At 73.2% G+C, this 56,814-nt stretch carries 50 protein-coding genes (1 of these 50 cut by a window edge); 25 read left to right on the top strand and 25 right to left on the bottom strand.

Annotated elements, in window-relative coordinates; translation table 11 throughout:
• Positions 1 to 507 carry the 3' portion of an MBL fold metallo-hydrolase gene (locus tag IE124_RS19270; protein WP_189509050.1) on the top strand. Its footprint begins 174 nt before the window's first position, so 507 of the gene's 681 nt are visible here — the last part of the coding sequence; its start codon lies off the left edge, out of view; its stop codon occupies positions 505 to 507.
• Between the two features lie 17 nt (positions 508 to 524).
• The gene (locus IE124_RS19275; RefSeq protein WP_189509051.1) at positions 525 to 1,013 is read left to right on the top strand and encodes a MarR family winged helix-turn-helix transcriptional regulator; all 489 of its coding nucleotides are present in this window, start codon (positions 525 to 527) and stop codon (positions 1,011 to 1,013) included.
• Positions 1,014 to 1,186: 173 nt separating this feature from the next.
• Here IE124_RS19275 and IE124_RS19280 read toward each other — a convergent pair whose 3' ends face one another.
• Together IE124_RS19280 and IE124_RS19285 are read right to left on the bottom strand one after the other, a co-directional pair.
• Positions 1,187 to 2,254, bottom strand: a complete 1,068-nt coding sequence (locus IE124_RS19280; protein WP_189509052.1) for an NUDIX hydrolase — start codon at positions 2,252 to 2,254, stop codon at positions 1,187 to 1,189.
• A 233-nt stretch (positions 2,255 to 2,487) separates the two neighbouring features.
• Positions 2,488 to 3,459 (bottom strand): ROK family protein, encoded by a 972-nt coding sequence (locus IE124_RS19285; RefSeq protein WP_189509053.1) that lies wholly within the window; start codon positions 3,457 to 3,459, stop codon positions 2,488 to 2,490.
• Between the two features lie 194 nt (positions 3,460 to 3,653).
• Here IE124_RS19285 and IE124_RS19290 point away from each other — a divergent pair, with 194 nt between their 5' ends.
• Positions 3,654 to 4,637: a LacI family DNA-binding transcriptional regulator gene (locus IE124_RS19290; RefSeq protein ID WP_370468786.1), complete on the top strand. Its 984-nt coding sequence runs from the start codon at positions 3,654 to 3,656 to the stop codon at positions 4,635 to 4,637.
• 242 nt (positions 4,638 to 4,879) lie between these two features.
• Here IE124_RS19290 and IE124_RS19295 read toward each other — a convergent pair whose 3' ends face one another.
• The 5 genes from IE124_RS19295 to IE124_RS19315 form a co-directional block, all read right to left on the bottom strand.
• A complete protein-coding gene (locus IE124_RS19295; protein ID WP_189509055.1) occupies positions 4,880 to 6,169 on the bottom strand; it encodes a DUF6986 family protein in 1,290 nt (429 codons plus the stop codon).
• Between the two features lie 153 nt (positions 6,170 to 6,322).
• Positions 6,323 to 7,285: an electron transfer flavoprotein subunit alpha/FixB family protein gene (locus IE124_RS19300; RefSeq protein ID WP_189509056.1), complete on the bottom strand. Its 963-nt coding sequence runs from the start codon at positions 7,283 to 7,285 to the stop codon at positions 6,323 to 6,325.
• Positions 7,286 to 7,340: 55 nt separating this feature from the next.
• Entirely contained in the window at positions 7,341 to 8,126 is a 786-nt protein-coding gene (locus tag IE124_RS19305) for an electron transfer flavoprotein subunit beta/FixA family protein (protein WP_189509057.1), read from the bottom strand.
• A gap of 201 nt (positions 8,127 to 8,327) precedes the next feature.
• Entirely contained in the window at positions 8,328 to 8,852 is a 525-nt protein-coding gene (locus IE124_RS19310; RefSeq protein ID WP_189509058.1) for a flavin reductase family protein, read from the bottom strand.
• A gap of 246 nt (positions 8,853 to 9,098) precedes the next feature.
• Positions 9,099 to 9,425, bottom strand: coding sequence for a TlpA family protein disulfide reductase (locus IE124_RS19315; protein ID WP_189509059.1), 327 nt, complete (start codon positions 9,423 to 9,425; stop codon positions 9,099 to 9,101).
• Positions 9,426 to 9,654: 229 nt separating this feature from the next.
• On the opposite strand from IE124_RS19315, the gene IE124_RS19320 reads away from it, so the two are divergent.
• A complete protein-coding gene (locus tag IE124_RS19320; RefSeq protein ID WP_189509060.1) occupies positions 9,655 to 10,377 on the top strand; it encodes a lysophospholipid acyltransferase family protein in 723 nt (240 codons plus the stop codon).
• A 36-nt stretch (positions 10,378 to 10,413) separates the two neighbouring features.
• Here the strand turns inward: IE124_RS19320 and IE124_RS19325 are convergent, their stop codons facing one another.
• The 5 genes from IE124_RS19325 to IE124_RS19345 all read right to left on the bottom strand — a co-directional run bounded on the left by IE124_RS19325 (position 10,414) and on the right by IE124_RS19345 (position 15,113).
• On the bottom strand, positions 10,414 to 11,013 hold the full coding sequence (locus IE124_RS19325; RefSeq protein ID WP_189509061.1) for a transglutaminase-like domain-containing protein: 600 nt from the start codon (positions 11,011 to 11,013) through the stop codon (positions 10,414 to 10,416).
• A gap of 75 nt (positions 11,014 to 11,088) precedes the next feature.
• Positions 11,089 to 12,171: a threonine aldolase family protein gene (locus IE124_RS19330; protein ID WP_189509197.1), complete on the bottom strand. Its 1,083-nt coding sequence runs from the start codon at positions 12,169 to 12,171 to the stop codon at positions 11,089 to 11,091.
• A complete protein-coding gene (locus IE124_RS19335) occupies positions 12,168 to 12,929 on the bottom strand; it encodes an SDR family NAD(P)-dependent oxidoreductase (RefSeq protein ID WP_189509198.1) in 762 nt (253 codons plus the stop codon). Before IE124_RS19335 ends, IE124_RS19330 begins: the two co-directional genes overlap by 4 nt.
• Positions 12,930 to 12,964: 35 nt before the next feature.
• Positions 12,965 to 14,371, bottom strand: a complete 1,407-nt coding sequence (locus IE124_RS19340; RefSeq protein WP_189509062.1) for a DUF6421 family protein — start codon at positions 14,369 to 14,371, stop codon at positions 12,965 to 12,967.
• Between the two features lie 190 nt (positions 14,372 to 14,561).
• On the bottom strand, positions 14,562 to 15,113 hold the full coding sequence (locus tag IE124_RS19345) for a GNAT family N-acetyltransferase (RefSeq protein ID WP_189509063.1): 552 nt from the start codon (positions 15,111 to 15,113) through the stop codon (positions 14,562 to 14,564).
• Between the two features lie 160 nt (positions 15,114 to 15,273).
• Here IE124_RS19345 and IE124_RS19350 point away from each other — a divergent pair, with 160 nt between their 5' ends.
• From IE124_RS19350 to IE124_RS19365, 4 genes are all read left to right on the top strand, one after another.
• On the top strand, positions 15,274 to 15,882 hold the full coding sequence (locus tag IE124_RS19350; protein ID WP_189509064.1) for a DUF5134 domain-containing protein: 609 nt from the start codon (positions 15,274 to 15,276) through the stop codon (positions 15,880 to 15,882).
• A gap of 134 nt (positions 15,883 to 16,016) precedes the next feature.
• Complete coding sequence (locus IE124_RS19355) at positions 16,017 to 16,952, top strand: M56 family metallopeptidase (RefSeq protein WP_189509065.1); 936 nt, start codon at positions 16,017 to 16,019, stop codon at positions 16,950 to 16,952.
• Positions 16,953 to 17,034: 82 nt separating this feature from the next.
• The gene (locus IE124_RS19360; RefSeq protein ID WP_189509066.1) at positions 17,035 to 17,667 is read left to right on the top strand and encodes a phosphatase PAP2 family protein; all 633 of its coding nucleotides are present in this window, start codon (positions 17,035 to 17,037) and stop codon (positions 17,665 to 17,667) included.
• Positions 17,668 to 17,796: 129 nt separating this feature from the next.
• Positions 17,797 to 18,447: a TetR/AcrR family transcriptional regulator gene (locus tag IE124_RS19365; protein ID WP_189509067.1), complete on the top strand. Its 651-nt coding sequence runs from the start codon at positions 17,797 to 17,799 to the stop codon at positions 18,445 to 18,447.
• Here the strand turns inward: IE124_RS19365 and IE124_RS19370 are convergent.
• Positions 18,426 to 19,856: an LVIVD repeat-containing protein gene (locus tag IE124_RS19370; RefSeq protein WP_189509199.1), complete on the bottom strand. Its 1,431-nt coding sequence runs from the start codon at positions 19,854 to 19,856 to the stop codon at positions 18,426 to 18,428. The genes IE124_RS19365 and IE124_RS19370 overlap by 22 nt on opposite strands.
• 272 nt (positions 19,857 to 20,128) lie before the next feature.
• On the opposite strand from IE124_RS19370, the gene IE124_RS19375 reads away from it, so the two are divergent.
• Complete coding sequence (locus IE124_RS19375) at positions 20,129 to 20,779, top strand: DUF305 domain-containing protein (RefSeq protein WP_189509068.1); 651 nt, start codon at positions 20,129 to 20,131, stop codon at positions 20,777 to 20,779.
• Between the two features lie 196 nt (positions 20,780 to 20,975).
• On the opposite strand, the gene IE124_RS19380 is transcribed toward IE124_RS19375, so the two are convergent.
• Positions 20,976 to 21,335, bottom strand: a complete 360-nt coding sequence (locus IE124_RS19380) for an ArsR/SmtB family transcription factor (protein ID WP_189509069.1) — start codon at positions 21,333 to 21,335, stop codon at positions 20,976 to 20,978.
• Positions 21,336 to 21,470: 135 nt separating this feature from the next.
• Here IE124_RS19380 and IE124_RS19385 point away from each other — a divergent pair, with 135 nt between their 5' ends.
• Both IE124_RS19385 and IE124_RS19390 read left to right on the top strand, forming a co-directional pair.
• The gene (locus IE124_RS19385; RefSeq protein ID WP_189509070.1) at positions 21,471 to 22,553 is read left to right on the top strand and encodes an NADH:flavin oxidoreductase/NADH oxidase; all 1,083 of its coding nucleotides are present in this window, start codon (positions 21,471 to 21,473) and stop codon (positions 22,551 to 22,553) included.
• A gap of 226 nt (positions 22,554 to 22,779) precedes the next feature.
• Positions 22,780 to 23,862 carry a WD40/YVTN/BNR-like repeat-containing protein gene (locus tag IE124_RS19390; RefSeq protein ID WP_189509071.1) on the top strand — a complete coding sequence of 361 codons (1,083 nt, stop codon included), beginning with the start codon at positions 22,780 to 22,782 and terminating at the stop codon, positions 23,860 to 23,862.
• A 49-nt stretch (positions 23,863 to 23,911) separates the two neighbouring features.
• Here IE124_RS19390 and IE124_RS19395 read toward each other — a convergent pair whose 3' ends face one another.
• Entirely contained in the window at positions 23,912 to 24,589 is a 678-nt protein-coding gene (locus IE124_RS19395; protein WP_189509072.1) for a uracil-DNA glycosylase, read from the bottom strand.
• 159 nt (positions 24,590 to 24,748) lie between these two features.
• Here IE124_RS19395 and IE124_RS19400 point away from each other — a divergent pair, with 159 nt between their 5' ends.
• The gene (locus IE124_RS19400; protein WP_370468783.1) at positions 24,749 to 25,771 is read left to right on the top strand and encodes an N-acetylglucosamine kinase; all 1,023 of its coding nucleotides are present in this window, start codon (positions 24,749 to 24,751) and stop codon (positions 25,769 to 25,771) included.
• 146 nt (positions 25,772 to 25,917) lie between these two features.
• On the top strand, positions 25,918 to 26,841 hold the full coding sequence (locus tag IE124_RS19405) for a sirohydrochlorin chelatase (protein WP_189509073.1): 924 nt from the start codon (positions 25,918 to 25,920) through the stop codon (positions 26,839 to 26,841).
• 145 nt (positions 26,842 to 26,986) lie between these two features.
• Here IE124_RS19405 and IE124_RS19410 read toward each other — a convergent pair whose 3' ends face one another.
• The 5 genes from IE124_RS19410 to IE124_RS19430 all read right to left on the bottom strand — a co-directional run bounded on the left by IE124_RS19410 (position 26,987) and on the right by IE124_RS19430 (position 33,306).
• Positions 26,987 to 28,042 carry a lactonase family protein gene (locus tag IE124_RS19410; RefSeq protein ID WP_189509074.1) on the bottom strand — a complete coding sequence of 352 codons (1,056 nt, stop codon included), beginning with the start codon at positions 28,040 to 28,042 and terminating at the stop codon, positions 26,987 to 26,989.
• A gap of 227 nt (positions 28,043 to 28,269) precedes the next feature.
• Positions 28,270 to 29,760 (bottom strand): FUSC family protein, encoded by a 1,491-nt coding sequence (locus IE124_RS19415; protein WP_189509201.1) that lies wholly within the window; start codon positions 29,758 to 29,760, stop codon positions 28,270 to 28,272.
• A 406-nt stretch (positions 29,761 to 30,166) separates the two neighbouring features.
• Positions 30,167 to 31,087 carry an alpha/beta fold hydrolase gene (locus tag IE124_RS19420; RefSeq protein ID WP_189509075.1) on the bottom strand — a complete coding sequence of 307 codons (921 nt, stop codon included), beginning with the start codon at positions 31,085 to 31,087 and terminating at the stop codon, positions 30,167 to 30,169.
• 310 nt (positions 31,088 to 31,397) lie between these two features.
• The gene (locus IE124_RS19425) at positions 31,398 to 31,982 is read right to left on the bottom strand and encodes a fasciclin domain-containing protein (RefSeq protein WP_189509076.1); all 585 of its coding nucleotides are present in this window, start codon (positions 31,980 to 31,982) and stop codon (positions 31,398 to 31,400) included.
• 169 nt (positions 31,983 to 32,151) lie between these two features.
• Positions 32,152 to 33,306 carry an agmatine deiminase family protein gene (locus IE124_RS19430; RefSeq protein ID WP_189509077.1) on the bottom strand — a complete coding sequence of 385 codons (1,155 nt, stop codon included), beginning with the start codon at positions 33,304 to 33,306 and terminating at the stop codon, positions 32,152 to 32,154.
• Between the two features lie 204 nt (positions 33,307 to 33,510).
• On the opposite strand from IE124_RS19430, the gene IE124_RS19435 reads away from it, so the two are divergent.
• A complete protein-coding gene (locus tag IE124_RS19435; protein ID WP_189509078.1) occupies positions 33,511 to 34,683 on the top strand; it encodes a Rieske 2Fe-2S domain-containing protein in 1,173 nt (390 codons plus the stop codon).
• A gap of 160 nt (positions 34,684 to 34,843) precedes the next feature.
• On the opposite strand, the gene IE124_RS19440 is transcribed toward IE124_RS19435, so the two are convergent.
• Positions 34,844 to 35,506, bottom strand: coding sequence for a ThuA domain-containing protein (locus tag IE124_RS19440; RefSeq protein WP_189509079.1), 663 nt, complete (start codon positions 35,504 to 35,506; stop codon positions 34,844 to 34,846).
• 122 nt (positions 35,507 to 35,628) lie between these two features.
• A complete protein-coding gene (locus IE124_RS19445) occupies positions 35,629 to 36,252 on the bottom strand; it encodes a TetR/AcrR family transcriptional regulator (protein WP_229832597.1) in 624 nt (207 codons plus the stop codon).
• Positions 36,253 to 36,371: 119 nt separating this feature from the next.
• Between IE124_RS19445 and IE124_RS19450 the strand changes: the two genes are divergently transcribed.
• The 4 genes from IE124_RS19450 to IE124_RS19465 all read left to right on the top strand — a co-directional run bounded on the left by IE124_RS19450 (position 36,372) and on the right by IE124_RS19465 (position 41,577).
• Complete coding sequence (locus tag IE124_RS19450; protein ID WP_189509080.1) at positions 36,372 to 37,889, top strand: APC family permease; 1,518 nt, start codon at positions 36,372 to 36,374, stop codon at positions 37,887 to 37,889.
• A gap of 7 nt (positions 37,890 to 37,896) precedes the next feature.
• Positions 37,897 to 38,778 (top strand): carbon-nitrogen hydrolase family protein, encoded by an 882-nt coding sequence (locus IE124_RS19455; RefSeq protein ID WP_189509081.1) that lies wholly within the window; start codon positions 37,897 to 37,899, stop codon positions 38,776 to 38,778.
• Positions 38,779 to 38,876: 98 nt separating this feature from the next.
• Positions 38,877 to 39,521 carry a TetR/AcrR family transcriptional regulator gene (locus tag IE124_RS19460; RefSeq protein ID WP_189509082.1) on the top strand — a complete coding sequence of 215 codons (645 nt, stop codon included), beginning with the start codon at positions 38,877 to 38,879 and terminating at the stop codon, positions 39,519 to 39,521.
• 61 nt (positions 39,522 to 39,582) lie between these two features.
• Positions 39,583 to 41,577, top strand: coding sequence for an alkyl/aryl-sulfatase (locus IE124_RS19465; RefSeq protein WP_189509083.1), 1,995 nt, complete (start codon positions 39,583 to 39,585; stop codon positions 41,575 to 41,577).
• 59 nt (positions 41,578 to 41,636) lie between these two features.
• Here IE124_RS19465 and IE124_RS19470 read toward each other — a convergent pair whose 3' ends face one another.
• Complete coding sequence (locus tag IE124_RS19470; protein WP_189509084.1) at positions 41,637 to 42,284, bottom strand: hypothetical protein; 648 nt, start codon at positions 42,282 to 42,284, stop codon at positions 41,637 to 41,639.
• 181 nt (positions 42,285 to 42,465) lie between these two features.
• On the opposite strand from IE124_RS19470, the gene IE124_RS19475 reads away from it, so the two are divergent.
• The 5 genes from IE124_RS19475 (at position 42,466) to IE124_RS19495 (ending at position 47,659) form a co-directional block, all read left to right on the top strand.
• Complete coding sequence (locus IE124_RS19475; protein WP_189509085.1) at positions 42,466 to 43,425, top strand: serine/threonine dehydratase; 960 nt, start codon at positions 42,466 to 42,468, stop codon at positions 43,423 to 43,425.
• An 89-nt stretch (positions 43,426 to 43,514) separates the two neighbouring features.
• On the top strand, positions 43,515 to 44,597 hold the full coding sequence (locus IE124_RS19480) for a magnesium and cobalt transport protein CorA (RefSeq protein WP_189509203.1): 1,083 nt from the start codon (positions 43,515 to 43,517) through the stop codon (positions 44,595 to 44,597).
• A 120-nt stretch (positions 44,598 to 44,717) separates the two neighbouring features.
• Positions 44,718 to 45,197, top strand: a complete 480-nt coding sequence (locus IE124_RS19485; protein ID WP_189509086.1) for an Lrp/AsnC family transcriptional regulator — start codon at positions 44,718 to 44,720, stop codon at positions 45,195 to 45,197.
• Positions 45,198 to 45,305: 108 nt separating this feature from the next.
• Positions 45,306 to 45,704 (top strand): TOBE domain-containing protein, encoded by a 399-nt coding sequence (locus IE124_RS19490; RefSeq protein WP_189509087.1) that lies wholly within the window; start codon positions 45,306 to 45,308, stop codon positions 45,702 to 45,704.
• Between the two features lie 5 nt (positions 45,705 to 45,709).
• Positions 45,710 to 47,659: an ABC transporter permease gene (locus IE124_RS19495; RefSeq protein WP_189509088.1), complete on the top strand. Its 1,950-nt coding sequence runs from the start codon at positions 45,710 to 45,712 to the stop codon at positions 47,657 to 47,659.
• Between the two features lie 43 nt (positions 47,660 to 47,702).
• On the opposite strand, the gene IE124_RS19500 is transcribed toward IE124_RS19495, so the two are convergent.
• The gene (locus tag IE124_RS19500) at positions 47,703 to 49,769 is read right to left on the bottom strand and encodes a SpoIIE family protein phosphatase (RefSeq protein ID WP_189509089.1); all 2,067 of its coding nucleotides are present in this window, start codon (positions 49,767 to 49,769) and stop codon (positions 47,703 to 47,705) included.
• 353 nt (positions 49,770 to 50,122) lie between these two features.
• Between IE124_RS19500 and IE124_RS19505 the strand changes: the two genes are divergently transcribed.
• Together IE124_RS19505 and IE124_RS19510 are read left to right on the top strand one after the other, a co-directional pair.
• On the top strand, positions 50,123 to 51,916 hold the full coding sequence (locus tag IE124_RS19505) for a hypothetical protein (protein ID WP_189509090.1): 1,794 nt from the start codon (positions 50,123 to 50,125) through the stop codon (positions 51,914 to 51,916).
• A 53-nt stretch (positions 51,917 to 51,969) separates the two neighbouring features.
• Positions 51,970 to 53,676 (top strand): serine/threonine-protein kinase, encoded by a 1,707-nt coding sequence (locus IE124_RS19510; protein ID WP_229832621.1) that lies wholly within the window; start codon positions 51,970 to 51,972, stop codon positions 53,674 to 53,676.
• Here the strand turns inward: IE124_RS19510 and IE124_RS19515 are convergent.
• Positions 53,658 to 56,603 carry an AAA family ATPase gene (locus IE124_RS19515; protein WP_189509092.1) on the bottom strand — a complete coding sequence of 982 codons (2,946 nt, stop codon included), beginning with the start codon at positions 56,601 to 56,603 and terminating at the stop codon, positions 53,658 to 53,660. The genes IE124_RS19510 and IE124_RS19515 overlap by 19 nt on opposite strands.
• Positions 56,604 to 56,814: the final 211 nt, after the last annotated feature.

Consider the following 56,814-nt stretch of genomic DNA (forward strand, 5'->3'; position numbering starts at 1 on the left):
CGGATCGTCCTGACCCACTGCCACGGGGACCATGTGGGCGGGGCCCAGGAGTTGGCGGACCGCCACGGCGCCGAGATCCTCGCCCACCGCCTGGACGCCCCGGTGATCCGGGGCGAGGCCCCGGTCCCGGAGCCCGACCTGCTGGACTGGGAACTCCCCCTGTACGAGCACGGGCTGACCGTGCCGGCGGCGCCGCCGACCCGGGTGGACCGGGAGGTGGAGGACGGCGAGGAGCTCGGTTTCGGCGACGGCGCGGTGGTGGTGCACACCCCGGGCCACACGCCCGGCTCGCTCGCGGTCCATCTCCCGAGCCACGGCGTGCTGTTCACGGGCGACACGGTGGCGTCGGTGCAGGGCGTGATGTTCGGCGTCTTCCACGTCGACCGCGATCAGGCCATGGAATCGATGCGCCGTCTCGCGAAGCTCGCTCCCTCGGTGCTGTGCTGCGGCCACGGAGCGCCGGTGACCGAGGGCACGGCGGCACGGTTCGCCGCCGCGGCCGGCTAGCGGAGAGGATGTCGATCATGGAATCCCTCGACTCTCCCTCCACCGACCAGGCGCCCGCCGACCCGGCGGCGAGCGACGACGCCCTCGCGAACCAGCCCATCGGCTATTGGAGCGGCCTCGCCCACACGGCCGTCACCCGGCACCTGCGGGACGCCATGGCCCGGATCGATGTCACACAGCCGCAGTACTGGGTGCTCAACCGTGTGAACGGCGGCCCCTCGGCGCCCGGCCGCGAGGAGGTCGTCGCCCAGCTGACGCCCCTCGCGGACGGGCCGCACGAGATCGGGCGCGTCGTCGACCAGTTGCTGCACCGCGGCTGGCTCCGGGCGGACGACGCCCGGCTCCTGTACCTCACCGATGAGGGCGAGGCCGCGCGCCTGCGGCTCCGCGCGCTGGTGACCGACCTGCGCGCCGAGGTGCACGAGGGCATCGGCGACGATGAGTACGTGGCCGCCCTCAAGGTCCTGCGCAGGATGGTCGCCAACGTCGGGGGCGGCCCCTCCTAGGTCCTGTCGTCAAACTCCCGTCGTCCGCCCGAAGGGCGGGCCCTGCGGCGTCAGGTGCGTGCTCTCGGCGTGCCGGGCGCGGGCCCGCGTACTGGATGTACGCGGGTCTGTGCCCGGTGCGGTGAGAGTGCGTGCATGGCGTCGCAGGGCAGGCGGGAGTTTGACGACAGGGCCTAGGGGGTGTCCGTCGCCACCTCGGGGGCGTCCCTCCCCACCGGGACCCCCGCCTCCAGGTTGAGCACCGTGCCGCGTTCGCGGGCGCGCAGGGCCCAGCGGAGGCGGTCGTAGCGGACGGGCGGCAGGAGGCCGGCGGCCTCCGCCTCGGTGACGAAGCGCCATTCGCGGAGCTCGGCGCCGGGGAGGCGGAGGCGCGCCGTGTCGTCGGCGCTGAGCGTGCCTCCGTCGAAGAGGAGGCGGAGGCCGCCGTACCCCGGGGGCTTGGGCCGCTCCCAGTCGACCAGCAACAGCTTCGGTACGGAGTCGAGTTCGAGCCCGATCTCCTCCGCGACCTCGCGCACTCCGGCGCGGGCCGGCGGTTCGCCCGGTTCGACGACTCCGCCGGGGAACTCCCAGCCGGGCTTGTACGTCGGGTCGACGAGCAGGAAGCGGTCGTCCTCGTCGAACAGCAGGACGCCCGCCGCCAGCGTCTCGCCGGTCGGTTCGGGCGTCTGGACGATTCCGCAGGTCGCGGCCCGGTCGGCCAGGACCGCGTCGGCGACGTTCCGGGCGACCTCGGCCACGGTGAGCGCAGAGGTGTCGACGGCGTACGCGTCCCCGGCCAGCCAGTCGAGCGCGGCGCGGTACGACGGGATGTGGCCGTGGCACCACTCCCGTACCCGCGCGTCGGCCTTGGGTTCGCCGTGCTCGGTCCGGCCGTCGATCCGCTGGCGCAGGATCGTTTCCTCCGGAGCGAGCAGCACATGGCGCACCTCGATCCGGCGGGCGGCCAGCGCGCCGAAGATCTCGTCCCGGTACTCCTGCCGGAGCAGGGTCATGGGGACGATCAGCACCCCGCCGACCTCGGCCAGCAGGGCGGCGGCGGTGTCGACGACCATGCGGCGCCAGATCGCCAGGTCCTGGTAGTCCTCGACTTCGGCGAGCCGCTTGGCCGGCAGCAGCCAGGTCATGGCCCCGCCGATGAGCTCCGGGTCGTACAACGTGCTGTGCGGGATCAGATCGACCAGTTCGCGCGCGGTACTCGACTTCCCCGCGCCGAACGCACCGTTGATCCAGACGATCACGATTCCCCCTCTTGGGTAGCCCCCAGTGGACTGCCCGCAACACCCTGCCACGAAAACCACGAACACATGTCCGGCAGATGTACGGGGGTGTGCGGGCAGCCCGGCAGGGTGGCGGGATCACGGAGGACCGGAGGAACCGGAGGACCGGAGCAACCGGAGCAACCGGAGGAACCGGAGGAATGGGAGGAAGCAGGGGACCCAAGGGATCCGAGGGACCGGAGGGACCGCGGCGGTCAGGAGCCGGGGTCGGACGACGCCCACGCCGCCGCGGCGGCGCCCAGGAGGCCGGCGTCCGTGCCCGTGGCGGCCGGGACCACCGTGAGGTTCCGTACGAAGGAGAGCGTCGCGTAGTCCCGGAGGCTGCGCCGCAGCGGCCCGAAGAGGACGTCGCCCGCGCCCGCCACCCCGCCGCCGACGACCGCGATGTCGACCTCGACGAGCGTCGCCGTGGCGGCGATCCCCGCCGCGAGCGCCTGCGCGGCCCGCTCGAAGGAGGCCACGGCCACCGGGTCACCGGCCCGGGCGGCGGCGGCCACCGCCGCCGCGGAGGCGTCGCCGTCGGGCCCCGGACGCCAGCCGTTCTCCAGGGCACGGCGGGCGATGTGCGGGCCGGCGGCGAGCCGTTCGACACAGCCGCGCCCGCCGCAGGCGCAGGAGTCGCCGTCCAGGTCCACGGAGATGTGGCCGAGGTGACCGGCGTTGCCGGTGGGTCCCGGGTGGAGCCGGCCGCCGAGGACGAGGCCGCCGCCGACGCCCGTGGAGACCACGAGGCAGAGGGCGTTGGCATGGCCGCGGGCGGCGCCGAGCCAGTGTTCGGCGGCGGTCATGGCCACCCCGTCGCCGACCAGCGTGACCGGGCGTCCGCCCGTCGCCCGGCGGACGCGCTCGACGAGCGGGAAGTCGCGCCAGCCGGGGACGTTCACGGGGCTGACGGTCCCCCGCGAGGCGTCGACGGGGCCTGCGCTGCCGATGCCGACGGCACCCGCCTCCTCCCACTGCGGGGCGGCGGCGAGCTCGTCGAGGACGGCCTCGACGGCCTTCATCACCGTCTCGCCGTCCTCCCGCGCGGGGGTGGGCCTCCGGGCCCGCACCAGGATCCGCCCCTCGCCGTCGACGAGCGCCCCGGCGATCTTGGTGCCACCGATGTCGAGCGCGACGACGGGCCCCGGCGAGGGGCGGGGGGCGGGGTCGGTGAGCGTGGACACGGATCCTCCAGTCGGCGGCCGGGAGCGGCCCGGGGCAATCCGTACAGTCTGCCCAGACTCCGAGCGATTGACAACGTTGTCCAGCCTCTATGCTCGACGGAGGAAGAAGATCCGGAACAAACACGACGGAGGAACCCCGCACCGTGGCCGCCATCGCCCGCCGCACCGATCACCGCTACGGCAACCGGCCCACGATGAAGGACGTGGCCGCCCGCGCGGGCGTCGGCCTCAAGACCGTCTCCCGGGTCGTCAACGGTGAGCCGGGGGTCACCCCGGAGACCGAGCGCCGCGTCCACGAGGCCATCGAGGCCCTCGGCTTCCGCCGCAACGACAGCGCGCGGGTCCTGCGCAAGGGCCGGACGGCCACCGTCGGCCTGGTCCTCGAGGATCTCGCCGACCCCTTCTACGGACCGCTCAGCCGCGCGGTCGAGGAGGTCGCGCGGGCGCACGGCGCGCTCCTCATCAACGGATCCAGCGCCGAGGACCCCGACCGGGAGCAGGAGTTGGCGCTCGCGCTCTGCGCGCGCCGGGTCGACGGCCTGATCGTCATCCCCGCCGGTGACGACCACCGCTATCTGGAGCCGGAGATCAGGGCGGGTGTCGCCACGGTCTTCGTCGACCGGCCGGCGGGGCGGATCGACGCCGACGCCGTGCTCTCGGACAGCTTCGGCGGGGCGCGCGAGGGCGTGTCCCATCTGATCGCCCACGGACACCGCCGGATCGGTTTCGTCGGCGACCGGCCCCGCATCCACACGGGCGCCGAGCGGCTGCGCGGCTACCGCGCGGCGATGGCAGAAGCGGGCCTTCCGGTCCGGGAGGAGTGGGTCTCCCTCGGGTCGACGAGCCCGGAGCGGGTGAACGCGGCCGTACGGGGGCTCCTGACCGCGCCGGAGCCGGTGACGGCGCTGTTCGCGGGGAACAACCGGGTCACCGTCACGGCGGTGCGGACCCTCGCCGCGCATCCGTCGCCGGTCGCCCTCGTCGGCTTCGACGACATCGAGCTGGCCGATCTGCTGGGCATCACGGTCGTCGCCCAGGACGCCGCCGCGCTCGGCCGGACGGCGGCGGAGCGGCTCTTCCGGCGCCTGGACGGGGCGGGCGGGGCACCGGAGCGGGTGGTGCTCGGCACAAAGCTCCTCGCCCGCGGCTCGGGCGAGATCCCGGCACCGACCGGCTGACGCGCGACCGCACGACCGCACGACCGCACGACCGCACGACCGCACGACCGCACGACTACACGACTACGCCGAACGGCTGGGTACGACAGCCCCCTGCGCGGGCCACCACAGCCGACGTCGGGCCACGTCATGCCACCGCACCCAACCGCCAGGCCACCCCACCCGAACACGACCGCCCCGCCCCCGTACCGCGCAGGCGCGCGACGTACGAGGTGTGGGGCAGTCCTGCGAGGACCCGGAGGCTACTCGGCCGAAGCGGTGAGGTCGCCGCGGCGCGGGGCCGCGAAGCGGTCGAGTGCGGCGCGGGTCATGCCGGTGAGGGCGTCGACCTCGGCCGTGTCGAGGGCGCCGCAGTCGATGCCGCGCAGCAGGTACGAGGAGAGCGCCTTGGCGGTGGCGGGCTCGTCCATGACGTCGCCGCCCGCGTGGTTGGCGTAGGCCGAGAGCCGCTTGGCGGCGGCTTCGTAGCCCTCGCGGTAGAAGGCGAAGACGGCGGCGTACCGGGTGGGGATGTGGCCGGGGTGCATGTCCCAGCCCTGGTAGTAGGCGCGGGAGAGGGCGCGGCGGGTCAGGCCGTAGTGCAGGCGCCAGGCCTCGTGGACGTGCTCCTTGGAGCCGACCGGGAGGACGTTGGTGGAGCCGTCCGAGACGCGGACGCCGGTGCCGGCGGCGGCGACCTGCATGATCGCCTTGGCGTGGTCGGCGGCGGGGTGGTCGCTGGCCTGGTAGGCGGCGGAGACGCCGAGGCAGGCGCTGTAGTCGAAGGTGCCGTAGTGCAGGCCGGTCGCGCGGCCCTCGGCGGCGCCGATCATGCGGGCGACGGCGGCGGTGCCGTCGGTGGCAAGGATGGACTGGCTGGTCTCGATCTGGATCTCGAAGCCGAGGCGGCCGGCGTCCAGGCCGTGGGCCTTCTCGAAGGCCTCCAGCAGGCGGACGAAGGCGGAGACCTGCTCGGGGTAGGTCACCTTCGGCAGGGTGAGGACGAGACCGTCGGGGAGGCCGCCGTGCTCCAGCAGACCGGTGAGGAAGACGTCGGTGGTGCGGATGCCCCGGTCGCGTACCGCGGACTCCATGCACTTCATCCGGATGCCCATGTACGGGGCGGCCGTGGAGTTCGCGTACGCCTCCGAGATCAGCCGCGCCGCGCGGGCCGCGTCCCGGTCCTCGTCCTGGCCGGCGTACCCGTCCTCGAAGTCGACCCGGAGGTCCTCGATCGGCTCGCGCTCCAGCTTGGCGCGCACGCGGCTGTAGACGTCCTCGGCGAGGTCGTCGGTGAGGCCCAGGACGGCCGCGAAGGAGGCGGCGTCCGGGGCGTGCTCGTCGAGGGCGGCGAGCGCCTGGTCGCCCCAGGAGCGGACGGTGTCGGCGTCGAAGACGTTGCCGGGGACGTAGACCGTGTGGACGGGCTGGCGGGTGCCGGGGTCTCCCGGGTAGCGACGGTCGAGCTCCGCGTCCACCGCCGCCAGGGAGGCGCTGATGCCCTCGCTGACCGCGCCCGCGAGGCTCGTCGACACCTTCTCCTGCTGACCCATTCCACACCCTCCTGTTTTCCGCTGCACGGAATCAACAATCCGTATAGCGAAGTTAATAGTCGGCCTGGACTCACGTCAATGGGTGTCCGAAACGGCCGGGGGCCGCGCGGCGACGAATCGCCACGCGGCCCCCGGACCGTACAGAACCGCAGGTCAGCCCTTGCGGGCCTGAACCTCGGCGGTCAGCTGCGGAACGACGTCGAAGAGGTCGCCCACCACGCCGTAGTCGACGAGGTCGAAGATCGGAGCCTCGGCGTCCTTGTTGATGGCGACGATGGTCTTCGAGGTCTGCATGCCCGCGCGGTGCTGGATCGCGCCCGAGATGCCGGAGGCGATGTACAGCTGCGGCGAGACCGACTTGCCGGTCTGGCCGACCTGGTTGGAGTGCGGGTACCAGCCGGCGTCGACGGCGGCGCGGGAGGCGCCGACGGCGGCACCGAGCGAGTCGGCGAGGGCCTCGATGATCGCGAAGTTCTCGGCACCGTTGACGCCACGGCCACCGGAGACCACGATCGCGGCCTCGGTCAGCTCCGGACGGCCGGTCGACTCGCGCGGGGTGCGCGCGGTGACCTTGGTGCCGGTGGCCAGCGGGCCGAAGGAGACCGCGAGGGCCTCGACGGCGCCGGCGGCCGGGGCGGCCTCGACGGGGGCCGAGTTCGGCTTGACCGTGATGACCGGGGTGCCCTTGGAGACACGGGACTTGGTGGTGAACGAGGCGGCGAACGCGGCCTGGGTCGCGACCGGGCCCTCGCCGCCGGCCTCGATGTCCACGGCGTCGGTGATGACACCGGAGCCGATGCGGACGGCGAGGCGGGCCGCGATCTCCTTGCCCTCGGCGGAGGACGGGACCAGGACGGCGGCCGGGGACACGGCGTCGTACGCGGCCTGGAGGGCGTCGACCTTCGGGACGACGAGGTACTCGGCGAACTCGGGGGCGTCGGCGGTGAGGACCTTCACGGCGCCGTGCTCGGCGAGCGCGGCGGCGGTGTCGGCGGCGCCGTTGCCCAGCGCGACGGCGACCGGCTCGCCGAGGCGGCGGGCGAGCGTCAGCAGCTCCAGGGTGGGCTTGCGGACGGCACCGTCGACGTGGTCGACGTAGACGAGAATCTCAGCCATGGGACTTCAGTCTCCTGCGAACGAAAAGGGGCGGGACGGTCGGCTCGCGCGAGCCTTAGATGAACTTCTGGCTCGCGAGGTACTCGGCGAGCTGCTTGCCGCCCTCGCCCTCGTCCTTGACGATCGTGCCCGCGGTGCGCGCCGGACGCTCGGCGGCCGAGTCGACCAGGGTCCAGGAACCCTCCAGGCCGACCTCCTCGGCCTCGATGTCGAGGTCGTCGAGGTCCAGGGACTCCACCGGCTTCTTCTTGGCGGCCATGATGCCCTTGAAGGACGGGTAGCGCGCCTCGCCCGACTGGTCCGTCACGGAGACGACGGCCGGGAGGGAGGCCTCGAGCTGCTCGGAGGCGGCGTCGCCGTCGCGGCGGCCGGTCACCTTGCCGTCCTCGATCTTGACCTCGGAGAGCAGCGTGACCTGCGGGACGCCCAGGCGCTCGGCGAGGATCGCCGGCAGGACACCCATGGTGCCGTCGGTGGAGGCCATACCGGCGATGACGACGTCGTAGCCGGTCTTCTCGATCGCCTTGGCGAGCACGAGCGACGTGGCCATGACGTCACTGCCGTGCAGGTCGTCGTCCTCGACGTGGACGGCCTTGTCGGCACCCATGGACAGCGCCTTGCGCAGCGCGTCCTTGGCGTCCTCGGGGCCGACCGTCAGCACGGTGACCTCCGCGTCGTCCGCCTCTTCGGCGATCTGCAGGGCCTGCTCGACCGCGTACTCGTCGAGCTCCGACAGCAGGCCGTCGACGTCGTCGCGGTCGACCGTCAGGTCGTCCGCGAACTTACGGTCTCCGGTCGCGTCGGGCACGTACTTCACACAGACAACGATCCTCAAGCTCACGCCGGCTCTCCTACTGCATCGTCATAACTTGGCTGCCTTGTTGCTCGCAGCATAGGCGCCTGAAGGGCGGGTTTCCGGTCGGGGCGCCGGACGCCCCGACCGAAATATTACTCGCCAGTACACCCAGTTCGTTACCGGTAAGCAAGCGCTCAGCAATGTGACCTTGACAACGCGCGGAGAGAGGGCGCGTTCCGGGAACTCTCAGTCGCGCAGCGCGTTGAAGCGCCCGTGGTGGTACAGGAGCGGCCGGCCGGCCCCGTCCGGGTCCCCGGCGACTGCCTGCGCGATCACGATCCTGTGGTCGCCGGCGGGCACGCGGGCCACCACGCGGCAGACCAGCCAGGCCAGGACACCGTCCAGGACGGGCACCCCCTCCGGCCCCAGGCTCCAGCGTGTCGCCCCGCCGAAGCGGTCGGCGCCGCTGCGCGCGAAGGTGGCGGCCAGCTCCTCCTGGTGCTCGCCGAGTATGTGGACGCCGATGTGCTCGGCCTCGGACACCACGGGCCAGCTGGAGGAGGAGGTGCCCACCCCGAAGGAGATCATCGGGGGATCGGCGGCGACGGAATTGAGCGAGGTCGCGGTGAAGCCGACCGGGCGCTCGCCGTGCGCGGTGATCACCGCGACACCGGCGGCGTGCCGGCGGAAGACGGAGCGGAGCAGATCGGGAGAGGCCTGCCGGGGTGCGCCGATCGTGGGGGCCGTGCGGAGGTCGGGCGTGACCGTCATGGAATTGTCCTTCTGCGAGGGCGTCATGAGGAGAGTCCTGGGGTGGTCAGACACCCTGACAGCGCGCGCTCGCGTTGCGACCCAGGTCCACATGGGCCCGGCCGTAGAGAAGGAGTTCTGGGGGCACTCCGCCAGGGTGACGATCGTTGGCGGGGGCAGTCAAGTGCGTACCGGGATATGGGAGAAGTGTCACGGCGTCAGACCGCCCGCGCCCAACGGTGCGAGAGCACCCGCCGTGGCGCCGCGTCAGACCGCCTGCCCCAGAGCCGCGATGACGTCGGCCCTGCGGGGCTGGCCGGCCGCCCGGCGGACGACCCGGCCGGCGCGGTCGAGGACGAGGACGGTGGGCGTCCGCACGATGCCCAGCTCCCGTACGAGATCGAGCCGTTCCTCGGCGTCGATCTCCACGTGCCCGACGCCCGGCACCATGGCGGCGACCTCGGCGAGGGTGCGGCGGGTGGCACGGCAGGGCTGGCAGAAGGCGGTCGAGAACTGCACGAGGGTGGCCCGCTCGCCCAGCTCGGCACCGAGCCGCTCCGGCCGCAGGATCTCCGCCCCCAGGGCCTCCGACATCCTTCTCCCCTTTCCCGTACGTCTCATCTCCCCCACCAGCAGCGTCGCACGGGACCGTTCGATTCCCGCCACGGCCACCGGGGGTGACGAGAATCTCTCTGTACGAAGGCGTCTGGACTGGTCACGGCGCCCCACATGGGGCACGATCTGCCCAAAGCCGAAAACCTACGGCCGCGTAACTTCGCCGGGAGAATCCGCTCCGGGCACACGAAGAAGAGGTTCCTATCCGATGGCAGAACTCGTCTATCGACCGGTCGTCGGTGCCGCGCTCACGCTGTTCAAGGCGCTCGACCTGAAGATCGACACGCAGGGTTCCGAGAACATCCCCCGCACGGGCGGCGCGGTGCTCGTGAGCAACCACATCAGCTATCTGGACTTCATCTTCACGGGGCTCGCGGCCCTGCCGCAGAAGCGGCTCGTGCGCTTCATGGCGAAGGACTCCGTCTTCAGGCACAAGGTCTCCGGGCCGCTCATGCGCGGCATGAAGCACATCCCCGTCGACCGCTCGGCGGGCGAGCACGCCTTCAAGCACGCGCTCGAATCACTGCGGGCCGGTGAGATCGTCGGCGTCTTCCCCGAGGCCACCATCTCCCAGTCCTTCACGCTCAAGAGCTTCAAGACGGGTGCGGCGCGGCTGGCGCAGGAGGCGGGCGTCCCGCTGATCCCGATGGCGCTGTGGGGCACCCAGCGCGTCTGGACCAAGGGCCACCCCCGGAACTTCAAGCGGAGCCACATCCCGGTGACGATCCGCGTCGGCGAGCCCATCGAGGCCCCCACCGACCAGTACGCGGGCGCCATCACGCGGCGGCTGCGCGAGCGCGTCCAGGAGCTCCTGGAGGCCGCCCAGCGCGCGTACCCGGTCCGCCCGAAGGACGCCGACGACACGTGGTGGGTGCCCGCCCACCTCGGCGGTACGGCTCCGACGCCGGCCCAGGTCAAGGAAGCGGGCTGAGCGAAGCCCCGAGTCACGGCCCGCCGGGCGGCGGCGTCACAGCTCCGTGGGGAGCGTCCGCCAGAGGTACGCCCGGTCCGGTGCCGCTTTGAGCGCGCCCAGGACGGCCGGGTGCGGTTCCGCGTACAGCCGCGGGTAGTCCACCTCGCCCAGCTCCGGCCGTACGGTCCAGGCGAGCCGCTCCTCCCCCAGCGAGAACCGAGCGTCGACGCCCGGTCTGTTGCCCCGTACGTCCTGCCGGGCCCACTTCCGCTCGCCGGGCAGCAGGAGCGCGACGAGGCCGTGGATCACGGGGTTCGTGCCGTCGTCCTCCGCGAGCCGCTGGTAGCAGAGGGCGGCCGGGACGGAGCGGGCGCGCAGGAGCGCGGCGTACGCGACGGACTTGGCGTAGCAGATGCCGGTGCGCTGCTCCAGGACGTCGGAGGCGCGCCAGGTGACGCGGGGGTCGCCCGAGTCCTGGGAGTGCGGGATGGTGTCGCGGACGTACGCGAAGGCCGCCTCGGCGTATGAGTATGCGTCGCGATGCTCGGCGGAGAGCTGGGCCGCCACTTCCCCGACCAGCGAATGGTCATGGTCGACGGCCTCGCCGATCGCGAGGTAGGCCGAGATATCGGGGTGCTGCTGCACGAGATCCATGCGGTGTGAGCGTAGGGAAACGGCCGGACGGAAGTCAATGACTTTCCGTCCGGCCGTATATCCATGCATCAAGCGCTACTGTCGCGCCATCTCTTCCTTCAGCGCCTGGAGGAAGGCGTCCACGTCGTCCTCCGTGGTGTCGAAGGCGCACATCCAGCGCACATCGCCGGCGGCCTCGTCCCAGAAGTAGAAGCGGAACCGTTCCTGCAGGCGCCTGGTCACCTCGTGCGGAAGCCGCGCGAAGACCGCGTTGGCCTGGACCGGGTAGAGGATCTCCACCCCGTCCACCGCGCGCACGCCCGCCGCGAGGCGCTGGGCCATCGCGTTGGCGTGCCGGGCGTTGCGCAGCCACAGGTCCTTGGCGAGGAGCGCCTCCAGCTGCACCGACACGAAGCGCATCTTCGAGGCGAGCTGCATGGACAGCTTGCGCAGGTGCTTCATGTGGCTGACGGCGTCCGGGTTGAGGACGATCACGGCCTCGCCGAAGATCATGCCGTTCTTCGTCCCGCCGTACGAGATCACGTCCACGCCCACCGCGTTGGTGAACGCGCGCATCGGCACGTTCAGCGACGCCGCGGCGTTGGCGATACGGGCTCCGTCGAGGTGCACCTTCATGCCCTTGGCGTGGGCGTGCTCGACGATCGCGCGGATCTCCTCGACCGTGTAGACGGTGCCCAGCTCGGTGTTCTGGGTGATCGAGACGACCTGCGGCATCGCGCGGTGCTCGTCCTCCCAGCCCCAGGCCTGCCGGTCGATGAGCTCGGGGGTGAGCTTGCCGTCCGGGGTCGGCACGGTGAGCAGCTTGAGGCCGCCCATCCGCTCGGGCGCCCCGCCCTCGTCCACGTTGATGTGCGCGGACTCGGCGCAGATGACGGCGCCCCAGCGGTCCGTGAGCGCCTGGAGGGCGGTCACGTTCGCTCCGGTGCCGTTGAAGACCGGGAAGGCCTCGGCGCCGGCTCCGAAGTGGCTGTGGATGACGCGCTGGAGGTGCTCGGTGTACTGGTCCTCGCCGTAGGCGACCTGGTGGCCTTCGTTGGCGAGGGCGAGGGCCGCCAGGATCTCGGGGTGGGCGCCGGCGTAGTTGTCGCTGGCGAAGCCCCGGACCGACGGGTCGTGGCGACGACGTGCGTCGGTCCCGGGGCCGAGGGCCGCTGTCACGGCTTGGGGGTCAGCCACAGACGCTGTCCATTCACTTCCTGGGCGGGCTTGTCCCACAGGCCGGCGATCTCGTCGGCCAGGTCCTTGACGTCGGTGAAGCCCGCGAACTTCGCGTTGGGGCGTTCGGCGCGCATGGCGTCGTGCACCAGTGCCTTGATCACCAGGATGGCAGCCGCCGCCTGCGGGCCGTCGTCGCCCCCCAGCTTGCGGAACGAGTCCGCCATGGCGAGGGTCCAGGCCTCGGCGGCCGCCTTGCCCGCGTTGTACGCGGCGTTGTTGGCGAGCGGCTTGTGCGCACCGACCTGGCTGATCAGGGCGTACCGGCCGCGTCCGCCGGCGCGCAGCAGCCCGTCGTGGAAGGCGAGCGAGGTGTGCTGGACGGTGCGGATGAGGAGCTTCTCGAGGAAGTCCCAGTCCTTGAGCTCGGTCTCCATGAAGGAGGAGCTGCCGCGCCAGCCGCCGACGAGGTGGACCAGGCCGTCGATCCGGCCGAACTCCTTCTCGGTCTTCGCGGCCCAGTCGCGGGTCGCGTCCAGGTCGAGCAGGTCGACCGTGTCCCCGATGACCTTGGCGCCGCCGTGGGCGTAGCGGGCGGCGTCGACGGCTTCCGCGAGGCGCGCCGGGTCGGCGTCGGAGCCGACGACGGTCGCGCCCGCCTCGGCGAGACGGATCAGGGCCGCGCGGCCCGCGGGGCCGGCCGCGCCGGCCACCGCGATGACGGCACCGTCGAGCGGTCCACCGTTTCCGTTGGCGTTCATGGGCGTCGCCTCCTGCGTGTCCTCGATGAGGTCGCTCACGCGGCGACCCGCTCGGTGCTCGGGACGTCGGCGGCGGTGATCCCCTTGGTGTCGGCGATCACGCCCTTCAGCTTCTTCGCCAGGGCCTCAAAGAACATGCTGAGCGGAAACTCGTCCGGAAGCACGTCGTCCACCAGCTTGCGCGGCGGGAGGGACAGGTCCAGGGCGTCCGGACCCTTGGCCCACTTGGACCCCGGGTGCGGGGAGATGTAGGTGGTGACGAACTCGTACGCCTTGAACCAGTGGACCAGCTTCGGGCGGTCGATGCCGTCGCGGTAGAGGGTCTCGATCTCGGAGCAGAGGCGGTTGGTGACCTCGGGGGCGCGGTCCCAGTCGATCGTGAGAATGTTGTCCGTCCAGCGCACCACGTCGTTCTTGTGGAGGTACGCGAAGAGGAGCTGGCCGCCCATGCCGTCGTAGTTGCGGTTGCGGTCGCCGGTGAGCGGGAAGCGGAACATCCGGTCGAAGAGCACCGCGTACTGCACGTCACGGCCGTGGCCGTTGCCCTCGGCCTCCAGCTTCACGGCCTCCTTGAAGGCGGTGAGGTCGCAGCGGAGCTCCTCCAGGCCGTACATCCAGAACGGCTGGCGCTGCTTGATCATGAAGGGGTCGAAGGGCAGGTCGCCGCGGCTGTGGGCGCGGTCGTGGACCAGGTCCCAGAGCGCGAAGGCCTGCTGGCAGCGCTCCTGGTCGCCGAGCATGACGGCGATGTCCTCGGGCAGCTTCACGCCGAGGGTGTCGACCGCGGCCTCGGTGACCTTGCGGAAGCGCGCGGCCTCGCGGTCGCAGAAGATGCCGCCCCAGGTGAAGCGCTCGGGGACCTCGCGGACGGCGACGGTCTCGGGGAAGAGGACGGCCGAGTTGGTGTCGTAACCGGCGGTGAAGTCCTCGAAGGTGATGCCGCAGAAGCCCGGGTTGTCGTAGCGGGTGCGCTCCAGCTCGGAGAGCCACTCCGGCCAGACCATGCGGAGCACGACGGCCTCGAAGTTGCGGTCGAGGTTGCCGTTCTGCGTGTACATCGGGAAGAGCACGAGGTGCTGCAGCCCGTCGGCGCGGCCGGCGGCCGGGTGGAACTCCATCAGGGAGTCCAGGAAGTCCGGCACGGTGAAGCCGCTCTCGACCCACTTGCGCAGGTCCGCGACGAGGGCACGGTGGTAGGCGCCGTCGTGCGGGACGAGCGGGGAGAGCTGCTCGACGGCGGCGACCAGGCGGTCCACGGTCAGCTCGACGAGCGCGCGGGCGGGGGCGCCCTCGGCGTCGAAGTCGATGGAGCCGTCCGCGTTCTGCCAGGGGCGGATCTCTTCCACGGCATTCTTGAGCTCGGCCCAAGCGGGGTGGTCGATCACCCGGGCATCGGCGGATATGGCCCCACCAGTCACGTCCTGCACAAGAATTTCCGTCATTCCTCTTCCTTCACAGGAGAACCTCGCGTTAAGACACCGTAACCATCCACGCTTCCTCAACACAAGGGGAGCAAGAGAAATTATCCTGTGCGACCCCCATGGATACCGAAGTTTTTCCTGTCTGCCGGTCGTGAAGCCACCCTTCCGCCACACAGACCTCCTCCGGCTCCTCCCCAGCGCCTACGGAGAGTCAGCTCAGCGGCTTGACCAGCAGCTCGAACCGCAGGTCGTCGCGCTGGGGCACGCCGAAGCGCTCGTCCCCGTACGGGAAGGGGGTCATCTGCCCCGTACGGCGATATCCGCGCCGCTCGTACCAGGCGATGAGCTCCTCGCGCACGGAGATCACCGTCATGTGCATCTCGCGGACGTCCCACAGCTCGCTCACCCGCCGCTCGGCCTCCGCGATGATCAGCTTGCCGAGGCCGGCGCCCTGGAGCTCGGGACGGACGGCGAACATCCCGAAGTAGGCGGCCTCGCCGCGGTGCTCCAGCTGGCAGCAGGCGACGACCTCCCCGTCGCGCTCGACGACCAGGAGACGGCTGCCCGGGGTGGTGATGACGGCCGCCACGCCCTCCGGGTCGGTGCGCTGCCCCTGGAGGATGTCCGCCTCCGTGGTCCAGCCGCCCCGGCTTGCGTCGCCCCGGTAGGCCGACTCGACGAGCGGGACGAGGACGGGGACGTCCTCCAGAACCGCCTCGCGGTAGTCGATCCGGCCGGTCTCCTGGGACGTGGCGGTGTCCATGCGTACGGGCTCCCCTCAGGCGCTGACGATCGACGTGCGCGATCGTCCCGAGCCTAACTCGCGCACCTCGCACTCCCCCTCGTACATCCGTGCGCGCCCGTGCGCCCGCGTGCGGCCCCCGGGCGGTGGGCATTGCTCCGGGCAGAGGGGGAGGTGTGCTGTGCACGGAGCGAGCCTGTCGGGGTGGCTGCTCGTCGCGCTCTGCGCCGCAACGGGCGTGTACTGCCTGCTGCGGATGCGCGCGTGTGCCGGGGAGGAGCGGCGGGCCGCGGGCGGCGAGGCGCTGATGGGCCTCGGCATGGCCGCCATGGCGCTGCCGGCGACGGTGGTGGCGCAGCCGGGGTGGAGCTGGGCGGTGTACGCGGCGGTGTTCGGCGGAGCGGCGCTGTCCGGGCTGGCCGTGGCGGCCCGGCGCGGCGGGCACCATCTGCACCATCTCGTCGGCTCGCTCGCCATGCTCTACATGGCGGTGGCGATGGCGGGCCCCGTCGCACAGGGGGCGCACTCGGGGCACGCGATGGGGACGGCGGGCGGCATACCCGTCCTGACGGGCGGGCTGCTCCTCTATTACACGGTGTACGTGCTCCGCGCGGGAGCGCGGCTCGCACCGGCGCCGACGGCGGGCGGGCTCGCGCCGGCGCCGACGGCCGGGGTGGTGCCGGTGGCGGCGGGTGCTCCTGGGCCGGCCTGGGCTCACCGGCCCGAGCTCACCCTCGTGTGCCGGCTCTCGATGGCCCTGGCGATGGTGGCGATGCTGGTGACGCTGTGACCGCGTCACCTCGTCTCCCCGCACCTCTGTGAGGTCGGACGAACCGCACTGTTCGCGCAACGAAACCGTGGCGTACGTCACTTGGCGTCCGGGGCCATACCCCCGACCAGTACCGCGCTCATAGGGTGGCGTTCATGTGGGTCTCCCTCGCGCTGCTCCTGCTCGGCGTTCTGACCGCCCTCGCGGCCCCCCGGCTGCTGGCGCGGGCCGACTGGGCGGAGCGAGAACCCGTGGTCGCGCTCTGGGTGTGGCAGTGCGTGGTGGCGGCGGTGCTGCTGAGCTTCGCGCTGTCGATGACGTTCAGCGCGTCGGCGGCCTGGCAGGCGGTACGGGGACAGCTCTTCGCGCCTGCTCCGCGCGCGGTGGTCGAGGCGTACGAACTCGGCACGACGGGGCCGTGGTCGGGGGTCCTCGCGGTCGCCCTGGCGTGCGGCGGCCTCTGGTCCGGGGCGATGCTCGGCCGCGAGATCGGCCAGGCCCGCGCCCGGCGCCGGCAGCGCCATCGCGAGCTCCTCGTGCGCGCTCCCCTGCTGCCCGGGGAGCAGCCCGGCAGCGAGCGGCTGGTCGTCCTGGAGGGCGAGCGGGCGGGCGCGTGGTGGATGGCCGGGGGCGCGCCCCAACTGGTCATCACCACGGCCGCGCTGCGCCGGCTGAAGGGCCGGCAGCTGGACGCCGTCCTGGCACACGAGCAGGGTCACGCCCGGGCCCGGCACGACTGGCTGCTGCACTGCTCCGCCGCGCTCGCCGGAGGCTTTCCGGGGATCCCGGTCTTCGTGGCCTTCCGCGAGGAGATGCACCGGCTGGTGGAACTGGCCGCCGACGACGTCGCCTCGCGCCGGTTCGGCCGGCTCACGATCGCGCTGGCCCTCGTCGAACTGAACGAGGACCGGGGAGTGTTCGGCCCCGGCCAGGCGCCGGACGCCGATCTGCCGCAGCGGGTGCACCGGCTCCTCACGGCGGCTCCGCGACTCACGGCGGGGCGCCGGCTGAGCCTCACCGCCGTCGCGTCCCTGGTCCCCGTGGTCCCGGTCCTCGTGGCCTTCGTCCCGGCGCTCTCCGCGCTGGGATAGCGGGGGCCGGGGCGGAGGCGGATCGTCCGCGGAATGCGGGGCGGACCGGCGCGAGGGGCGGTGAGTCGGGCAGGATCGGCTCATGCGCTCCTCCGCCGTGGTCTCCGGAGTCCTGTTCGCCCTGCTTCTCGTGCTCGTCGCCTTCGGCTGGTCCCCCCTGCTCTCCTTCGACCGGTCGGTCGCGGAGGAGTTGCACCGGGACGCGGTCGCCCGGCCGGGCGTCACGAGCCTCAACCGCCTCCTGAGCGACTGGGTGTGGGATCCATGGACGATGCGTGCCCTGGCCGCCGTGGCCGTGGTGCTGCTGTGGTGGCGGCGCGAGCGGCTCCTCGCCCTGTGGGTGGCCGGCACGAGCCTCGTCGCGGTGGGCCTGCAGCAGGGGTTGAAGTACCTGGTGGGGCGGGACCGGCCCATGTGGTCCGACCCGGTCGACTCCGCGCGGTTCCCCGCCTTCCCCTCCGGGCACGCGATGACCGCGACGGTGACCTGTGGGCTGCTGCTGTGGGTGCTCGCGCTGCACTGGCAGCCGCGGTGGCGCGGCTGGTCCGTCCTCGTGAGTGTCGCGGTCGTGTCGGTGCTCGGGGTCGGATGGACGCGGATCTACCTCGGCGTGCACTGGACGACGGACGTGCTCGGCGGCTGGCTGCTCGGCTGGTGCTGCGTCGTCGCGGCGATCCTGACGTACCGCCGGAGGAGAATGGGAGAGAAGCGATGAAGCCGCCTGTTCTGGACGATCCCCCGTGTCGCCCAGAACAGACGGCCTGCCCGCCGGCCTGCCACAGGGGCCCGCCGACGGGATGCGCTGAGTATATTGGCCGGCAGCCAGTCAACGCAGGAGCCAAGCATGTCCCCGCGCAGCCCATCGGTCAATGAAGAGCTCAGGCGCCGCTCACGTGAGCGGATTCTGCAGGCCACCGTGGACCTGGTGTCGACGCGTGGCTACGAGGCGACCACACTCGGCGACATCGCCGAGCGGGCGGGTTCGGCGCGCGGACTCATCTCGTACTACTTCCCGGGGAAGCGGCAGCTGCTGCAGGCGGCGGTGCACCGGCTGATGCACCTGACGCTGGAGGAGGCGCTGGAGCGCGAGCCGCGGACGGAGGACGGCCGGGAGCGGCTGGCGCGGGCGATCGACGCGATCCTGGGCCTCGCGGTGTCGCGCCCCACGCTGATGCGGACCCACATGGCGGGAATCCTCCAGGCCGAGGGGTTCGTGCAGTGCCAGGAGCAGCAGCGCCTCGCGTATCTGCTGCGGGACACGGTCGTCCGGTACGGCTCCGAGGACGTGGACACGGACTATCCGCTGCTGCGCGCCCTATTGATGGGCGCGGTCGTGGCGGTCCTGCTGCCGGGTGCTCCGATGCCGATGGCGCGGCTGCGGTGGGAGCTCTTCCAGCGGTACGGGCTGGGCTGGGAGCAGGGCGCGCCGCCGGACGGAGGTCCGCCCGACAGCACGCCCGTGGTGCGGCTCGGTCAGTCGTCGAAGTCGAAGTAGTCCGGCTGCGTCTGGACGTTGAGCTCGTCCATCCGGATCCGCTTCGCGGGGTCGGTACGACGGTCGGAGAGCTTCAGGACGTCGAAGCCCTTGGCGATGTCGTTCGAGTAGATGTAGCCGTTGTAGTAGTACGCGGACCACGAACCGCCCGTGGCGATCGTGGTGGCGGACAGCGGGCCGCGCTCGAAGTAGCCGATCTCCTTCGGGTTGGAGGAGTCCGTGAAGTCCCAGACGGAGACGCCGCCCTGGTACCAGGCCTGGACCATGAGGTCCTTGCCCTTGACCGGGATGAGCGAGCCGTTGTGGGCGACGCAGTTCTCGGTGTCGGCCTGGTGGCGCGGGATCTTGAAGTAGCTGCGGAAGACGAGCTTGCGCTTGTCGCCCTTGCCGACGATGTCGTAGATGCCGTCGGCGCCCCGGTTCGGGCCGACCACGGCGTTGCAGGTGGCACCGCCGCCACCGCCGAGCTCGTCGGTGAAGACGACCTTGTTGGCCTTCTGGTTGAAGGTGGCCGAGTGCCAGAAGGCGAAGTTGACGTTGTCCTGGACCTGGTCGATCACCTTCGGGCGCTCGGGGTCCTTGATGTCGAAGAGGATGCCGTCACCCATGCAGGCACCGGCGGCGAGGTCCTTGTCCGGCAGCACGGTGATGTCGTGGCAGCCCGTGGTCTTGGAGACGCCCGGGTTGGTGGGACCGCCGGGGTTGCCGCCGCCGTCGGGTCCCTCGCCCGGGAAGAGGACGGGGAAGCTGACGATCGCGGCCTTCTCGGGTGCCTTGCGCGGGACCTTGATGACCGAGATGCCGTCGTGCGGGGGCTGGCAGTCCGGGAAGGCCGCGTTGGGCGAGTACGAGGAGACGTACACGTACACGTTCTTGCCCTTGGGCAGGAGCGTGTGGGTGTGCGAGCCGCAGGCGGTCTCGACAGCGGCGACGTACTTCGGGTTCCTGATGTCGCTGATGTCGAAGATCTTCATGCCCTCCCAGGATTCCTTCACCGAGGCGGGCTGCGACGTGCTGGCGCAGGAGTTGTCGCTCCGGGACGAGTCGGTGGAGAGGAAGACCAGGTTCCCGGAGACGGAGATGTCGTTCTGGGAGCCGGGGCAGAGGACCTGGGCGACGGTCTTCGGGGCCTTCGGGTTGCTGATGTCGAAGATCCGGAAGCCGTCGTAGTTGCCTGCGAAGGCGTACTTGCCCTGGAAGGCGAGGTCGGAGTTGGTGCCCTGGAGGGCGTCCTTGGGGATGTTGGCGAGATGCTCGATGTTCTTGCTGTGGACGATCTCGTCCACACCGGGGATGTCACCGCTCTGGATGGCGGCACGCGCCTCGGCGGCCTGCTCCGCGGAGACCGTGCCCTGGGTGAGGGCGTCTCCGGGGTCGGGGGTGGCGGCCGAGGGTCCGGCCGCCAGCATCGTGGCCAGCAGGCCGGCGGCGGCCGACGCCACACCCAGGCGTCTGATCCGTGCACGCGGGCTACGCGGGGTACGCGATATTCGCAACGAAGTCACTCCGTCCTCGCTGGTATCCGTTCGGCCTTGAACGGATGTTGGACCCCGGCAGTATCGTCCTTGGCGTGCGCATCTCAACAGATGGCAACACAGACGTAATGAAGGAATCTGATCGATCCCTCCGGGAAAAGTGCTAGGAACGGTCACTGTCCCCGCAAGAACATCTGGAGGTCGCGTTGTTGATCCGCCGTCAGCGTGCCGTCGTCGCCGTGGCCCTGTCAGCCTTCGCCGTACTCGCCCTGGGAGCATGCGAGTCGGGATCCGACACGGCCGCGCCGCGGGCCGAGAGCTCGGCCGGAGGCTCGGTGGTCGCCCCGGGGAAGCCCGGCGAGCCGGCCAGGCGGATATCGCCGGAGGAGGCCGCCAAGCTCCTCCCCGACGAGAGCCCGAACAGCGCCGACTTCACGTACGCGCAGATGATGATCGTCCACCACCGCCAGGCGCTGACCATGACGGAACTCGCCCCGCAGCGAGCGGGATCCCCGACGGTGAGGAAGGTGGCCGAACGGATCGCGGCCGCGCAGCAGCCGGAGATCGCCGCGATGGAAGGCTGGCTGAAGAACAACGGCGGGCCGCGCGAGCAGAGCGGCCACGACCACCACACCATGCCGGGCATGGCGACCGAGGCCCAGCTGAAGCAGCTGAAGGGCGCGAAGGGCGCGGCCTTCGACGAGCTGTTCCTGAAGCTCATGATCACGCACCACGAGGGAGCCGTGACGATGGCGGCCGAGGTGCTGAGCGAGGGCAACAACGTCCTGGTCGAGGAGATGGCCAACGACGTGATCGCCCAGCAGACCTCGGAGATCAACCGCATGCGGTCGCTGTAGGGCGACGGGGGCGGGCGCAGCGGGCGGCCGAGGCCGGGCGGCTGGGGACGGCCCGAGGTCGGGCACGGGGGGCGGCGCGGGGGCGGCCGAAGCCGGGCACGGTGGGCAGCGCGGGGGCGGCCGAAGTCGGGCGCGGTGGGCGCCTGGCGGGGGCACGGTGGGCACCCGGAGGGGCGCCGTGGGCGCGCCCCGCCGCTCACGCCCCTTCGGCGCCGTCCCGGCGTTCGGCCTGCGCCTCGGCCGCCGTCAGGACCGTGTCCAGGAGGCCGGGGAAGAGGGCGTCCAGATCGTCCTTGCGCAGGGCGTTGAGCTTCGCCGTGCCCTGGTACGTCTGCCGGATGACACCGCTCTCGCGCAGGACGCGGAAGTGGTGCGTCGTCGTGGACTTGGTGACCGGGAGGTCGAAGTACGAGCAGCTCAGCGCGTCGCCCTCACGCGCAAGATCCCGCACGATGCGCAGGCGCACGGTGTCCGAGAGCGCGTGGAGCACCCCTTCGAGGCCGATCTGGTCCCGCGTGGGGTGCTCGAGCGCGCGAGCGCTGGCGGCGGTCGACATGGCGGCGGCTCCGCTTCATCCGGTGGACCTCATTGACGGAGCCCCATTGTACGAGAACTCTCGTAGTTTGACAGATGCCGTACTACGATGAGTATCGTACGAGCATCCTTCGAGGCCCCCGAAACGGAGTCCGTCATGAGCGTCGCCCTGTTCCAGCCCTACACCCTGCGTTCGCTGACCGTGCCCAACCGGGTCTGGATGGCGCCGATGTGCCAGTACTCGGCCGAGATGACCGGGCCGAACGCGGGTGTGGCCGGAGACTGGCACTTCGCCCACTACGCCTCCCGGGCGACCGGCGGCGCCGGGCTCATCCTCGTCGAGGCGACCGCCGTCGCCCCCGAGGGCCGGATCAGCCCGGCGGATCTCGGCCTGTGGAACGACACCCAGAAGGAGGGGCTGCGCCGGATCGCCGGCTTCCTCAAGGAGCACGGCACCGTGCCCGGCATCCAGATCGGCCACGCCGGCCGCAAGGCCTCGACCAACCGTCCCTGGCAGGGCCGCGGTCCCGTCGCGCCGGGCGGGCCCGGCTGGCAGCCCGTCGGCCCCAGCCCGGTCGCCTTCGACGAGGGGTACCCGGTGCCGACCGAGCTGACCGTCGAGCGGATCCGGGAGATCACCGGGCAGTTCGCGGACGCGGCCCGCCGTGCGCTGGACGCCGGCTTCGAGGTCGTCGAGGTACACGGTGCCCACGGCTACCTCATCGGCGAGTTCCTCTCCCCGCACAGCAACCACCGCACCGACGAGTACGGCGGCTCCTTCGAGAACCGGACCCGGCTCGCCCTGGAGGTCGTCGACGCGGTGCGGTCCGTGTGGCCCGAGGAGCTGCCCGTCTTCTTCCGGATCTCCGCCACCGACTGGCTGGAGGAGCAGGGCTGGACGGCCGACGAGACCGTGCGGTTCGCGGCGCTGCTGCGCGAGCACGGCGTCGACCTCCTCGACGTCTCCAGCGGCGGCAACGGCGGCCCGGCACGGATCCCCGTGGGTCCCGGCTACCAGGTGCCGTTCGCCGCCCGGGTCAAGGCGGAGACGGGGCTGCCGGTGGCCGCCGTCGGCCTGATCACCGAGAGCGACCAGGCCGAGAAGATCCTCGCGAACGGCGAGGCCGACGCGGTACTCCTCGGCCGCGAGCTGCTCCGCGACGCCTCCTGGCCCCGTCGCGCGGCCCGTGAGCTCGGCGCGGAGACCCACGCACCGTCGCAGTACGCCTGGGCGATCTGAGGGCCGTCTGCCGGCCAGGGCACCCCGCGCCGGTGTCCGGGGTCGTCCCGGGGGCAGCTGCGTTCGGGGTGGTCCCCTGGGGCTGCGCCCTGCGTGGTCCCGGGCCGGATCCAGGGTGATCCCGGTCCCGTGTCCGGGGGCCTCAGGTGTGTCCGGGGGCCGTTGTCAGTGGGCGGGTGCAGACTGGCCCGTATCCGCGACAACGGCGTCCTGGAGGTACCGAGCCATGCCTGACGTACTCCTCACAGTAGGCACCCGCAAGGGGCTCTTCATCGGCCATCGGCACGACGGCCGATGGGAGTTCGACGATCCGGCCTTCCCCGCACAGGCCGTCTACTCGGTCGCGATCGACACCCGGCGGCCGGTCCCGCGGCTCCTCGTGGGCGGGGACAGCGCCCACTGGGGACCGTCCGTCTTCCACTCCGACGACCTCGGCAAGAGCTGGACCGAGCCCGCGCGGCCCGCGGTGAAGTTCCCCGAGGACACGGGGGCCTCACTGGAGCGCGTCTGGCAGCTGCACCCGGCGCCCGGGCACTCCCCCGACGTCGTGTACGCGGGGACGGAACCGGCGGCGCTGTTCCGCTCGGCGGACGGCGGGGAGTCCTTCGAACTCGTCCGCCCGCTCTGGGAGCACCCCACCCGCGACAAGTGGGTGCCCGGCGGAGGCGGCGAGGCCGTCCACACCGTCGTGACCGACCCCCTCGACCCCGACGCGCTCACCGTCGCCGTGTCGACCGCCGGGGTGTTCCGCTCCCGGGACGGCGGGGCCGCGTGGGCTCCGTCCAACCAAGGGGTGTCCGCGGTCTTCCTGCCCGACCCGAACCCCGAGTTCGGTCAGTGCGTCCACAAGATCGCCCAGGACGCGGCCGACAAGGACCGGCTGTATCTCCAGAACCACTGGGGCGTCTTCCGCAGCGACGACGGCGGCGGCAGCTGGTCCGACATCGGCGCCGGGCTCCCCTCCGACTTCGGCTTCGCCATCGCCGCCCACCCGCACCGCCCGGACACCGCCTACGTCTTCCCGATCACCGCGGACTCCGACCGCGTCCCGGCGGGCCGCCGCTGCCGCGTCTTCCGGACGAACGACGCCGGAGCCAGCTGGGAGCCGCTGAGCCGGGGCCTGCCCGAGGGCGACCACTACGGCACGGTGCTGCGCGACGCGCTCTGCACGGACGACGCGGACCCCGCGGGCGTCTACTTCGGCAACCGCAACGGCGAGTTGTACGCGAGCGACGACGACGGCGAGAGCTGGAGACTCCTGGCGGAGCACCTGCCGGACGTCCTGTGCGTGCGGGCCGCGGTGATCTGAAGGCGGCCCGCACAGGACGGTGGCCGGGCGCCCGCCCGTCGGGCAGGGATCAGGGCAGGCTCCAGTCCACGGGCTGGGCGCCCTGGTCCAGCAGGAGTTCGTTGGCGCGGCTGAAGGGGCGGGAGCCGAAGAAGCCCCGGTCCGCCGACATCGGGGACGGGTGCGCCGACTCGATCGCCGGGAGGTTCCCGAGGAGCGGCCGGGCGTTCCGGGCGTCCCGTCCCCACAGGATGGACACCAGGGGCTTGCCCCGGGCGGCGAGGGCGCGGATGGCCTGCTCGGTCACGTCCTCCCAGCCCTTGCCGCGGTGGGCGGCCGGCTTGCGCGGAGCCGTGGTCAGGGCCCTGTTGAGGAGCAGGACGCCCTGACGGGTCCACGGGGTCAGATCGCCGTTCGACGGCCGGGGCAGCCCGAGGTCGGTGTGCAGCTCGCGGTAGATGTTCTCCAGGCTGCCCGGCAGCGAGCGGACCTCCGGCGCGACCGCGAAGCTGAGCCCGATCGCCATCCCCGGTGTCGGGTAGGGGTCCTGACCCACGATCAGGACCCGCACGTCGTCGAAGGGCTGCTGGAAGGCCCGCAGGACGTTCGGCCCGGACGGCAGGTACGTCCGGCCGGCGGCGATCTCCGCGCGCAGGAAGTCGCCCATCTCCGCCACACGTCCCGCGACGGGGCTCAGAGCCTCCGCCCAGCCGGGCTCCACCAGTTCGTTCAAGGGTCGCGCTGTCACGGTCCGTCACTCTACCGGCCTACAGTGACAACGCGGTCCGCCCACATCACCACGCCCGGGACGCCCGGGACGCCCGGGACGCCCGGGACGCCCGGGACGCACCCTAGACTCCCGTCACCCGCCCGCCCCTTGTCCCTCCCCCCGCCAGGACGGTGCCCTGTGAGTTCCGTGGATTCCGTGATCGAAGCCGCCGAGGGGCTCGTCGTCGGCGTGGACTCCGGTGGGTCAGGACTGCGGATCGCGCTGGCCGAGGCCGCGGACGGCGCGGTCCTCGACACCCTCGCCTCGCGGGAGCCGGTCCGGACCGGGCCGGGCGGCATCTCGGCGGCCCACTTCCTGGAGCAGGTCCTCCCCGCCGTCCACGAGCTGCGCGAGCGCGCCGCGAGCGGGGCGGCCGCCGGCCGGCCGGTCCTCGCGGTGGCCGTGGGAGCCGCCGGGATGGCGACGCTCGGGCACGAACTGCGGGCCGAACTGCCGGACGCCTTCGCCGAGGCGTGGGGTGTACGGCGGCTCGCGCTCGCGGCCGACGCCGTCACCGCGTACGCCGGGGCGCTCGGGCAGCGGCCGGGCGCGGTCGTCGCGGGCGGCACGGGGATGATCGCGCTCGGTACGGATCTGGCGTCCTGGCGCCGGGCCGACGGCTGGGGGCACCTCCTCGGCGACTGCGGCAGCGGCGCCTGGATCGGTCGTGCGGGCCTGGAGGCGGCGATGCGCGCCCACGACGGGCGGCGCGGCGGTTCGGCGGCGCTCCTCACCCGGGCCGAGAAGCTGTTCGGCCCGGCCTCGGGCCTGCCGGGCGTGCTCTACCCCCGTACGGACCGGCCCGCCGTGCTCGCCTCGTTCGCCCCGGAGGTGGGGGCCTGCGCCGCCGCCGGCGACCCGGTCGCGGCGGACGTGCTCGGCCGCGCCGCGGGGCACGTGGCGGACGCCGCCGAGGCCGTGTGCCCGGCCGCCCCGGGGGCCCTGGTCGCCCTGACGGGCGGCCTCTTCAGAATGGGCGACCCCCTCCTCGCACCCCTGCGGGCGGCGCTCGCGGAGCGGATGCCGCAGGCCCGGACGGTCCCACCCGCGGGTGATCCGCTGGCGGGGGCGGTCGCTCTCGCCTCGGCGCTCGCCTCCGGCACGCTGCTCCTGCCGGAGGACCCGTCGCTGCTGCGCCTGTTCGGCGGCGCGACGGCGTAGGCCGTGGCATCCGCCCAGGTCGGGAGCGGTGCGGAGGGTCGGACGGGGCCGCGAGCGGGCACGGATACTGGACATAGGGGGACAGACGACGCGTGATCGCACCTCACCGAACAGCGTGGCCGACGAAACCAGTAGCATGCGGCGCCATGAGCTCCCCCACTGGGCCTGCTTCCGGCCTGCCTGTACGAATGCCTCGACCCCGCCAGTCCGGGCGGCACCGTCGCCCCGAACCCGCGGCGGCGCCCGAGGGCGCTCCCGCGCTGGTTCTCGCCGTTCCCGGTGTGCCGTCGGCCGCCATACGCTCGCTCGCCGAAGAGGTCGTGAGCATCGCCCGCTCGGAGCTGCCCGGCCTGGAGGCCGTGATCGGCTTCCTGGACGGCGACGACATCGAGTACCCCGCGCTCGCGACCGTGCTGACCGCCGCCGAGGCGCTCCGCACCCAGCGGTACGAGCTGGCCGTGGCCGCCGGCCGTGAGGTCGCCGCCCCGACCGGCCCCGCCGCGGTCGTGGTCCCGCTGCTCGCGGGCCCGGACAGCGCCCTGATGCGCCAGGTGCGCCAGGCCGTCATGGACAGCGGCAACACCGCCGAGCTGACCGAGGTCCTCGGCCCGCACCCGCTGCTGGCCGAGGCGCTGCACGTGCGCCTGTCGGAGGCGGGGCTCGCCCGCGCCGACCGCGCCCGGCTGTTCACGGTGGCGACGGCCGCCGACGGCATCATCCTGGCCACGGTCGGTGGCGAGGAGGCCGTACAGGCCGCCGGGATCACCGGCATGCTGCTCGCCGCCCGCCTCGCGGTGCCGGTGATGGCCGCCGCGCTCGACCAGGAGGGTTCGATCACCTCCATCGCCGAGCAGCTGCGCGCCTCGGGCTCCGCCCAGCTGGCGCTCGCGCCGTACCTGATCGGCCCGGAGCTGGCCGAGGGCCTGCTCGACGAGGCCTCGAAGGAGGCCGGTTGCGCCGCCGCCGAGCCGCTGGGGGCCTACCCGGCGATCGGCAAGCTGGTGCTCTCGCAGTACACCTCCGCGCTGGGCATCCCGCCGCAGCAGCCGCAGGGCGCTCCCTCGCTCTGAGGCGCGACACGAGGGAAGGGGCCCGCACCGGCAAGATCCGGTACGGGCCCTTTCTCACGCCTGGCTCGGGCGCGCTGCGACCCGGCGCGCGTGTAGCTCTGCTCGCGTGTTGCTCTGCTCGCGTGCGACTCGCCTTGCGTGCGGCTCAGCCGAAGACGACGCAGGAGGCCGCCGGGACCTCGATCGCGCCCGCCCGGGCCGGCAGGCCGGTCTCCGGGTCGAGGTCGAACCAGGTGACGTCGCCGGAGCGCTCGTTGGCCGCGTACAGCCGCCGTCCGGAAGGGTCGAGGGTCAGATCGCGCGGCCAGGTGCCTCCGCAGGGCACGGTGGCGACCAGGTCGGCCTTCGCGCCGTCCGGGTCGAGGGCCAGGACGGCGAGGGTGTCGTCGCCGCGGACGGCGACCCACAGGAAGCGGCCGTCGGGGGACGTGACGACCTCGGAGGGGTAGCTGGGGCCGGCAGTGCCCCCGGGGACGACGGGGGTCTCACCGAGTGGTTCGAGGACGCCCGCCGCCGCGTCCCAGCGGCAGAGGGTGAGGGTGGGCTCCAGCTCGTTCAGGACGTAGGCGTGGGTGCCCGCCGGGTGGAAGGCGAGGTGGCGCGGGCCGGTGCCGGGCCGCAGTGCGGTCTCGCCGTGGAGGGTGAGCGCTCCGGTCCCGGGATCGAGGGCGCAGATCCGTACGGAGTCGGTTCCGAGGTCCACACTGACGACCCAGCGGCCCGAGGGGTCGGGGAGCACCTGGTGGGCGTGGGGGCCGCTCTGTCGCCCGGGGACGGTGCCGCGGCCCTCGTGCCGCAGGACGGCCGTGGCGGGCCGGGGCGTGCCGTCCGCGGCCAGCGGCAGGACCGAGACGCTGCCGGAGGTGTAGTTGGCCGTGACGAGGTGACCGGCGGCGAGGGCGAGGTGGGTGGGGCCCGCGCCGTCGACGGGCACGGGGTCGCCGAGCGTCCGCGGCGCGGGGCCGGTGACGTCGAAGGCGGCGACGGCGCCGGGCTCGGTCTCGGAGACCGCGTGAAGCACGGAACCGGCGAGGGCGAGGAAGGAGGGGTCGGCGACGGCGTCGCTGGCACCGGTGACGGTCAGCGCGCCCGTCTCCGCGTCGACGTCGGCGGCGACGACACCGCGACCGCCCGCCGAGGTGAACGACCCGATGTACGCGCGCGGCGCGCTCCGGCCGTGTGCCGCCCGTGTGTCGCCCATGACGCCTCCCCAGTCGCGGGGCCGGTCACGGACGACCGGCCTTCGTCCGGCCGACGGTAGCAGGCGGTCTAGACCAACGACGCCGGTTGCGGCCCGCGCAGACGGGGTCGCGTCGGGCAGGGCCGGGCCGGGCGGACTCCGATCGCGTCGGCCGCCCGGATCCAAGCGGCAGCGGGAACCGCTCCGCTCGGCCCCGCCACCCAGGCCCTCCCGTCACACAGACCCTCTCAGGAACGCACCACCCACGGGCCGGGCGGAGTCCGCAGCGGAACGTCCAGCTCGGTGAGTACACGAGCGAGCCCCCTCGCATGGGCGAGAGCCGGCGCACCCGCGTGGGCATCACTCTCGGTCCGGGCGTGCCCGTCCGGCTCCACCGCGCCTTCGCGAGAGGTGAGGGCCTCCACGGCGGCTTCGACCCGCCAGCAGGCGGCAGCCAGGCGAGCGTCGTGGCCGGCGTCCGGGTCGGCGGCGACGGCGACCAGTCCGCGTACCTCTCGGGCCGCTTCGTCGAGGAGCACGAGGACTCGGCGCGCCCGCTGCTTCCGCCCCCTGAAGGGGGTCAGAGGATGCACCAGCGGAGCCAGCGAGAGCCGTACGCGCCCGAGGAGCGCCTCCAGCTCGGCAGCGTGCGGCGCCGGGTCGGCGGCCTCCTCGCCTGCAAGGCGACGGACGGATGCCGAGGTGGCGGAGCGGACGCACAGGAGCGCTCGCTGGATCCACGCGTCGTTCGTCGTGTGCGTCCGGACGGGAAGGACAAGCGTCACGGCAAGTCCGGCGCAGGCGGCCCCGACGCCGGTCTCGGCGACGCGCAGGAGGAGCAGGGACCCGTCCAGGACGCCCAGGAGCCCGTAGAGCAGGCTGGCCATCACGGTGACCGCCAGGATCATCCAGCTGTACGAGACGGCCGCGGTGTAGAAGATCCCGAACACGCACACGGCGACCAGCAGCGCCGTGACGACGGGCGCGCCTCCCAGCGGGATGGCGACGAGGAATCCGGCGGCGATGCCGGTGACGGTCCCGAGGACGCGGCGGAAGCCCCGGACGAGCGTCTCGCCGCGGGAGGCCGTGTTGACGAAGATCCACCAGACGGTGCCGACGGCCCAGTACCAGCGCTCCTCCGAGAGGAACTGTCCGATGACGAGGGCCGCCCCCGAGGCGACGGCGACCTGGACGGCCTGACGGGTGGTGGCCCGGCCGAGTCCCGCCCCCGGCAGAGGGGCGGGCGCCGTCGGCGGCGGAACGCGCCGCTCGATGGGCCACAGCGCGAAGCGCACGATCGCGGCGGCGCCCAACGCGACGCCGGTCGCCGCGTACAGCTCGGGGAGCTGGGCAGGAAGCGCGTGGAGGAACTGGGTCACGAAGAACTGCATGAAGGCGAAGATGCCCAGGGCGTGGCCACGCGGTCCCCAGCGGCGCGCGTACACACCGGCGAAGATCACGAGCAGCCAGGCCGTGTCGCGCGCGAGCGGCACGTCGTGCAGCAGGGTCGCGAGGGCGAGGACGGGGAAACCGACCGTCGGCAGCAGAGCGGTGGTGACGGCCTGACGGCGCACCGTGGAGTCACCCACCGTGAAGAGGGCGAGCAGCGCGGCGAGACCGGCGGTGATGGACGCGACGAGGGACAGGCCGAGCAGCTCGGCCAGGGCGACCGCGAACGCGACGCCGAGGACGGCGCGGAGCGAGACCCTGAGCCGGACGCGCCCCGGATCCGGGGCCATGAAGTACTTCTGCAGCTTCTGCACGGCGGCCAATCCCGCCCCCCTTGTTCCTGTTCCTCGCCGCACATGAGGCTCCCCTGGGGTGGTGGGGGCTCGGACACGACGAAGGCACCGCGGGCCGGTCCGGCCTCGTCGCCGGACGGCGCTGCGCGGCGCCGAAAATATGTGATGGCTACAAGGATAGACCGAAGGGGGTACAGCGGCTCAACCGACGAGCGAAGGGCTGGGCCATTGGCCCAGCCATGCGGCGGTACGAGTGACCGGACGGAGCCATTGGCTCACGCGACCGGAGGCGGAGCCCGAACGGGTCCTTCGCGTTTCGGCCCGCCGCGCAGTCGCAGGGCGTCAGGCCCGACCGAGGGCCCGACGCCCAGATCGCCGCGTTACGTCTCCCGGAACCGGCGGCTCAGACGGGCTGCCGTCCCGACATCAGGCCGACGGCCCGCGGTGCCGGGAAGGGGATCGAAGGGAGCCGCTCGACCCTCGTGCAGTAGGGCAGGCCGCTCAGTGGCTCGTCGGCCAGGAAGCGGGTCACCAGATCGGTGATCTCCGTCGGCCGTTCGAGGAAGAGCATGTGGTCGCTCTCCGCGACTTCCGCGAACCAGCCCGTGCCGCACGCCAGCGCCATGCGACGGCACTGCGCCGGGGTGGTGAAGGAGTCGTGCTCCCCCGTCACGGTCAGGGTCGGGGCCGGCACCGGCACGCTGGTGTCGAGCTCCGCGTGCTGGAGGAGACGCTGCGTGTTGGTGCTCACCTGAACCACCTCGGCCTCGGAGAGGGAGGCCAGGCGCCGCAGGAGGAAGCGGCGGACGCGCGCGCCGTTGGTGATCCCGTCGAGGCGCCCGGCGTTCATCATGATGTCGACCGCTGCGCGGGCGTACTCGTCCATCCTGCCGGCGTCCAGAAAGGTCAGCGCCCGGTGCATGGCCTGCCGGGAATGCTCGGGGATGGCAGCCATCGTGCCGACCAGGACCATGCGCCTCACACGGGCGGGGTGGCGCTGGGCGATGCGGTACGCGATGGCGCTTCCGTAGGAGCCGCCCACCACGTCGACCTGGTCCAGACCGCTCTCGTCGAGCATGTGGCAGACGGCGTCCGCCAGTACGTCCACGCTCCGCCCCGGGGGCAGGGGGTCGGCGGCGCCCCAGCCGGGCGGGTCGACGGTGAAGACGTCCATGTTCGCCAGGAAGAGCTTCTCGCAGCGCCCCCAGGTCTCCTTGCTCTGGAAGGCGCCCCCGATGAGCAGCAGCGGGCCCATCCTCGGGGCGGCCGCCCGGACCAGACGCGACTCGCAGCGCAATCCGTCCCAGCGGTGGCGGCGTACCACTTCCGGCCGCTGTAAGGGCTGTGACCCGACGATGGAAGGCGGCGACGAGAGAGGCATGTGCGGGGGTCCTTTCCGGTGGGCGAAGGAACCGTGCGAAAGCGGGGCGATGAGCGATGTCTCCGCCCGGACCCGGCCGCTCAGCCGCCCGAGGCTTCCCGTTGGCACCTTTTGTCCTGCTCTCAGGGCTCAACGAGTGTCGGCGTCCAAGGGCACGCCGCACCTCGCCGGCCCCTCGAACGCCGACGGGAGCCGTCCGGCCCACGTGGTTGCGCGTGGCCGTACGGCTCCCGGGCTCCCCGGCTCCTTGTCGTCACTTCGGCATCAGGACGGTGTCGACGATGTGGACGGTGGCGTTGGAGGTCTGGACATCGCCACAGACGATCTTGGCGGTGTCGTTGACGACGAATGCGTCTCCGGATCCGTCGGTCGTGACCGTGCCGCCCTGGAGCGTCTCGAACGAGCCGCCGGCGAGATCCGCCTTGTCGACCTCCTCCCCCACCACGTGGTAGGTGAGGATCTTGGTGAGGGCGGCCTTGTCGGCGAGGACCTTGTCCAGGTCGGCCTTCGGGATCTTCGCGAAGGCGGCGTTCGTCGGGGCGAACACGGTGATGTCCTCGGCGTTGTTCAAGGTGTCGACCAGGCCGGCCTTCTGGACCGCCGTGACGAGCGTGGACAGCTCCGGGTTGTTCGACGCGGCGGTCGCCACCGGGTCGTCAGCCATGCCGTCGATGCTGCCCTCGCCCTCGGCGGGCACCGCGGCACACCCCGGGCCGAACGGCCCGTCCGTTTGGGCGGCGAACGCCTGCGGAGCGAGTACGCCCAGCGAGACCGGGAGCGCGACGGCGGCGGCAGCGGCAGCGGCCGCGATGCGGCGCATGAGATGCGAGGTGTTCATGATGCTTCCTCCTCCTGGGTCCGGACCCGGGGCGGGCTCGGCCATGGTTTGGGACGAATTCCTCACGGGGTATTCGGCGCGGCACCCCTCTCCGGATGAGGCGGAGGCAAAACGAGGAACGGCGGGCCCCGAGGGGTGGCGACCTGCCGGGGCATCCGGCGCCTTCCGGTCAGACGGCCGGGGGAACGACCGGCTGCGACTGGGTGGCGCAGTGGATGCCGCCACCGCCGCTCGCGATGGTGTCGATGTTCAGCTGGATGACGTTCCGGCCGGGGTAGGCGGCCTGCAGGATTGCGTAGGCCGTGCCGTCGGCGACGGTGTCGCCGAACTGGGGCACGAGAACGGCGCCGTTGACCGTGTAGTAGTTGGTGTAGCTGGACAGGAAGCTGCTGTCGGGGCCGACGCGGACGCGCATCCGGTCGCGGTCCGGTCCGGGGAGTTCGGTGAGGGTCAGCGAACGGCCCTGGGCGTCGGTCGCGCTCTGCAGGATCTTCTTGGTCTCGTCGTAGACGGCGACCCATTTGGCGGCCGTGCGGGGTCCGGGCTGGTCGAGGATGACGTGTCCGGGTGCGACGAAGCGGGCCAGGCAGTCGATGTGGCAGTCGGTGATGTCCTGGCCTGCGAGTCCGGGCACCCAGATCACCTTGTCGACGCCGAGCGCCGACTTCATCGCCTGCTCGACCTGGTCCTGGGTCATGCCCGGGTTGCGGTTGCCGTTGACCAGGGAGCTGACGGTGGCGAGCAGGGTTCCCTGGCCGTCGGCCTCCAGCGAGCCGCCCTCCCCGACGAATCCCGCCTGCACGCGCTGGACGCCGTACTGGCCGAGCAGGGTCGCGGCCGCGACCGCGTCGTTGGCATGGGTCTGCTTGTTGCCCCAGCCGTTGAAGTTGGTGTCCACACCCGCGAGGGCGCCGGGGGCGACGACGAAGGTCGGGCCGAAGTCCCGTATCCACAGGTCGTCGTTGGGGATCTCCACGACGTCGATGCCGTAGTAGGCACCGCTCCCGCACTCGTAGCGGGCGTCGGCGGCCTGGCCGGGGCGGGCCAGCATCACCACCGGCTCGTAGCGCGATATCGCGTGGGCGACGTTGGCGATGTCCCGGCGTACCGCACCGAGGGAGCTCGGCCAGACCGCGGACAGGGCGGGCCAGGCCATGAAGGTGCGTACATGGCGGTCGGTCTCGGCGGGCATCCGCAACGTGGCGCCCGTGGGGCCGGTGGCGGCGCGGGCTGCCGTGGGCAGTACCGGTCCGAGGGCCGCGAGCGGCAGTGCTGCCGCACCGAGCCGGAGCAGTCGGCGCCGAGACGTCACGGGCGTGTCCATGGGGCTCCTACCTGGGGAGGGGGCTGGTGGTTCACGCATGCTGTCGCAGACTGAAAATTCAGTCAATGATCACTTCAGGACCATGCGGAGTGAGGCGCGGAGGCCGGTCGCCGTGGACGGCGAATCGCGCGCCCGAGTGGTCCGTGTTCCGCTTGTCCCGGTATGACCTTTAGGGCGGACAGCCCTGTGCGAGAGGAAGAGCGGATGACCGAGGAGGCGAAAGCCACCCGTGAGCGCAACGGGTACGCACCGGGCACCGACGGCAAGCGCGAGGTTGATCTGCGGCGCGTCGGAATCGATCCGGACTTCTGGTATCCGGTCGCCCGGTCGGCGCACCTGCGCAGGAACAAGGTCCGCGCGGCTTCCTTCGCGGGGCAGCGCATCGCGCTCTACCGGAGCGCCGGCGGCACCGCGTACGCCCTGGAGGACCGCTGCGCCCACCGGCAGGTGCCGCTGAGCCTGGGGGTGGTGGACGGCGAGTCGCTCCGCTGCTGCTACCACGCGTGGGCCTACCGCGGGAACGGGCGCATCTCGCAGATCCCCTACCTCCCCAAGGGGGCCGAACGGCCGCCGCGAGGGGTGCGCTCCTATCCCGTCCGCGAGCGCTACGGCCTGGTCTTCGTCTTCCCCGGCGACCCCGCCAGAGCGGAGGACGCGCCCTTGCCCGTGCTCCCCGAAGCGGACTCGGCCCGGCACCGGACCATGATGTTCTCGCGCACCGTGCGCTGCCACTACTCGTTCCTGCACGAGAACCTGCTCGACATGAACCACCAGTTCCTGCACCGGGGCGTCCTGGGCCGGATCCAGCCGAAGCTGCTGGGTTACGACGCGGGTCCGCGCTCGGTGGAGGCCAGGTACCTCTTCGTCCCCTCCGGCGGCAGGAAGGACCGGGGCGCGGGGCTGCTCTCCGCCGAGGGCGTGGGCGGCGCCTCGACGCCCGACGTCGTCACCATCCGCACCGAGTACCCGTACCAGACCCTGCAGACGGTGCCCGAGTCGTCCGACGCGGCGGCCTTCTCCCTGTGGGCCGCCTATGTGCCGGAGGACGTCGAGCAGCGCGTCAGCCGCGTCTTCGGACTGCTCATGATCGCGAAGCCGCCGGTCCCCGGCGCCCTCCACCTGGCCTGGCCGCTGATCCGGCGCTTCACCGAGCGCGTCTTCGCCCAGGACAGGATGGCGGTCGAGGCCGAGCAGAGGGCCTGGGACGAACAGGGGGCGGACTGGAACCAGGAGGTCTTCCCGCTGATCCTCGACGTACGGAAGGTGCTGCGCGCGAACGGCACCTCCCTCCGGCCCTCACCCGCGTCCGACGACTGCCCGGACGCGGACGCGTGCCAGGCATCGCCGGCCAGACGGGAATTTGACGACACGCCTTAGGGGGTGTCTTGTCGATCAGGCCGGATCAAGGAGCGGTGTCCGGTGCGGTGCATCGCAAGGCGCCGGAGCGACTTGATAGCGGAGCTATTCAGGCGTTTCGGCAACGCGGCGAGGTGCCGTGCCGGACGCCGCGAGCCCGGCATGATCGACAAGACACCCCCTAGCCGCGCGTGGCCCAGCGGAGGGCTCCTGCGAGGTGGGTTCGGAAGGCGGGGGAAGCGTACGACTCCGACGTGTGCCCCAGGGCCGTGAAGAAGAATCTGCCCCCGGTCTTGTCGTGGCACCAGGAGAGCGGATGGTCCGCGCCGTGCGTGCCGCCGGTGTACGTGGACTCGTCGGCGCGCAGCAGGACATGGACGCCCGCGTCGCGCGGGGGCGACGTGAAGTCGTACCACTCGTCGGTCCAGGGCCACCTCTCCGGCAGGTGCGCGGTCGCCGGGTGCGTGGTGTCCTCCACCTGGACCCGGCCGGGCTGCAGGGGAGGATGGCCCGCGAAGCGGGTGCCGAGCAGTTCGCCGTAGAACGGCCAGTCCGGCTCGGCGTTGGCGGCGGCATGGACGGCGAGGAGGGCGCCGCCCCGCCGTACGTACGCCTCCAGGGCCGTCCGGCCCGGCGCGGTGAGGACCGTCCCGGTGGTGGACAGGAGGACCACCGCGGCGCACCGTCCGAGCAGCTCGTCCGTGAAGGCCTCGGGGTCGTCCGTCGCCTCCGCCTCGAAGCCGCTCTCCCGGGCCAGCTCGACGAGGGCGTGCGCACCCGCGGGGATCGAGTCGTGGCGATAGCCGGCGGTCCGGGTGTACACGAGGACGTCTGCGGGCGGCACGAGGCTCCTTCATGCGGAAAGCGCTTTCTGCCCGACATTAACGACCGGCTCGCGCCGCCGCAAGACGCCGACCTGCCGGTCGCCACGTTTCGCCTGCGAGTGCGCCTCGACGCCTGTCCACCTCAGGCGTGACCGGTCAGGTCGTGACCGGTCAGGTCGTGACCCGTGACCGCCCGGGCGTAGGCGTGCAGGGCCGCGATCACTTCGGTACGGGAGCGGCGGCCGGCGAGGACCTCCATCTGGTAGCCGTCCTCCATGGCGACGAAGCTGGCGGCGAGCAGCCGGGGCGGGTCCTGCAGCGTGAAGTGCCCCTGCGCCTGTCCCAGGACGAGGATGCCCGAGTACACGGCGATCTGACGTTCCGTCAGTGCGCTGTCGAGGGCCGCGGCCTTGGCGTCACGCAGGCAGCGGGGCCAGTACTCGAAGAGGAGCCGGGTCAGCGTGTCGTCCGGCCCGCCGGCGACCCCCTTGTCGATGCAGGCTTCGAGTTGCCGGCGCGCGTCGGTGAACCGGTTCGCGGCCTGTTCGCGCTCCTGGCTGTAGCGCTCGATGGCCTGCTGGTAGGTCGCGTGGACCAGCGCGTCCAGGTCGCCGTAGTAGAGCACCGCGGCGGGGGTGACCCCCGCCTCCTCCGCGACGTCGCGCAGACGCAGGCCCTCCAGCCCGCGCGCGACCAGGGCGCGCTCCACCGCCTTGCCGAGCTCGGCCCGGCGGGCCTCCTTGTTGCTGCCCTTCCTCACGGCCACGCCGTTCCCCTCACCGTTCCACTACGACTGAATTTAACGATAGCCCTCCAACCCTTGACCTGCCAGCAACCCAGGTCTTAAATCTGCGTTTAACAAACCTGTGGCCCTACGGAGGCACCATGCCCGACCCGAACGACGCCAAGGCAAGAACCGGGCCCGCACTCCCACCCGCACCCGCGCCCGCCCCGGACAAGGGGCTACACAGGGGCTCGGTGGGCCTGCTCGCCTCCGTCACCCTCGGACTGTCCTGCGTCGCCCCGGCCTACAGCATCGCCGTCACCCTCGGCTTCGTGACCCTGACCGTGGGGGACCACGCGCCCGCCGCGCTGCTCCTGGGCTTCGTCCCGATCCTGCTCACCGCGTTCGCCTTCCGTGAGCTGAACCGCGAGATGCCGGACTGCGGCACCACCTTCGTGTGGACCACGCGAGCCTTCGGGCCGCTGACCGGCTGGCTCACCGGCGGCTGGGTCGTGCAGGTCGCCACGTTCATCGCGATGACGGCCCTCTCCCAGGTGGGCGCCACCTATCTGCTCCAGCTGCTCGGCCTGCGCTCCCTCGCCGACAGCAGCCTCGCCGTGACGGTCACCGCGGTGGCTCTGCTCGCGACGGTCACGTCGATCGCCTATCGCGGCCTGCACCTCTCGGCATCCGTCCAGTACGTCCTGCTCGGACTGCAGTTGGCCGCCCTGCTCGGCTTCGGCGTGGCCGCCCTGGCCCGCCACGGCGCCGGCGCCCCGTCCCTGGGCTGGCTCAACCCCTTCGCCGTCTCCGGATTCGGCCCCTTCGCCGAAGCGGTGATGCTGTGCCTGTTCATCTACTGGGGCTGGGACGCGCTGATCACCGCGAACGAGGAGACGCGCGACGGAGAGCGCGTCGCCGGTCAGGCCGCCGTCATCTCCACCCTCGTCCTGTTGGGGACGTACCTGTTCACCGCCTTCGCGGCCATCGGCTTCGCCGGTACCGGCACCGGCGGCACCGGGCTCGGCAATCCCGACAACGCCGCCGACGTCCTCTCGACGCTCGCCCCGCCGGTCCTGGGCACCACACTCGCCAAGGTGATGCAGCTGGCCGTCTGTGTCTCGGCCGTCTCCGCCCTGCTCACCAGCCTCGTCGGCTCCTCCCGCGGCACCCTGTCCATGGCGGCCCACGGCGCCCTGCCGTCCGCCTTCGCCCGCGTCCACCCCCGGCACCGCACCCCCGGTTTCGGAACCGTGTTCGCCGGCGCGACGACCGCCTGCCTCCTCGTCCTGCTCACGCTCGTCTCCACCGACTTCCTCGGCGACGCGATCCTGTGCATCGGGCTGCTCATCGCCTGCTACTACGGCACCACCGCACTCGCCTGCGTCTGGTACTTCCGGGGACGGTTGCGGAACTCTCCGCGCGACCTGCTGCTGCGCGGAGTCCTGCCCCTGCTCGGCGGGGTGATGATGCTCGCCGCCTTCGCCCGCAGCGCCCACGACATGTACGACCCGGCCTACGGCAGCACCTCCTTCCACGGCGTCGGCGGGGTCTTCCTCCTCGGCGCCGGCTCCCTCGCCGCCGGAGCCCTGGCGCTGGCCGCCGCCCGCTCCCGCTTCCACCGCTTCTTCCGCAACGGCCGCACCGCCGTGGCCGAACTCACCGTCATCGAGGACTGAGACACCCATGCGCACGCTCGCCATCGCCGCCGTCCAGACCACCCCCGTCCCCCACGACCTCGAAGCGACCTGGCAGCGCTTCGCGGACCAGGTCCGCACCACGTGCGCCCTGTTCCCCCATGTGCAGCTCGTCGTCGTGCCCGAGCTGCTGCTCGCCGCGGAAGGCCCTCTGCTGCGGCCGGCGGCCGACGACTGGACGGAACGCGCCGCCGTCACGATCCCGGGCCCGCTCACCGACCGGCTCCGCGCCCTCGCCGTGGAGACCGGCCTGTGGCTGGTCCCGGGAAGCGTGTACGAACGCGCCGAGGACGGGCGCGTCCACAACACCGCCCTCGCCATCTCCCCGGAGGGCGAGATCGCCGCCCGCTACCGCAAGGTCTTCCCCTGGCAGCCGTACGAGAAGACCACCCCCGGCCACGAGTTCACCGTCTTCGACATCCCCGGCGCCGGCCGGGTGGGCCTGGCCATCTGCTACGACGGCTCCTTCCCCGAAACGGTCCGTCAACTCGCCTGGCTGGGAGCGGAGATCGTCATCCAGCCCACCCTCACCCCCACCCGCGACCGGGAGATGGAACTGGTCTGCGCGCGCGCCAACGCCTGGACGAACCAGGTCTACGTCGTCAACGTCAACGCCGCCGACCCGGCCGGGGTGGGCCAGAGCGCCGTCGTCGACCCCGAGGGGATCGTCCGCCAGCAGGCCGGCCCCGGCGAGGAGATCCTCGTCGACGTCCTCGACCTCGACACCGTCACCCGGGTACGCCGCTACGGCTCCGCCGGCATCAACCGCCCCTGGGCTCAGCTCGCCCGCCACGGAGAGTCGGTGGACCTCCCCATGTACGGCGGCGGGGGATTCCGCATCCCGGACTGGCTCAAGGACGAGACCCCGTGACCCGTCCCTGGACTCTCAGGCACCGGCTCCGGTGAGCGCGAGCCCACGTCCCGATGTCCGGAGGGAGGCAGCCGCCGGGACTCTGCCACGATGAGCCCGTGAGCGACTCAGAGGCGGAGAAGGGCCCCGGACGTGCGGAATCCGGTGCGCGGGGGCGGCGTCGGCGGGATCCGGAGTGGACCTCCTCGGCGCTGCTCGACGCGCTGCTCGGCCTGGTCTCGGAGGAGGGGCGGGAGCCCACCAGGAAGGCCATCGCGGAACGGGCCGGGGTGTCCGAGCGGACGGTGTTCGTGCATTTCGCCGACCGTGAGGCGCTGTACGTGGCGGCTGCCCGGCGGCAGGCCGAGCGGTGGCGGGCCCATGCGGCACCGGTGCCGCCCGCGTGGGACACCGCACGCAAGGTGGAGGCCCTGCTGGCGCAGCGCGGGCGGATGTACGAGGTGATGACGCCGATCCGCAGGATCGGGCTCGGTCTGGAGGCGGACTCGCCGGGGCTGCACGCGGTGATGGCGGAGGGCGACGCCTGGTTCCGGGCGGACCTCGCCGCGGTGTTCGCTCCGGAGCTGGGGCGGGCGCCGGACGCCGCGGAGCCCGGCGGGCTGCTCGACGCGCTGGAGGCCGCCTCGTCCTGGGCGGCCTGGGACCACCTGCGGTCCCGGCGGGGCCTCGACGAGGCGGCGGCCGCGGTGGCGGTCGGCCGCACCCTGCGGGCGCTCCTGGAGGTCGTGCCGCGTACCCCTTGACTCGTATTGCAGTCAGACTGCAATAGTGGGCGTCCTCCCCCGAGAAGGGCGTCACACAGCCATGACTCCGATGAACCGGCGCGGCTTCGTCGCGGCCGCCGCCGCGATGGGCGCCGCCGCCGCCTCCGTGTCCCTGAACCCGCAGACGGCCCAGGCGCTCGCGGCGAACCGGTCCCGTGAGACGCCGACCCCCACGCGGACCGACGGACTCCCCTACGACGACCAGGCCGACTTCGCCGACGCGGACCGCGGCTTCATCGCCGCGTTCACGGGCGGGCCGATCACCAACGCCGCCGGCAGGACCGTCTGGGACCCCTCCGCCTACGGCTTCCTCACCGGAGCAGCGGACGGCGATGACGGCCGCCATGGTCACGTCGGCCGTGACGGCCACACGGGGCCCGACACCGTCGACCCCAGTCTGTGGCGGCAGGCGCGGCTCCTCTCACGCCAGGGCCTGTACCGCGTCACCGACCGGATCTACCAGGTCAGGGGCCTGGACCTGTCCAACATGACGATCGTCGAGGGCGACACCGGCATCATCGTCATCGACCCGCTCATCTCCGCCGAGACCGCCGCCGCGGCCCTGTGGCTCTACCGCACCCACCGCGGCGACCGCGCGGTCCGGGCGATGATCTACACCCATCCGCACGTCGACCACTTCGGCGGCTGCCGGGGCGTGCTGCCGAACGGCGCCGGGGACGTGCCCGTCCTCGCCCCCGAGGGCTTCATGGAGCACGCGGTCAGCGAGAACGTGTACGTCGGCACCGCGATGGCCCGCCGCGCCGCCTACATGTACGGCTCCACCCTTCCCAAGAACGCGAGCGCGCAGGTCGGCTGCGGGCTCGGCCTCACCGTCTCCCTCGGCACCGTAGGACTCATCGCCCCCACGCAGCTCATCGGCACCACGGGAGAGGAGGTCGTCCTCGACGGGGTGCGGATCCGGTTCCAGATGACCCCGGGCACCGAGTGCCAGGAGGAGATGAACTTCCTCTTCCCCGACCTGCGCGCGGTGTGCATGGCGGAGAACGCCACCCACACCATGCACAACATCGTCACCCTGCGGGGCGCCCAGGTCCGCGACGCCCACGCCTGGGCCGGCTACCTCACCGAGTCGATCGGCCTCTACGACGGCACCGCCGACGTCGCCTTCGCCTCGCACCACTGGCCCACCTGGGGCAACGACGCCATCGTCGACCTCCTGACCCACCAGCGGGACCTGTACGGCTACCTGCACGACCAGACCGTCCGGCTGATCAACCGGGGCATGACCGGCATCGAGATCGCGGAGACCTTCCGGCTCCCGCCCCAGCTCGAAGGCGTCTGGGCCAACCGCGGCTACTACGGTTCGCTGAGCCACAACGTCAAGGCGGTCTACCAGCGGTACATGGGCTGGTTCGACGGCAACCCCGCGCACCTCTGGGAGCACCCGCCCGTCGAGGAGGCCCGTCTCTACGTGGAGTCCCTCGGCGGCCCGGCCGCGGTCCGCGCCCGCGCCCGGCACTACGCCGACCGGGGCGAGCTGCGCTTCGCCGTCACCCTGCTCAACCACGCCGTCTTCAACGACCCCCGGGACAGCCGGGCCCGGCGCCAACTCGCCGCGCTCTACACCCGCCTGGGGCAGGCCGTCGAGAACGCCGTGTGGCGGAACTTCTACCTCACCGGCGCCCAGGAGCTCCTCCACGGCATCACGCCGCACGCGACCGCCGCCCTCGGCCCCGACATGTACCTGGCCCTGACGGTCGGCCAGATCATCGACAGCCTCGCCGTCCGCGTCGACGGGCCGAAGGCCTGGTCGCTGCGGATCGCCGTCGACTGGCGCATCGGCGACGACCACTGGCACCTGCGCCTCGCCAACGGCCTGCTCACCTGGACGAAGGACACCCGCCCCGCCGCCGACGCGGGCCTGACCATGACGATGACCAAGCCCCAGCTCATCGCCCTGCTCGCCGGAAAGGGCACCGACGGCATCACGATGACCGGCGACCGGGCGCTCATGCCCCGACTGCTCGCGGTCCTCGAAGCCCCCGACCAGGAGTTCCCGATCGTGACCCCGTGAGCCCGCGCCCCCGTGAGCCCGTGCCCCCCGTGAGCCGGCCGGGCCGTGAGCCGGCCGGGTCAGCGTCCGTACATGCCGCGGCACAGGCCGGCGGCGCCCATGGGGGCGTCGATCTCCTGGGCCTGTCGGCAGAGGGCGCGCATCTCGGGGGCCTGACCGTTCACCGGCTGCCGCGGACTCGGGGAGGCCGGACGCGCGGTGGACGGACGCGCGGTGGACGGCCTCGGAGAGGACGGACGCGGGGCGGACTGCTGCGGGGGCCGGGACTTCGGGCTCGGGAGGGTCCTTCGGGCGGGCTTCCTCTCGACCGGCCCGGGCGTTCGCCGATCCGTCGTCGTACGGGGGTTCCGCCGCGGTGCGCCAGGGCCGGCGTGCGTCTCCTCGACGGCATGCCCCGGGGTGTGAGGGTGCCGCTGCCCCGCGGGCACGCGTGCGGCAGGAAGGTGCCCGGCCGGTGCGGACGTCGGCGGCGCGGACTTCGCGGGTGCGCGGCCCGGGCGTTCGGAGTCGGTGACGGCGAGGTTCTCCCTCGGCGGTGCCTCGGTGGGTTCCGGCCAGTCCGTGAGGGCGGCGGGCGGGCGTTCGGCGGCGGGGGCGAGCTCGGCGGGACGGGCCGGGGTGGCCGGCGCGGGGGCCACCGGAACGGCCACGCAACCGCTGGTGAGGAGCGCGGCAAGGAGAGCGACCAGCGCTCGGCGGGGGTTCATGGGACTCACGCTGCCCGAGCCGCCCCGCGGCCCGCCCGCCCCACGGACCGTGTCCACCGTGACGAGTGACGTCCGACGCGTCGCGGGTGACGCGTGAGGAGCGGCGGCGGCGTCACGGTAGGTTCGGAGGACGTGCAGCGGGGTCGCCGAGCACCCCGGCCGATCACCCCGGGAGCCCCACGTGCACACCCTCGTCTACGACGACATCACGACCGCCGCCGACCGTGTCGCCGGCCATGTCCGGCCCGTCGCCCTCGCGGCGCCCACGGAGCCCGGCGGAGTGCACCTCGCACTGGAACTGATGCAGCACACCGGCTCGTTCAAGGCGCGCGGCGCGCAGAACTTCCTCCTCGCCCACCGCGAGGCGGGCACCCTGCCCGACGCCGGGGTCACGATCGCCTCCGGCGGGAACGCCGGTCTCGCCTGCGCCTGGGCCGCGGCCCGGCAGGGCGTCCCCGCCACCGTGTTCCTGCCGGCCACCGCGCCCCGCGTGAAGGTGGCCCGCCTCCGCGGGTACGGCGCGGACGTCCGGCTCGTCGGTACGGAGTACGCCGAGGCCCTCGCGGCCTGCGAGGAGTTCGCCCTGGCGACCGGGGCGCTGGCCTCGCACGCGTACGACCATCCCCTGATCGCCGCCGGCGCGGGCACCCTGCTCGACGAGATCCGCCGCCAGGTCCCCGGCCTCGACACCGTCGTCGTCTCGGTCGGCGGCGGCGGTCTCTTCGCCGGGGTCGCCACCGCGGCCCGGCACCACGGCATCCGTACCGTCGCCGTCGAACCCGAGAACTCCCGCGCCCTCGACGCCGCCGTCCGGGCCGGCCGGCCGGTCGACGTCACCGTGGACTCCGTCGCCGCCGACTCCCTCGGCGCCCGCCGCGCCTCCGCCACCGCCGTGCGGGCGGCCCAGCAGGACGGCGTGGACTCCGTGCTCGTGCCCGACGCCGCGATCGTCCGCGCCCGGCAGACCCTGTGGGACGACCGCAGGCTCGCCGTCGAGCACGCCGCCGCCACCGCCCTCGCCGCCGTGGCCCGCCCCGGGGCGGACGTCCCGGACACCGCGTACCGCCCCGCGCCCGGCGAGACGGTCTGCGTGATCCTCTGCGGCGCGAACACCGACCCGACGGACCTCGTCGCCCCGTAAGAGGCCTCCGTCCCGGGCGGGCACTCGCGGACGCGTCGCCGCCGGTGGCACACTGGCGCGTCGATCCGCCGAAGGAGCACGTCGTGTCCATGATCTCGCGCCTGCGCAGGGCCGTCCGTCTGACGTACCGGCGTGCCGTGGACCTCAGTCACCCGGCCCGCTCGCCGCTCGGCAGCGCCGTCGTCAACTGCGTGGTCTACATCGACGGCGTACGGCGGAGCGGGCGCGGGTCGGCCGAGGAGGCCCTGCGGCAGGTCCGCAAGGCCGGGGACGGATTCGTCTGGATCGGTCTGCACGAGCCGGACGAGAAGGAGTTCACGGGTCTCGCCGAGCTCTTCGGACTCCACCCGCTGGCGGTGGAGGACGCGGTCAACGCCCATCAGCGGCCCAAGGTGGAGGAGTACGACGGCGTGCTGTTCGCCGTCTTCAAGACCGTCCGCTACGTCGAGCACGAGGAACTCACCGCCACCAGCGAGGTCGTGGACTCGGGCGAGCTGATGGCCTTCGTCGGGCCGGACTTCGTCATCACCGTCCGGCACGGCGGCCACGGCTCGCTCGGCCCGCTGCGCGAGGCCCTGGAGGACCTGCCCGAGCAGCTGGCCAAGGGGCCCTCCGCCGTGCTGCACGCGATGGCGGACCACGTGGTGGACGACTACCTCGCCGTCGCGGACGCGGTGCAGGACGACCTCGACGCGATCGAGAGCGCGGTCTTCTCCGAGCAGGCGGACCGGCGCGACGCCGGGCGCATCTACCAGCTCAAGCGCGAGCTCCTCGAACTCAAGCGGGCCGTGACGCCGCTGGGCCGGCCGCTCCAGCACCTCGCCACGCACCCGATGCCGCTGGTCGACCCGGACATCCGGGCCTACTTCCGTGACGTGACCGACCACCTCGCCCGGGTCGCGGAGCAGGTCGCCTCCTTCGACGCCCTGCTCGACTCGATCCTCCAGGCCCATCTCGCGCAGGTGACGGTCGCCCAGAACGAGGACATGCGCAAGATCACCGCCTGGGCCGCGATCGTCGCCGTCCCGACCATGGTCTGCGGCGTCTACGGCATGAACTTCGAGCACATGCCCGAGCTGCGCTGGACCTACGGCTACCCGCTGGTCCTCGGCGTCATCGTCGTCTCCTGCTTCGTCATCCACCGGGGCTTCCGGCGCAACGGCTGGCTCTGACCGCCGCGGCGCCGAGACTGCCACCGGGCGCTCCGTTTCGGCGCGTCGTCGCAGGCCACGGCCTGGGTAGAGTCGGGAGCCCGGTGTCCGGACGCCGGGAGCTAAGGAGGCCGACCGGCCATGGCGGTGGACGCACTCGACACCCGCATCCTGCGGCTCCTCATCGAGCAGCCGCGTACGAGCGTGCGGGAGTACGCGCGGATCCTGGGCGTGGCGCGCGGCACCGTCCAGGCGCGGATCGACCGCCTGGAGCGGGACGGGGTGATCACCTCGACGGGCCCCGTCCTCTCCCCCGCCGCCCTGGGACACCCGGTGCTCGCCTTCGTCCACGTCGAGGTGACGCAGGGCCGTCTCGACGAGGTCGGCGACGCTCTCGCGGGCGTCCCCGAGATCGTGGAGGCCTTCTCGATCACCGGTGGCGGGGATCTGCTGACCCGGGTCGTGGCCCGGGACGCCGGGCATCTGGAGGACGTCATCCAGCGGCTGATCCGGCTGCCGGGGGTCGTCCGCACGCGGACCGAGATCGCGCTGCGCGAGCGGGTGCCGCACCGGCTGCTGCCCCTGGTCGAGACGATCGGGCAGCGATCCGCCACGGTGTGAGCGAGCCGGACCGGCGCCTTGGTGATTCCTCCAAGGGGGCTGGCGAATGCGCCGAGATGCCCCTTGGTTCGTTGTAGACGAGAGGGAAGGCGGCCTAACGTGGCGCACATGCAGTCCTACACCATCGGCCAGGCGGCGCGCCTCCTGGGCGTCAGCCCCGACACGGCCCGCCGCTGGGCCGACGCCGGCAGGGTCACCACGCATCGCGACGAGAGCGGGCGGCGGCTCATCGACGGCCGCGCCCTCGCCGCCTTCTCCATCGAGATCGCCCAGAGCGGCGCGGGCGAGGAGGACGACCCCTCCACCACCTCCGCCCGGAACGCGTTCCCGGGGATCGTGACCGCCGTCAAGCTCGGCGACGTCGCCGCACAGGTCGAGATCCAGGCGGGCCCGCACCGGCTGGTGTCCCTCCTCACCCGCGAGGCGGTCGAGGAGCTGGGCCTGGAGGTCGGCATGCGGGCGACCGCCCGGGTGAAGTCGACCAGCGTCCACATCGACCGCGTCTGAGCCCGGTGACCCGCCTCCGCCCGCGCCCCTCCGGTCACGGCCCCCGCCCGCCCGTCCTCCTCGCCGTCCCCGCGCTGCTCGCCGTTGCGTTCCTGGTCCTGCCGCTCGTCGGCGTCCTCGTCCGTACCGACTGGGGCGCCTTCGTCGGGCACCTCACGGCTCCCGGCACCGTCGAGGCCCTGCAGCTGTCGCTGCTCGTCTCCTTCTGGGCGCTCGGTCTGTCGCTGCTGCTCGGGGTCCCACTGGCCTGGCTCCTCGCGCGGGTGCCGTTCCGCGGCAAGGCCTTCGTGCGCTCCCTCGTCCTGCTGCCGATGGTGCTGCCGCCGACCGTCGGCGGTGTGGCGCTGCTCCTCGCGTTCGGACGGCGCGGACTCCTCGGGCCCTGGCTGGAGTCCACCTTCGGCATCACGCTCCCCTTCCACACCTCGGGAGCGGTCGTCGCGGCGACCTTCGTGGCGATGCCGTTCCTCGTCATCAGCCTGGAGGGCGCGCTCGCGGGACTGCGACCCCGTTACGAGGAGACGGCGGCGTCCCTCGGCGCCTCGCCGGTACGGGTCTTCTTCACCGTCACCCTGCCCATGGTCGCCCCGGGGCTCCTCGCGGGCGCCGCGCTCACCTGGGCGCGGGCCCTGGGGGAGTTCGGCGCCACCATCACCTTCGCGGGGAACCTGCCCGGCAGCACGCAGACCCTGCCGCTCCAGGTGTACCTGCTGCTCCAGGAGGAGCCGGAGGCCGCGACCTCCGTCTCGCTGCTGCTCCTCGCCATCGCCATGGCCGTGCTCGTCGCCCTGCGCGGTCGCTGGACGGGCTCGCCTGCGGCGCCCCGGCGGACCGCCCCCGCCCCCGAGCCGGATCCCGGTCCCGGCGCCTCCCCCGAGGCTCCGAAGACCTCGCTCTCCGGCGGGGAGACGGACGGCGGTGGCTGGGCGCTGCGGACCGAGGTCGGCGGCTTCACGGAACTGGCCCTGGACGCCGACCCGGGAACCACGATCGCCGTCGTCGGCCCCAACGGCGCCGGGAAGACGACCCTCCTCCGGGCCCTCCTCGGCCTCACCCCCCGCGCCCACGCCACGCTCCGGCTCGGCGACACCGACGTCACCGACCTGCCCCCGCACCGACGGCGGGTGGCGTGGGTGCCGCAGGACGGCGCGCTCTTCCCGCACCTGTCCGCGCTCTCGAACACCGCGTACGGACTACGGGCCCACGGCGTGCCCCGCGCCGAGGCGCGGCGGGCCGCACAGGCCTGGCTCGACCGGCTCGGCGTGGGGCACCTGTCGCACCGCCGTCCCGCGCAGCTCTCCGGCGGCCAGGCCCAGCGGGTCGCCCTCGCCCGTGCCCTGGCCGCCCGGCCCCGGCTGCTGCTCCTCGACGAGCCGCTCGCCGCGCTCGACCAGACCACCCGGGCACATGTGAGGCACACCCTGCGCAGCCATCTCGCCGGGTTCGGCGGTGTCTGCCTGATCGTCACCCACGACCCCGTGGAGGCCGTCTCCCTCGCCGACCGGGTGCTCGTCCTGGAGGACGGACGCACCCTCCAGGACGCCTCCCCCGGCGAGGTGTCGCGCCACCCCCGGTCGCCCTGGGTGGCCCGGATGCTGGGCAGCAACGCGTGGCCGGGGGCCGCGACCGCCGAGGGACTGGCGCTCGACGGGGGCGGTTCCCTGGTCGCCGCCGAGCCGCCGCCGGCCGGCACGCGGGCGCTGGCGATCATCGCGCCCGAGGCGGTGGCGGTGCACCGCGAGAAGCCGGGCGGCAGCCCCCGTAACGTCTGGCCCGGAACCGTACGGGAGATCACCGCGAGCGGCAGCCGGCTGCGGGTCCTGGTGACCTCCGACCGGGCCCCCGACCTCGTCGCCGAGATCACCCCGCAGGCGGCAGCCGAGCTGGGGCTCGCCGACGGGGTGCCCGTGTGGACCGGGGTCAAGGCGACCGAGGTGACCGTCGTGCCGCTCTGACCTGCGGAGGCGGACGGGCGGGTGTGATGCGGAAGTCGCTCGCTCAGTCCGTGGTGCGCGTACGGGCCATGAGGACCGCGACGTCGTCCTGGGCCGGTCCGGCGAGGAGCCGGCCGAGCACCTCGTCGCACAGGGTGTCCAACGGGCGGTCCAGGCGGCCCCGGAGCGCCCGGGCGAGCTGGCTCATCCCCTGGTCGAGGTCCCGGTCGCGGGCCTCGATGAGGCCGTCCGTGTAGAGCACGAGCAGGCCGCCCTCGGGCAGGGCGACCTCCTCCGTACCGAAGTCGCGGGCTCCGGTGCCCAGGGGGGTGCCGGGTGGGCCTTCCAGGAAGGTGATGGTGCCGTCCGGGGTGGCGAGCGCCGGGGGCGGGTGCCCGGCGCGTGCGATGACCCAGCCTCCGGTTCCCGGGTCGTGGACCGCGTACACACAGGTCGCCATCTCGTCCTCGCCGAGGTCGGCCACGACGGCGTCGAGCGAACTGAGCATCCGGGCCGGGGCGATGTCGTGGCGGGCCAGGGTCCTCACGGCGGTGCGCAGTTGGCCCATGACGGCGGCGGCGTGGATGCCGTGGCCCATGACGTCGCCGATGACCAGGCCGGTCCTGCCGCCGGGGAGGGCGATGACGTCGAACCAGTCGCCGCCGACGTCATGGGCGCTCGCGGGGAGGTAGCGGCCGGTGAGCTCCAGTCCGGTGACGGCGGGCAGCGCGCTGTTGGTGAGGCTGCGCTGGAGGGTGATCGCCGCCTCCCGCTGTGTGGTGTAGAGGCGGGCGTTGTCGATGTTGAGGGCGGCGCGGGCGACGACCTCGTCGATGAGGACGCAGTCCTGCGTGTCGAAGGGCTCACGGGTCCGCAGACGCGTCACGGTGACCGCGCCGAGCACCTGCCCCCGGGCCACGAGTGGGACGAGGCGGGCGGAGCCGATGCGGGTCGCGAAGTAGGTGCGGAGCGCCTCGGTGCGCGGGTCGGTGAAGAGCGCCGGAAGGTCGGTGGTGTAGAGGTTCGTGGGTCTCCCGTCGGCGACGACCCGCTCGTACACGGAGTCCAGCGGGAGCTGGAAGGTCTGGCCGGGGGCGAGCATGGCGGTGGGGGCGGTCGGGTCGGGGAAGCCGGCGGCGAGGCGGCGCAGCACGCCTCGCGTGGAGGCCGCCGGGTCGTCCGGTTCGAGGACCGATTCCAGCATCTGTACGTCGGCGGAGTCGGCGAGCTGGGGTACGAGGAAGCGCACCACCTCCTGAGCCGTCTGCTCCAGGTCGAGGGTCGTGCCGATCCGCGCGCCGGCCTCGGCGAGCAGGGCGAAGCGGTGCCGGGCCCGCTCGACCTCGATGTGCGCCTCCTGGCTCTCGGTGATGTCGACGAGCGAGGCGATGAGGCCGAGGGGTTCCTCGGCACGGTCGCTGAGGGGGGCGTACGAACAGGACCAGATGTGGTCGCGGCCGGGGTCGGCGGGCGTGCGGCCGACCCTGCGGGCGTCGACGACGGCGGTTCCGCTGTCGAGGACCTGGCGCATCAGGGATTCGAGCGCGGCGGCGTTGACACCGGGGACGACCTCGGTGAGGCGGCGGCCGACGTGGGCGGCCGCGGAGACGCCGTTCATCCGGGCGAGGGCGTCGTTGACGCGGAGGAACCGCAGGTCGGGGCCGAGGAGGGCGAGGCCGATGGGCGACTGGGTGAAGAGGCTCTCCATCGCGGCGAGGTTCTCCCGCATGCGCAGGACCTCGGAGGTCTCCACCGCGATGAGCATGGCCCCGGGACGTCCCTGCGGGTCGGCGGCGGGCACGATCCACATCTCCATGGCGATGGTGTGGCCGTCCCGGTGGCGGACGGGCAGCGTGCCGACCATGGTCTCGCCCGACTGGACGCGCTCGGTGAGCCGGTCGGCGAGGTCGCGGTTCGCGTCGGGGACGAGGAGCGGTGTGGCCAGGCGCCCGAGCGCGTACTCGGGCCGGTGGCCGAGCAGGTCCTGGGCGGCGAGGGACCACTCGACGATGCGGCCCTCGGCGTCCTCCCGCCAGAGGGCGATGGGCAGCAGCTCGCGGAGCACGCCCGCGTCCCCGACGGCCGCCCTCGGCGGCTTCGGAACCCTGCTCGACGACTGGTGAGTCTCCAACGCATCGACCTACGCATCGGCCCGGCCCCAAAGGGCGCAATCCCTACCGAATCACCCTATCCGAGTCGTTGACGGCGGGCTCTGCGCAGTGCGTCCGTCCGATTTCCGGCCGCGCTCCGGGAGGGAGGCGGCCGGTGCCGAAGGCGGGGGCCGCGCTCCGGGAGGGAGGCGGCCGGTGCCGAAAGCGGGGGCGGGGAAGGCGGGGGCGTGGGCCAGGGGGTGGTGTCGGGCCGTTCTTCCGTAGTTCTACGGATGTGCCGGCGGGCGGCCGTCTGCCAGAGTCGTCGTGACCTCCCTGTACGCGCCTCCACGTGCGCCGCCGTTCCGCCCTTCCCGCTCCCGGAGTACCCCGCATGACCAGCCCCCCGTCCGACGCGCGTCCTCCGTACGACCGGGGGCCCGGCGGCGGGCCGGAGGATCCGCACACCCTCCTCGACCGGGCCCGGAGGCTCTCCGCGGCCGGCGGACACCCGGCGGCGGGCGGAGCCTGGGAGCGGGCCGCGACGGCCCTGCGGCGGGTCGGCGGGGGCATCACGCCCGGGGACCACGCCGACGCGCTGGACGCGACCGCCCTCGACTGCCGGGGCGGAGCGCGGCCCGCCGCCGAGACCCTCTTCTCGCGCGCCGCCGACCTGCACGAACGGTCCGGTCTGCTCGGCAAGGCGCTGATCTCACGGGCCCGGGCCCTCGCCACGGGCCCGGAACCGGGCGCGTCCGCCTGCGCCGGGCTCGCGGAGCTCTGTGAGCGGGCCGCCGCCCTGCACGCGGCCGGCCGTGCCACCGTCGCCCAGACCGCGACGGTGCTCCTGCTGCGCTCCCGGGCCCGCGCCGACCTCCTCGACACCACGTCCGACCCGGCGGCGGCGGCCGCCGCCCTGCGCGAGGAGCTCGTACGGCTCGTCGCCTTCGCCGCGCCCTACCGCGCGGACCCCGCCGTCCTCGGTTCCCTCGCCGACTGCCGCGCGCTCCTCGGGCGGGTCAGCGCGCCCGAGGACCCGGGCGCGGCCCTCGCCCACCTGCGGGCGGCCCTCGCGGACCACGCCGCCTCGGGTCGGGCCTGGCCGCCGACGGAGACCGAGCTACTGCTCGCCGGGGTGCTCCGGGCCACCGGGGCGCGGGCGGAGGCGGCGGCCGTGCTGCGTACCGCCGTCGGCTCCGGCGAGGGGAACGCCCTGCTCCGGGCCACCGAAGGGGCCCGTCTCCGGCTCGCGCTCGCGCGGACGCTGGAGGGGGGCGAGGGGCCGGCCCCCTTCGGCCGGCACGCGAGGTCCGACGGTTCCGGCTCCCCGGGCAGCGAGGAGGTGGTGGCGCTGCTCACCGAGGCCGTCCGACTGTCCGACGGCTCCGGCGAGGACCCTCTCCTGGGCGTCCTCGCCCGGCTGCGGCTCGGCTCCGCCCACGCGGCGCAGGGGCGGTGGCAGGAGGCCGCCACGGCCCTGGAGGAGGTCCTGGCCGGTCCGGCGCGGAAAGGGGACGAGGCGGCCCGCCTACGGGCCAGGGCCTGGCTCGCCTTCTGCGCGCTGCGCCGGGGCGAACCCGTACGGGCCGCACGGCAGTACGCGCTCGCGGCGGCCGAGGCCCGGCTCCGGGCCGACCTCCACCACGGCGCGGCCCTGAGCCACCGTGCCGCGCACGCCCTGGGCGCGTCCGGGGCGCCGGAGAAGGCGGCGCGGGCCTACGAGCGCGCCGCCGACCTGTGGCGTTCCGCCCGCGACCACGGCGCGGCGGCCCGTTCCCTGCGCGCGCGGGCCCGGCACGTCCGGACGGCCTGGGGCGCCGCCAGGGCCGAAGTGGTTCTGGAGGAGGCCCTCCGGGAGGCCCAGCGCGGCCTGCGCGGCACTCCGGAGCCGGCGGAGCGCGACCGGCTGGGCGCCGAACTCGTGCTGATCCGCGAGGAACTGACGGACCTCCTCGCCCCCGGTGCCGCCGACCCGGGGGCCATCGACCCCGCTGCCACCGACCCCGACACGTGTCCCGGTACGTGTCCCGGTACGTGTCCCGGCCTCGGTCCGTGTCCCGGTCCGTGGTCGCCGCCGGATCCGTACGAGATGTCAGGGCACTATCAGGTGAACGTGTACGGCGACGTGTGCGGAGGCCGCCCATCGGCGGGCACCGCACCGAGAACCCGAATACAGGGGTGCGTGTGAGCAGAGTGATCGACGGCCGCTTCGAGCTCGTGGAGCGGCTGGGTGGTGGCGGCATGGGGACCGTCTGGCGCGCCCGTGACCTGGCTCTCCACCGTGACGTGGCCCTCAAGGAGGTGCGCCCTCCGGACCCGGCGATGGCCGAGTACGACGTCGAGGGCGCCCGGACGCTGCGGGCACGGGTGCTCCGCGAGGCCAGGGCGCTGGCCCGGATCGACCATCCGGGCGTGGTGACGATCCACCACATCGTGGACGCGGGCGAGGGAACGTACCCCTGGCTCGTGATGGAGCTGGTCACCGGCGGCTCGCTCCAGGACCGCCTCGACCGGGGCCCGATGACGCCCGCCGAGGCCGCCGTGCTCGGACACCGTCTGCTCGACGCCCTGAAGGCGGCGCACGAACGGGACATCGAGCACCGTGACGTGAAGCCCGCCAACGTCCTGCTGCGGCCGGACGGGCGGCCGGTCCTCACCGACTTCGGCATCGCCGCGATCCGCGAGTCCACCGTCCTCACGGCCTCGGGTTCGATCATCGGCTCGCCCGACTACATGGCGCCCGAGCGGATCCGGGGCGGTTCGAGCGGCCCCGCCGCCGACCTGTGGTCGCTGGGCATGCTGCTGTACGTGGCGGTGGAGGGCCACCACCCGATGCGCCGCGAGAACACCCTGGCGACGCTGGCGGCCGTGCTCTCCGACGACGTGCCACCGCCCGTCCGGGCGGGTGAGCTCGGCGGCATCCTGAGCCGGCTGCTGCTGCGGGATCCGTCCGCCCGTCCGGACACGGCGGAACTCGAGCGCGCCCTGGCCGCCGCCGCGGCCGGTGCGGAGGGAATCCCGGGGGAGGGAATCGCCGGGGAGGGGATCGCCGGGGAGGCAATCCCTGGGGAGAGGATCGCCGGGGAGGTGTCCCCGACCTCGTTCCGCCTCGCGCCGCCGTCCGTATCCGTACCGGATTCCGTACCTCCTGTTTCTCCTTCGGATGCCGTGCCTCCCTCGACCTTCGTGCCGGACAAGACGTCCGCGCCCGAAGCGTCGTCGGCCGCCCACGTGGTGGGCGGGGTGGAGCCGGTCACCTCGGCGGCGCCAGCCGGGGGCGGGCGCCGGCGGGGTCGCACCGGCCGGTTCCTCGGCGGGGCCCTGGTCGTGGTCCTCGCCGTCGGGATCCCCGTCGGCGCCACGTTCTGGGACTGGCGGCCCGGCGAGACGGGCAGCGGCCCGAGCGGCGCCACGCCCTCGCAGCAGGGCCCGGCAGCACAGCGCCCCGACCCTTCCTCGGCGGCTCCGGAGAAGACCTCGGCGCCCCCGAAGGAACGGAACCTGCTCACGCCGGCCGGGATCAGGGCCGCCGTCGCCGCGGTGCACGCGGCCACGGACGGCGCGAAGGTCACCGGCTTCGTCGTCTACCCGGACTACGCCGTGGCCGAGTCCCTGGTCAAGGGCAGCACGAAGCGCTACGACCGGTACGTCTACCGCGGCGAGGACGTGGCGGTCCGTCAGGGCCCCGGCGGCACCGCGTTTCCCGGCACGGTCCCGACCGACCTGGACACCTTCGACTGGGACGCCCTGCCCGCGCTCCTGAAGCGGGCCGACAAGGAACTCGGCGTCGAACGGCCCACCAGCCGGTACCTCGTCCTCAACCCCGGCTCGACGCTCCTCGGGAGCGACCCGGGCATCAGCGTCTACCTCTCGGACACGTACGGCGTCGGCTACCTCAAGGCCGACCGGAAGGGCCGTGTGACCTCCACCTATCCGCGCGAGAACTGACCTCCGCCCACCCCGGTCCTGACGACCAGGGAGGCGAGGCCCGCCCGGGTCTCCACACCCGTCTTGCGGTAGACCCTGGCGACATGGCTCTCGACCGTGCGGGGGCTCAGGGAGAGCCGGTCGGCCACCGCCTGGTTGGTCAGGCCTTCGGCCACGAGGACCGAAATCTCGCGCTCGCGCGGGGTGAGCACGGAGAGCCGGCCGTCGGGGGCGCCTCCTTCCGGAGGCTCCGGTCTCGTCCGGTCGGCCAGGTCGACCAGCATCCGGGCGCCGCCGTCGGCGGCCAGGCGGCGGCCTCTGCGCCAGAGCGCGGCGGCCCGGGCCCCGTCGCCCGCGGCCCGTACGTGCGGGGCGGCGAGGAGCAGGCTGTGGGCCTCGCGCAGTCCGGCCCCCGCGCGGGCGCACTCCCGCGCGGCCTCGGTGAACGCCTCGGCCGCCGCGGCCGATTCGCCGCGGTGGGCGAGCACCCGCCCCCACGCGCGCTGCGCGGCCCCGCGCTGGACGGAGAGCCCGAGCCGGGCGGCCTCCGCGAGGGCCCGCCGGGCCACGCGCTCGGCCTCCGGGAGGTCTCCGGCCGCGAGGGCCGCCCCGGCGAGGAGTTCGAGATAGCCCGGTCGCAGGGAGGGCTGGAGGCGGGACAGGTCCCGGTCGCCGCCCGCCCGCAGGAGCGCCCCCCGCACCCGGTGCGGGTCCTGGCCGAGGGGGACGCTGTGGGCGAGCATGCAGCGGGCCTGCGTGGCCCACCAGCCCTGGGCGGTGCCCACGGTGGCCGCGGCCTCCTCCGCGGCGGCCAGCCCCTCGGGGTCGCCGAGGGGCAGGGCGTGGAGCAGGACGGTGGCGCGGATCGCCCGGCTGAAGCCGAGGAGTTCGGCGCCGCCCAGGGGGCGGGCGACGGTCAGGGACTCCTCGGCCAGGCCGAGGGCGGCGCCGACCCGGCCCGTGAGGAAGTGGACGTACGCCGAACAGAGGAGGAGCTGGGAGAGCGCGAAGGGCCGTCCGGTGCGGCGGGCGACGGCGATGCCCCGCGCGGTGTGGCGCTCGGCCGCTCCGTACTCCTCCAGGAAGGCCTCGGCCCAGCCCAGGCGCACCAGCGACTCGACGTGCTCGGCCAGTTCGCCGTCCGTGAAGGTGTCGGTGAGGGCCGCGGCCTCCTTCGCGCGGGCGCGGGCGGTGACGGTCTCGCCCTCGTACGCCTCGCCGAGCGCGGAGAGGGTGAGCGCCTCCGCCGTGGCGGCCTCGTCCCGGCGGCGGCGCGCCTCGTCGAGAGCCCGGGCGACCTCCTCGCGTACCTCGGGGTAGCGGGTGGCGAAGAGTGCCCGGGCTCCCCACTCGACGACGAGTCCGGTCCGCAGGCCGTCCCTGGGCCCGGGGCTGCGCGCCAGTTCACGGCGGAGCAGCGCGTCGGCCTCGGGATAGCGGCCGAGGTGCCGCTCCATGAACGCGCAGAGGAGGACGGCGGAGGTCCGGATCCCGGCCGTGTGCTCGTTCCTCTGCCTGCCCTCGGGATCTTCGGCGCGGGCCGGGTCGGGGCGGCACGTGTCGATGAGGCGATGGAGGACGTCGCGGCTCTCGGCGACGCGTCCCGCAGCGCCGAGGGCATGGGCACGCCGGAGCGTCAGCTCGTGTCGGTCCGCGAGGTGTCCGGGGGTGTCGGGGAGGTGGTCGAGGGCGGCCGCCAGCCAGTGGGCGGCGCGCCCGGGGTCGACGCTTCCCGTCCGCTCGGCGGCCTCCACGAGCACGGCCGCCGTCTCGGGGTCCGGACCGGCCGCGGCGCCGACGAGGTGCGGGGCCCGGGCGGTCGCGGGCGCGCCGGCAAGGGCGAGTGCGGCCGCCGCCCGCCGGTGCAGCTCGCGGCGGCGCCACGGATCGAGGGCGCCGCGAACCAGTTCCGGGACGGCCGGGTGGCGGGGGCCGAGTGTCCGGCAGTCCTGCTCGGGCCGGACGAGATCGCGGGCGGACAGCGCGCGCAGGGCGGCGTCGACCTCTTCCCGGCCGTCGCCGGGCTCGCCGCTTCGCCTGTCGGTGGCGACGGCCGTGACCAGTTCGGAGGTGACACGGCCGCCGAGTACGGCCGCCGCCTCGACGACCGCCCGCTCCAGCGGGCCGAGCGCCGACAGTTCGTCGAGGAGGACCGCCACCGGCCCGGCGCCGGGGGCCTCGCCGCGCCGGTGCCGGGTGTGGGCGAGGGCCCGGAAGTAGAGGGGGTTGCCGCCGCTGGCCGCGTAGAGCTCGGGGACCTCCTCGGGCGGCACCTCGGAGGCGAGGCCCCCGGCGCAGTCGTCCGGCTCCAGCGGGCCGAGGTCCAGCCGCGCGAGGGCGCCGGAGTCGGCCGCCCGGGCGAGGGCGGAGGCGACGGCGGGCGGGGTCTGGCGCTCGCGGCGCGCCGTGACGACCAGGACGGGAGCGTGCGGCGGGTGGCGCAGGAGGTGGTCGAGGAGGGCCACGGTCGGCGGGTCCGCCCGGTGGAGGTCGTCAAGAAGAAGAACGAGCCCGGGCGCCGGAACACACCCCAGCGCGGCGCCGATCCGCCGTACGGATTCGCCGTGCCCCCGCGGCCCGGCCGCCGCGTCCGGGCCGCTCGCCCCTTCGACGAGCCGGGCCAGCTCGGCCAGGGCCGGGACGGCGGTCCGCTTCTCGCGGTCGAGGTCCGCGAACGCGTCCAGGAAAGCCTGGAAGGGAGCGCCGCCGTCCCCTTCGGCACCCCCGGCCCTGCCGCGCAGGACGGTGGCTCCACGGCCCCTGGCCCGTACCGCGAACTCGGTCATCAGCCGGGTCTTGCCGATGCCGGGCTCGCCCGTGACATCCACGGCCACCGGGCCCACGCCCTCTCCGCGGCAGCCCAGCAGCCCGTCCAGCCGGTCCAGTTCCCGGGCTCGCCCGACGAGGGGCGCTCGGTCGGCGCACCCCCGGTCCGCGAAAGTGTCCACGTACAGTCCCCCTCGTGCGGTCGTGCGGTCGTGCGGTCGTGCCGTCGTACGGTCGTGCTCTTTTCCCCGCTCTCAGTTGTACGGCACGTCACCGACAGGCCCGTCGGCCGGAGGTCCCGAGGCCGGCTGTCGGCCGCGGGCGAGGGACTTCGAGGCGCGCGTCGGCGGAGTGACGGACACCGGCGGGCCGGGGGCGGAGAGAGTTCCCGTA

This window comes from Streptomyces narbonensis, from assembly GCF_014649015.1.
Taxonomy (GTDB): Bacteria; Actinomycetota; Actinomycetes; order Streptomycetales; family Streptomycetaceae; genus Streptomyces; species Streptomyces narbonensis.

Coding starts and splice junctions, on each gene's coding strand:
- IE124_RS19465 (WP_189509083.1), top strand. CDS start 39,583: ATGACTCCGATGAACCGGCGCGGCTTCGTCGCGGCCGCCGCCGCGATG.
- IE124_RS19470 (WP_189509084.1), bottom strand. CDS start 42,284: ATGAACCCCCGCCGAGCGCTGGTCGCTCTCCTTGCCGCGCTCCTCACC.
- IE124_RS19320 (WP_189509060.1), top strand. CDS start 9,655: ATGGCAGAACTCGTCTATCGACCGGTCGTCGGTGCCGCGCTCACGCTG.
- IE124_RS19370 (WP_189509199.1), bottom strand. CDS start 19,856: ATGCTGGCGGCCGGACCCTCGGCCGCCACCCCCGACCCCGGAGACGCC.
- IE124_RS19480 (WP_189509203.1), top strand. CDS start 43,515: ATGATCTCGCGCCTGCGCAGGGCCGTCCGTCTGACGTACCGGCGTGCC.
- IE124_RS19485 (WP_189509086.1), top strand. CDS start 44,718: ATGGCGGTGGACGCACTCGACACCCGCATCCTGCGGCTCCTCATCGAG.
- IE124_RS19300 (WP_189509056.1), bottom strand. CDS start 7,285: ATGGCTGAGATTCTCGTCTACGTCGACCACGTCGACGGTGCCGTCCGC.
- IE124_RS19490 (WP_189509087.1), top strand. CDS start 45,306: ATGCAGTCCTACACCATCGGCCAGGCGGCGCGCCTCCTGGGCGTCAGC.
- IE124_RS19430 (WP_189509077.1), bottom strand. CDS start 33,306: ATGGACACGCCCGTGACGTCTCGGCGCCGACTGCTCCGGCTCGGTGCG.
- IE124_RS19275 (WP_189509051.1), top strand. CDS start 525: ATGGAATCCCTCGACTCTCCCTCCACCGACCAGGCGCCCGCCGACCCG.
- IE124_RS19360 (WP_189509066.1), top strand. CDS start 17,035: ATGCGCTCCTCCGCCGTGGTCTCCGGAGTCCTGTTCGCCCTGCTTCTC.
- IE124_RS19435 (WP_189509078.1), top strand. CDS start 33,511: ATGACCGAGGAGGCGAAAGCCACCCGTGAGCGCAACGGGTACGCACCG.
- IE124_RS19385 (WP_189509070.1), top strand. CDS start 21,471: ATGAGCGTCGCCCTGTTCCAGCCCTACACCCTGCGTTCGCTGACCGTG.
- IE124_RS19450 (WP_189509080.1), top strand. CDS start 36,372: ATGCCCGACCCGAACGACGCCAAGGCAAGAACCGGGCCCGCACTCCCA.
- IE124_RS19340 (WP_189509062.1), bottom strand. CDS start 14,371: ATGACGGAAATTCTTGTGCAGGACGTGACTGGTGGGGCCATATCCGCC.
- IE124_RS19315 (WP_189509059.1), bottom strand. CDS start 9,425: ATGTCGGAGGCCCTGGGGGCGGAGATCCTGCGGCCGGAGCGGCTCGGT.
- IE124_RS19310 (WP_189509058.1), bottom strand. CDS start 8,852: ATGACGGTCACGCCCGACCTCCGCACGGCCCCCACGATCGGCGCACCC.
- IE124_RS19355 (WP_189509065.1), top strand. CDS start 16,017: ATGTGGGTCTCCCTCGCGCTGCTCCTGCTCGGCGTTCTGACCGCCCTC.
- IE124_RS19380 (WP_189509069.1), bottom strand. CDS start 21,335: ATGTCGACCGCCGCCAGCGCTCGCGCGCTCGAGCACCCCACGCGGGAC.
- IE124_RS19295 (WP_189509055.1), bottom strand. CDS start 6,169: ATGGGTCAGCAGGAGAAGGTGTCGACGAGCCTCGCGGGCGCGGTCAGC.
- IE124_RS19415 (WP_189509201.1), bottom strand. CDS start 29,760: ATGGCCCCGGATCCGGGGCGCGTCCGGCTCAGGGTCTCGCTCCGCGCC.
- IE124_RS19365 (WP_189509067.1), top strand. CDS start 17,797: ATGTCCCCGCGCAGCCCATCGGTCAATGAAGAGCTCAGGCGCCGCTCA.
- IE124_RS19405 (WP_189509073.1), top strand. CDS start 25,918: ATGAGCTCCCCCACTGGGCCTGCTTCCGGCCTGCCTGTACGAATGCCT.
- IE124_RS19335 (WP_189509198.1), bottom strand. CDS start 12,929: ATGAACGCCAACGGAAACGGTGGACCGCTCGACGGTGCCGTCATCGCG.
- IE124_RS19325 (WP_189509061.1), bottom strand. CDS start 11,013: ATGGATCTCGTGCAGCAGCACCCCGATATCTCGGCCTACCTCGCGATC.
- IE124_RS19290 (WP_370468786.1), top strand. CDS start 3,654: ATGAAGGACGTGGCCGCCCGCGCGGGCGTCGGCCTCAAGACCGTCTCC.
- IE124_RS19505 (WP_189509090.1), top strand. CDS start 50,123: ATGACCAGCCCCCCGTCCGACGCGCGTCCTCCGTACGACCGGGGGCCC.
- IE124_RS19345 (WP_189509063.1), bottom strand. CDS start 15,113: ATGGACACCGCCACGTCCCAGGAGACCGGCCGGATCGACTACCGCGAG.
- IE124_RS19390 (WP_189509071.1), top strand. CDS start 22,780: ATGCCTGACGTACTCCTCACAGTAGGCACCCGCAAGGGGCTCTTCATC.
- IE124_RS19455 (WP_189509081.1), top strand. CDS start 37,897: ATGCGCACGCTCGCCATCGCCGCCGTCCAGACCACCCCCGTCCCCCAC.
- IE124_RS19410 (WP_189509074.1), bottom strand. CDS start 28,042: ATGGGCGACACACGGGCGGCACACGGCCGGAGCGCGCCGCGCGCGTAC.
- IE124_RS19510 (WP_229832621.1), top strand. CDS start 51,970: ATGGGGACCGTCTGGCGCGCCCGTGACCTGGCTCTCCACCGTGACGTG.
- IE124_RS19425 (WP_189509076.1), bottom strand. CDS start 31,982: ATGAACACCTCGCATCTCATGCGCCGCATCGCGGCCGCTGCCGCTGCC.